Origin of the sequence: Kitasatospora sp. NPDC088351, from assembly GCF_040685575.1 — a bacterium.
In the GTDB taxonomy this organism is placed as follows: Bacteria; Actinomycetota; Actinomycetes; order Streptomycetales; family Streptomycetaceae; genus Kitasatospora.
In genome coordinates, this window is the sequence record NZ_JBFBIL010000055.1 from 1 (window position 1) to 53,322 (window position 53,322).

The 53,322-nt window shown below is 72.7% G+C and carries 25 protein-coding genes; 12 read left to right on the forward strand and 13 right to left on the reverse strand.

The features are described 5' to 3' along the window. The first annotated feature begins 152 nt into the window (after positions 1-152). Positions 153-875, forward strand: a complete 723-nt coding sequence (locus AB0P06_RS29215) for a hypothetical protein (protein WP_363612515.1) — start codon at positions 153-155, stop codon at positions 873-875. A gap of 148 nt (positions 876-1,023) precedes the next feature. On the opposite strand, the gene AB0P06_RS29220 is transcribed toward AB0P06_RS29215, so the two are convergent. After that, positions 1,024-2,370 carry a right-handed parallel beta-helix repeat-containing protein gene (locus AB0P06_RS29220; RefSeq protein WP_363612517.1) on the reverse strand — a complete coding sequence of 449 codons (1,347 nt, stop codon included), beginning with the start codon at positions 2,368-2,370 and terminating at the stop codon, positions 1,024-1,026. A gap of 70 nt (positions 2,371-2,440) precedes the next feature. Between AB0P06_RS29220 and AB0P06_RS29225 the strand changes: the two genes are divergently transcribed. Continuing rightward, on the forward strand, positions 2,441-3,655 hold the full coding sequence (locus AB0P06_RS29225; RefSeq protein ID WP_363612519.1) for a Dyp-type peroxidase: 1,215 nt from the start codon (positions 2,441-2,443) through the stop codon (positions 3,653-3,655). Between the two features lie 71 nt (positions 3,656-3,726). Here the strand turns inward: AB0P06_RS29225 and AB0P06_RS29230 are convergent, their stop codons facing one another. From AB0P06_RS29230 to AB0P06_RS29265, 8 genes are all read right to left on the reverse strand, one after another. Then, positions 3,727-3,915 (reverse strand): hypothetical protein, encoded by a 189-nt coding sequence (locus AB0P06_RS29230; protein ID WP_363612521.1) that lies wholly within the window; start codon positions 3,913-3,915, stop codon positions 3,727-3,729. Between the two features lie 33 nt (positions 3,916-3,948). Next, positions 3,949-4,686 (reverse strand): SRPBCC domain-containing protein, encoded by a 738-nt coding sequence (locus AB0P06_RS29235; RefSeq protein WP_363612523.1) that lies wholly within the window; start codon positions 4,684-4,686, stop codon positions 3,949-3,951. Between the two features lie 30 nt (positions 4,687-4,716). Continuing rightward, positions 4,717-5,964 carry a cytochrome P450 gene (locus tag AB0P06_RS29240; protein WP_363612525.1) on the reverse strand — a complete coding sequence of 416 codons (1,248 nt, stop codon included), beginning with the start codon at positions 5,962-5,964 and terminating at the stop codon, positions 4,717-4,719. A 10-nt stretch (positions 5,965-5,974) separates the two neighbouring features. Then, positions 5,975-6,190, reverse strand: a complete 216-nt coding sequence (locus tag AB0P06_RS29245) for an MbtH family protein (RefSeq protein ID WP_363612527.1) — start codon at positions 6,188-6,190, stop codon at positions 5,975-5,977. A 5-nt stretch (positions 6,191-6,195) separates the two neighbouring features. Then, entirely contained in the window at positions 6,196-30,279 is a 24,084-nt protein-coding gene (locus tag AB0P06_RS29250) for a non-ribosomal peptide synthase/polyketide synthase (protein ID WP_363612529.1), read from the reverse strand. A 103-nt stretch (positions 30,280-30,382) separates the two neighbouring features. Continuing rightward, positions 30,383-32,680 carry an ATP-binding cassette domain-containing protein gene (locus AB0P06_RS29255; RefSeq protein WP_363612531.1) on the reverse strand — a complete coding sequence of 766 codons (2,298 nt, stop codon included), beginning with the start codon at positions 32,678-32,680 and terminating at the stop codon, positions 30,383-30,385. Between the two features lie 191 nt (positions 32,681-32,871). Next, the gene (locus tag AB0P06_RS29260) at positions 32,872-33,207 is read right to left on the reverse strand and encodes a DUF5132 domain-containing protein (RefSeq protein ID WP_363612533.1); all 336 of its coding nucleotides are present in this window, start codon (positions 33,205-33,207) and stop codon (positions 32,872-32,874) included. Positions 33,208-33,507: 300 nt separating this feature from the next. Continuing rightward, complete coding sequence (locus AB0P06_RS29265) at positions 33,508-35,208, reverse strand: DUF885 domain-containing protein (protein ID WP_363612535.1); 1,701 nt, start codon at positions 35,206-35,208, stop codon at positions 33,508-33,510. A gap of 210 nt (positions 35,209-35,418) precedes the next feature. On the opposite strand from AB0P06_RS29265, the gene AB0P06_RS29270 reads away from it, so the two are divergent. From AB0P06_RS29270 to AB0P06_RS29290, 5 genes are read left to right on the forward strand one after another with little or no spacing between them, the layout of a single operon-like run. Continuing rightward, complete coding sequence (locus tag AB0P06_RS29270; protein ID WP_363612537.1) at positions 35,419-37,002, forward strand: ABC transporter substrate-binding protein; 1,584 nt, start codon at positions 35,419-35,421, stop codon at positions 37,000-37,002. Positions 37,003-37,015: 13 nt separating this feature from the next. Beyond that, positions 37,016-37,984 (forward strand): ABC transporter permease, encoded by a 969-nt coding sequence (locus tag AB0P06_RS29275; RefSeq protein WP_363612539.1) that lies wholly within the window; start codon positions 37,016-37,018, stop codon positions 37,982-37,984. A gap of 7 nt (positions 37,985-37,991) precedes the next feature. Beyond that, the gene (locus AB0P06_RS29280; RefSeq protein WP_363612541.1) at positions 37,992-39,842 is read left to right on the forward strand and encodes a dipeptide/oligopeptide/nickel ABC transporter permease/ATP-binding protein; all 1,851 of its coding nucleotides are present in this window, start codon (positions 37,992-37,994) and stop codon (positions 39,840-39,842) included. Continuing rightward, a complete protein-coding gene (locus AB0P06_RS29285; protein ID WP_363612543.1) occupies positions 39,839-40,630 on the forward strand; it encodes an ATP-binding cassette domain-containing protein in 792 nt (263 codons plus the stop codon). The genes AB0P06_RS29280 and AB0P06_RS29285 overlap by 4 nt, the downstream gene beginning before the upstream one ends. Then, the gene (locus AB0P06_RS29290; RefSeq protein ID WP_363612545.1) at positions 40,627-41,937 is read left to right on the forward strand and encodes an FAD-dependent oxidoreductase; all 1,311 of its coding nucleotides are present in this window, start codon (positions 40,627-40,629) and stop codon (positions 41,935-41,937) included. The genes AB0P06_RS29285 and AB0P06_RS29290 overlap by 4 nt, the downstream gene beginning before the upstream one ends. A gap of 29 nt (positions 41,938-41,966) precedes the next feature. Here AB0P06_RS29290 and AB0P06_RS29295 read toward each other — a convergent pair whose 3' ends face one another. The 4 genes from AB0P06_RS29295 to fabI all read right to left on the reverse strand — a co-directional run bounded on the left by AB0P06_RS29295 (position 41,967) and on the right by fabI (position 45,123). Further along, positions 41,967-43,049: an alpha/beta hydrolase gene (locus AB0P06_RS29295; protein ID WP_363612548.1), complete on the reverse strand. Its 1,083-nt coding sequence runs from the start codon at positions 43,047-43,049 to the stop codon at positions 41,967-41,969. A gap of 195 nt (positions 43,050-43,244) precedes the next feature. Next, positions 43,245-43,769: a hypothetical protein gene (locus AB0P06_RS29300; protein ID WP_363612550.1), complete on the reverse strand. Its 525-nt coding sequence runs from the start codon at positions 43,767-43,769 to the stop codon at positions 43,245-43,247. 137 nt (positions 43,770-43,906) lie between these two features. Beyond that, positions 43,907-44,359, reverse strand: a complete 453-nt coding sequence (locus tag AB0P06_RS29305; RefSeq protein WP_363612552.1) for a MaoC family dehydratase N-terminal domain-containing protein — start codon at positions 44,357-44,359, stop codon at positions 43,907-43,909. Between the two features lie 5 nt (positions 44,360-44,364). Further along, the gene (gene fabI / locus AB0P06_RS29310; protein WP_363612554.1) at positions 44,365-45,123 is read right to left on the reverse strand and encodes an enoyl-ACP reductase FabI; all 759 of its coding nucleotides are present in this window, start codon (positions 45,121-45,123) and stop codon (positions 44,365-44,367) included. Positions 45,124-45,638: 515 nt separating this feature from the next. On the opposite strand from fabI, the gene AB0P06_RS29315 reads away from it, so the two are divergent. The 5 genes from AB0P06_RS29315 (at position 45,639) to AB0P06_RS29335 (ending at position 53,010) form a co-directional block, all read left to right on the forward strand. Next, entirely contained in the window at positions 45,639-45,890 is a 252-nt protein-coding gene (locus tag AB0P06_RS29315) for a hypothetical protein (protein ID WP_363612556.1), read from the forward strand. Positions 45,891-45,916: 26 nt separating this feature from the next. Continuing rightward, a complete protein-coding gene (locus AB0P06_RS29320) occupies positions 45,917-46,552 on the forward strand; it encodes an HAD-IA family hydrolase (RefSeq protein ID WP_363612558.1) in 636 nt (211 codons plus the stop codon). A gap of 489 nt (positions 46,553-47,041) precedes the next feature. Next, positions 47,042-47,170 (forward strand): hypothetical protein, encoded by a 129-nt coding sequence (locus AB0P06_RS29325; protein WP_363612560.1) that lies wholly within the window; start codon positions 47,042-47,044, stop codon positions 47,168-47,170. Positions 47,171-48,208: 1,038 nt separating this feature from the next. Further along, positions 48,209-49,147 carry a hypothetical protein gene (locus tag AB0P06_RS29330; protein ID WP_363612562.1) on the forward strand — a complete coding sequence of 313 codons (939 nt, stop codon included), beginning with the start codon at positions 48,209-48,211 and terminating at the stop codon, positions 49,145-49,147. A 143-nt stretch (positions 49,148-49,290) separates the two neighbouring features. Continuing rightward, complete coding sequence (locus tag AB0P06_RS29335) at positions 49,291-53,010, forward strand: CHAT domain-containing protein (RefSeq protein ID WP_363612564.1); 3,720 nt, start codon at positions 49,291-49,293, stop codon at positions 53,008-53,010. Positions 53,011-53,322 lie beyond the last annotated feature (312 nt).

Below are 53,322 nucleotides of genomic sequence, written 5' to 3' on the forward strand. Positions count from 1 at the left end.
CCAGCGCGACCCCGGTCCGGCGGTGGATGCGCTGGGCCTCGGTCAGGCCCGAGCCCGGCGGCACGGTGGGCATCCGCGAGGGCACGTTGTCGTAGACCAGCGGCCGTACGCCGCGTCGGACCTTCTGGTTCAGGACGCTGACAGCGGTCACGGTGTGCGCGGCCACGGCGGGTGGCCTGGCCGTCTACCAGAACGGCTCCGGGCCCACCACGAGCAGGGCGGTGACGTCCGACGAGGCGGCCCGCATCGCACTGTCGCGCCTGACCCTGTACCAGGCCAGTCCGGTCGCGGTGACCCTCACCGCCGCCGAGGGCGGCGGCGTGGTGATCCGGGTCGACGGGGTCGTGGACTACCGCAATCACCGGGCCGTGGGCAGCTACCAGGCGACCGGGGCCACCGGGCAGCTCGACCACGGTCTGATCGTGTGGGACAGCCGCGGTCTGGGGCTGGCACCGGAGCCGGAGGGCGCCGGCGGCCCGCCGTGGCAGCGGGCCGAGCACGTTCCCCGCCCGGGCTGGTCACCGCGCGCCTACACGACGGACCCCCTGGACGCCGGGCTCCAGTTGCTGATCCAGCTCGGCGCGGACCGGCCCGACAATCCGCTGCTGCTCGCGCAGTCCGGGCCGCGATGGCTGGGAACCGACCGGATCGACGGCCGGAACTACGACAGGTTCTCCGGACCGCGCTCCCGCGACGCCACGCACGGGGCGGGGCCGGACGGCGAGTTGTCGCCGCTGACGTACTGGATCGACGGCGACGGCGGTCTGCGGCGGGTGACGATGCGGATGCCGGGCCTGGGCACCCCGACGACCGTGGAGATCACCGGGCGTGACGACGGCGCGCGGCTGCCCGAGGCACCGTGGGCCGCGGGCTGACGCGACCACCCCGAAAGAGGCACCGCGATCGGTACCGAAAGCGGCACCGGCGGGGCTCCCCGGCGGCCGAGCGGGCCTTCCGGCAGCTCGACTCGCCTTCCGGGGAGCCCCGTCGGCCGTGTCCCGGGCCTGAGCGCGCCGACCGGGCTCAGCTCGGCCGCGGCATGACGGTGGCGTCGGTCGGCAGGGGGTAGCGGTCCGGGTCGACCGGGCCGGGGAGGTCCGTCGCCGGGCGGCCGGGTTCCGCCGGGTCCGGCATCGACGGCTGGGCGGGCGGGACGGGCACGGAGTTGAAGGGCGTACCGGGCGGCGGCTGGACGGGCACGGACCGGCCGGCCGGGACGGCCTGCCGCGGTGTGACACCGCAACCGGCAAGGCCCTCCAGGCCGTTCGGGCTCTGGGTCGCGGGCGAGTTGCCGCTGAAGCAGTTGCCGGGGTCGGCCGCGGCCATCACCAGGTCGGCGCCGTTGGCCGTGACGCTGTTGCCTTCGATGCGGTTGCCGACGGCCGGGTGCCCCGGGAGGTCGGTGACGACGACCCCGGCCGCGCGGTTGCCCCGGACGAGGTTGCGCGCGATGTGGTTCTCCGTGCCGCCACCGATCCCGATGCCGATGCCGAAGCCCCCGTCGGCCTGCTCGGGCGAGTCCGCGGCGTTGTTGTCGGTGATCACGTTGCCGGCGATCACCGCGCCGTGCTGCGGGGCGAGTGCCTCCAGGTCGTTGGAGTTCACCGTCACCCCGACGCGGTTGCCGACGACGCGGTTGCCAAGCACCGTCAAGCCGTCCGAGGCGTTGGTGATCTCGATGCCGACCGCGTTGCGCTCCACCGTGTTGCCGCGCACCAGCGTGTCGCAGGGCTTGCACTGGCCGACGTAGATGCCGGAGTCGGCCCCTCCGGAGGCGTAGGAGTCCTCGATGACACCACTGCGCGCGTCGAAGGCGTAGATGCCGTAGAGCCCGTTGTTGTACGCCGTCACCCTGGAGGCCCGGAACCCCTGCACCGGCGGGAACCGGACGGTGTCCAGCGGGTCGTAGGCCGACCCGCCGGCGCCGCGGTACTGCAGCTTCTCGTCGGTGACGCCGGTGAACAGCACGCCGTTGGCGAGGTAGCCGTGGACGGTGAGGTTCTCCACCACCGAGCCGGCACCGGAGACGGTGATGCCGTTGGTGAGCCGCTGCCCTCCGTCGAAGACCACCGCGTTCCGGTCCGATCCGCGCACCACCACCCGCGGGACGGTGACCCGCACGCTCTCCCGGTACACGCCGGGGTGAACCAGCACCGTGTCCCCCTCACGAGCGATGTCCACCGCCTGCTGCACCGTGCGGAAGTCCTCCGGTACGCGAAGGACGTTCCCGGCCGGGTGCTGATCGGCGGACGGCTTCGAATCGGCCGACGAGCAACCCGTGGCCGCCGCCGCGACCGCGACGACCAGCGCCGTCAGGTACCGCGGCAGGTACCGCGGCGCCGGTGCCCGGGACACGGCAGGCCCGGGCACCGAACGATTCAACAGACCATGAGGAGGCAGGATTTGCATGACAGGTGTTCTATCGTCTCCAATATCGCCCATGCACACCGAACCGGGAAATGCGCAGGAGCCGGCACGAATCGCCGCAACCGGTTTGGACCGCCGGAGCCTCCTCACTGCCGGAGCGGTGCTGGCCGCCGGGATCGGCACGGCGGCGGAGGGGGTGGTGAGCAGCGTCCGGGCATCGCGCCGTGGCGCCGCTTCCAGCGCCGCCCCGCCACCCCCGGCGGCGATTTCCTTCCACGGCGCCCGGCAGGCCGGCCTGACTGCGCCTCAGTTACCCGTCACACAGCTGTTCTCCCTGGACCTCCCGCCGACCTCCGCCACCGCGGACCGGGAGACCCTGCGCACCGTCCTGGAGGCGCTGACCCGCACGCTCTCCACCGCTGCCGCCGGTACGCTGCCCGACCTGCGGCTGCGGACCGACGACCCGGCCCGGCTCACCTCCCTGGTCGGCGTCGGCCCCGCGCTCGCCTCCCGGCTCGGCCTGAACGTCCCGGGCGAGCTGGCCGACCTGCCGCCGTACCCCGGCGACCGCCTCGACCCGGCACGCGGCAACGGCGACGTGCTGGTCCAGCTGTGCGCCGCCGACCGCTGGACGCTGACCGTCGTCGCCGAGCTGGCCACCACCACCGCGAGGGCCGCCGGCGCCGTCCCGCGCTGGACCCAGTCCGGTTTCCTGCCTCCCACGCCCCCGGGCACCACCGCGCGAAACCTGTTCGGGTTCAAGGACGGCACCGCCAACCCCGACGACGAGGCCGCCCGGCAATGGGTCTGGGGCCCGCCAGGAGCCCACGAGAACGGGACCATCCTGGTCTACCGCAGGATCCGCATGGATGTCGCCGGCTTCGCGGCACTCCCCGAGGACCGGCAGAACATGACGATCGGCCGCCGCTCCGGCGACGGCGTCCCGCTCACCGGCACCGCCGAGCACGACGAGCCGGACATCTACGCCAAACACCCGGACGGCTCCTACGTCATCCCCGCGACCTCCCACATCCGTCTCAGCAGCCCCCGCCTCGACAGGGGCGCCCGGATGCTCCGTCGCGGCTACAGCTACGACGACGGCCTGGAGGACCGCGGCCTGCTGTTCTGCGCCTTCATGCGCGACCCCGCCCTCTTCACCCGCGTCCAGGAGCGCCTGGCCGCCCGCGACGCGCTGTCCCCCTTCGTCGAACACCAGGCGTCGGCCGTGGCCTACGTGCTGCCCGGGGCCGCGCCGGGCGGCACCCTCGGCGAACAGCTCTGGGCGTGAGCGAGGCCGGTGCCGTCCGTCCGGGAGTCGTTCCGGACGGACGGCACCGGCCTCGTCGGGTGTGAGGTGTGCTACCGGCGGCCGCGCGCCGGTGCGGAGTTGAGCTTGGAGCTGAGCGCCGACAGGAAGATCGGGAGCTTGTCCACCGCGGTCTTGGGGACGGGGGTGACCTGGACCGTGTCCCGCACCACGTCCTGCACGACGAGCTTGTACGTGCCGCCCTCCTCGACGAGTTCGGCGGCGTAGAGCAGTGTTTCCACCAGTGGTCCTCCGGTTGTCTGTGGTACGAGGGGTCAGGAGCCGTTGAGCCAGGCGTTCCACGCCTTGGTGGCCTGCTGCTCGTCCGCTCCCTCGGCGAACAGGTGGTGGCCCAGCCAGATCGGCCAGTTCCAGGAGCTGCCGTTGAAGAACCGGTACAGCGCGTCCGGGCCGCGCAGCCCGATGAAGTCGGGGCTGAGCCAGTCCACGACCACCTCCTCCGGGCCGCTGTCCGGACCGGGGACGTGGAGTTCGAGCCGGTCGCCGACGGCCGCGTCGTCGGCGAGGCCGAGGCGTCGACGCAGGGCGGCGAAGTCGGCCGGGTCGGTGGTGGGTTCGGGGCGCTGGGCCTTGATGTAGACGGCGGGGCGGCCGCCGAAGTGCCGCAGGTACTCGGCGAGGCCGTGCTGGTAGAAGTGGACGTGCTTCTCGGCCGCGTCCGCCTTGGTGTCCCAGATCTCGTCCCAGACTCCCTCGTGCACCCAGTGGATTCCCATGCGCAGGTGGCTCGTTCCGCTGTCCACCGGCTCGATCCGGTAGCTGAGCGTGTTGGAGAATTCGTTGCCCAGGGTCGCCCGGACGGCGAAGTGGCTCGGTGGCTCCCACACCACGACCGTACTGTCGGACCGGGTGGCCTTTCCGCCGACGCGCGGCTCGACCTCCATGGGGTACAGCCAGCCGAGGTTGCCGGCGCCGGTGGCGACCGCGGCCCAGACCTGTTCGGGTGTCGCGGGCAGGTCCTGTTCCGTGCGGACCTCGAACTCTCGGGTCATGGTCGGTTCTCCTTCGTCATCGTTCAGGTGTCAGTAGGTGAGCGGGAGGGCGCTCAGCCGCCGTTGCAGCGGGTTGGGCCGCCATTCGAGGGCCGCGCCGTCGGCCAGCCTCAGCTGCGGAAGCCGACGGACCAGCGTGCTGACGGCCACCTCCGCCTGGAGCTTGGCCAGCGGGCCGCCGAGGCAGAAGTGCGGGCCGTTGCCGAAGCTGAGGTGCCGGTTGCCGGGGCGGGACAGGTCGAGCCGGTCGGGGTCCTCGAAGCGCTCGGGGTCGCGGTTGGTCGCGGCGAGGAACAGGTACACCAGCTCGCCCTCGCGCAGTGTCCGCCCGCCGATCTCGACGTCCTCCGCGACGACCCGGACGATCGCCTGGGTCGGCGTGTCGTAGCGGGCCAGTTCGTCCACGGCGGTGCGGATCAGCGCCGGGTCCTCGCGCAGCCGGGCCAGCTGGCCGGGGTGGCGCAGCAGGGCGAGCATGCCGTTGCCGACCAGGTGGGTGGTGGTCTCGTCGCCCGCGGTGATCAGGACGAAGCAGGTGGACAGCAGCTCGGAGTCGGTGAGCCGGTCGTCCTGCGCCTGCGTCGCGACCAGGGCGCTGATCAAGTCGTCGCCCGGGTCGGCCCGGCGTCGGCGGACAAGTCGGGCGAGGTACTCCTCGTACTGCGCGATCGCCGCCTCGGACTTGTCGATGTCCTCGCTCATCCGGCCGAAGCGGCGGAACCAGGTCTTGACCTGCGGGCGGTCCTCGGGCGGGATGCCGAAGAGCTCGCAGACGACGGACAGCGGCAGCGGGGAGGCGACCGCCTCGATCAGGTCCATGGCCGGCCCGGCCGCGAGCGCCTCGTCGACGAGCCGGTCGACGATCCGCTGGATGCCGTCGCGCAGGGCTTCGACGCGCCGGGCGGTGAACGCGCGGTTGGCGAGCTTGCGCAGCCGGGCGTGGTCCGGCGGGTCGGTGTTGGTCATCACCCGGCCGAGCCGGTCGGTGAGCCGGCTGAAGGCCTTCAGGTCGCCGCCGAGCGCGCCGTAGGCGCGGGTCATGCGGTCCCGGTCGTTGGACAGCCGCAGGTCGCCCAGGGCCGCCTCGACGTCGGCGTACCGGGTGAGGTGCCAGATGCCCTCGGCGCTGCGGTGGACCGGGCTCTCACGCCGCATGCGGGCGTAGAACGGGTACGGGTCCCGGCGGGCCTCGGGCGTGCGCAGCGCCGCGGCGAGGTCACCGGGCCGGGCGAGGCCCGCGCTGCCGCGGGCCTCGTCCAGGGTGTCGGTGGAGGTCACGTCGGCCGCGTTACCGCTGGGCGTCCATGGCGTCGGCCAGGCTCTTGGGCCGCATGTCGGTCCAGGACTGCTCGACGTATTCCAGGCAGGCGGCGTGGGTGTCGGGGCCGTGGGTGACGGTCCAGCCCTCGGGGACGTCCGCGAACTGCGGCCACAGCGAGTGCTGGTTCTCCTGGTTGACGAGCACGAGGAAGGTACCGTCCTGGTCGTCGAAGGGGTTGCTCATGGAAATCAGTCCTCCTGGTTGCGGGTTGGGGTATCACCGGTGGCCTCGGCGAGCTTGGCGGCCAGGATCGGTCCGATCTGGGCCAGCGAGCCGGCTTGGGTCATCCGGTTGTGCCGGGTGGCGATCTCGTGCGATTCGATCCGGCCGGCGATGTAGGGGCGCCAGATCCCGGGCCCGGCGTTGTCCTCGGTCCGGTCGATCGTGGAGTTGAAGAGCAGCAGGTCTCCGTCGAACTCGCCGGGAACGAAGTCGACTGCCAGCTTCGCGTTGTTGATCATGATCTGGACGATGACCTCGATCTGTCGCTCCGTCAGCCCGGCCAGCGCGCTGCCCCGCCGGTTCAGGATCTCGGCGACCTCGCCGTAGGTCAGCGCCCGGTCGCCCAGCTCGTCCGGGTCGACGTCGAGCACACCGACCAGCACGTCCCGCTCGGTGGGCACGGGCACCTCCTCGAACTGCACGTCCTTCACCGGGTAGGCGTCGAGGATCGCCAGCAGTGCGGTGCGCTCGCCGCGCGACTGGAGCTCGCAGGCGAGCGCGTGGGCGATCAGCCCGCCGGCGGACCAGCCGAGCAGCAGGTACGGGCCCTCCGGCTGGATCTTGCGGATCTGCTCGGCGTAGTCGGCCGCCATCTCCTCGAAGGACGTCGGCAGCGGTTCGGGCCGGCCGAGGCCGCGCGCCTGGATCGCGTAGACCGGGTGCTGGGGACCGACGTGGTTCAGCAGCCCGCTGTACGACCAGCTGATGCCGCCGCCGGGGTGGATGCAGAACAGCGGTGTCCCGTTCCCGGTGGTGCGCAGCGGCAGTACCACGTCCAGCGCGTCATCGGGATCGTTCATGACCAGGCGTTCGGTGAGCCCGGCCACGGTCGGCGCTTCGAACAGCGTGCGCAGGCCCAGCTCGACGCCGAGGGTCTCGCGGACGCGGGACGCCAGGCGGGCGGCCAGCAGCGAGTGCCCGCCCAAGCCGAAGAAGCTGTCGTCGATGCGGACCTGCTCCCGGCCGAGGACCTCGGCGAACAGGTCGCACAGCAGCTGCTCCTGCGGCGTCCGGGGGCCGCGTCCGGTGCCCGGCGCACCGTACTCGGGGGCGGGCAGGGCAGCCCGGTCCAGCTTGCCGTTGGCGGTCAGCGGCAGCGCGTCCACGGTGACGAACGCCGACGGCACCATGTACTCGGGCAGCTCGCGGCTCAGCCGGTCGAACAGCTCGCCCGCCTCGGGCACCCCCTCGGGGGCGGCCACCAGGTAGCCGACGAGCCGCTTGTCGCCCGGCTGGTCCTCACGGGCCACCACGGCTGCCTGGGCGACGCCCGGGCAGCTCGCGAGCACGGCCTCGATCTCGCCGGGCTCGATCCTCAGACCGCGCAGTTTGACCTGGTGGTCGGCCCGTCCGGCGAACTCCAGCGTGCCTCCCCCAGCGCCCACGGCCTGGCGGCCGGGAGGTGCCCCCACCGGCCGGGGGTGCCCCCATGCCTGCCACCACGCCAGGTCGCCGGTGCGGTACATCCGGCTCCCGGCCGGCCCGTACGGGTCGGCGGTGAACCGCTCGGCCGTCAGACCCGGGCGGCCGAGGTAGCCGCGGGCCACTCCCACTCCCGCGAGGTACAGCTCGCCGACCATGCCCGTCGGCACCGGCCGCAGGTGGTCGTCGAGCACGTAGGCGCGCATGTTGGCCATCGGCCCGCCGATCGGCACGGTCGCGGCGTGCTCGGGGAGGGTGCGCACCGGGTGGCAGGTGGCCAGGGTCGTGGCCTCGGTCGGCCCGTAGCCGTTGACCACCTCGATGCCGGGGCAGGCCGCGCGCACGCGGGCGACGGCGGCCGGGGAGACCACGTCACCGCCGGTCCAGACCTCGCGGACCCCGGCGAGCAGGCCCGGCCGCTCCTCGGCGACCAGCCGGAACAGGCCGGCCGTCAGCCACAGGCCGGTCACCCGGTGCTCGGTGACCGTCCGCTGCAGCAGGTCGAGGTCGAGCCGCTCCGGCGGTGCGACCACGACCCGGCCGCCGCTGAGCAGCGGCACCCACAGCTCGTACGTCGAGAGGTCGAAGGCGGTCGGGGAGTGCATCAGCACCCGCTCGTGTCCGCCGCCGCGCCATTCGGGGGTGAGCGCGAGGCCCACCACGTCGCGGTGGGTGACGGCCACGCCCTTCGGCCGCCCGGTGGATCCGGAGGTGTACATGATGTACGCCAGCTGCCGGGGGTCGCAGGGGACTTCGAGTTCGGACGAGTCGGGCTCGGCCCGGAGCAGCGCGGTCGGCACGTCCTCGGTGAGCACCAGCGCGGCCCCGGTCTCCCGCAGGATCAGCTCGATGCGGGACGACGGGAAGCGCGAGTCGAGCGGCACGTAGGCGCCGCCCGCCTTGACGATCGCGAGGATCGCCACGACCAGCTCCGCCGAGCGCTCCAGCATGACCGCGACCGGTGTCTCCGGCCGGACGCCCCGGCGGATCAGCGCCCGCGCGAGGCGGTTGGTCCGCAGGTCGAGTTCCCGGTAGGTCAGCTCGATGCCGCCGGCCGCGACCGCCACGGCGTCCGGGGTGGCCCGGACCTGGCGGGCGAACAGTTCCGGCACCGCGGCCTCGGGCAGCTCGGCGGTGGCGCCCGTGAACTCGGACAGCAGCCGGTGGCGTTCCTCGCCGGACATGATGTCGATCCGGCTGATCGGCCGGTCGGGGTCGGCGGCCGCCGCGCGCAGCAGCCGCGCCCAGCGGTCGAACAGCAGCTCCACGGTGGGCGCGTCGAAAAGGTCGGTGGCGTACTCCACCGCGCCGACCAGGCCGTCGAGGCCGCCGTCCGGGCGGAACTGCTCGGCCAGGCTGAAGGTCAGGTCGACCCGGGAGGTCCCGGTCGGCGCCTCCAGGTGGCCGGTCTCCAGCCCCGGCAGTGCGAACTCGCCCAACGGCGCGTTCTGCAGGGCCAGCATGATCTGGAACAGCGGGTGGTGGGCCAGCGACCGCACCGGGTTGACCACCTCGACCAGGTACTCGAACGGCACGTCCTGGTGGCCGTACGCGGTGAGTGCCTTCTGCCGCACCCGGCCGAGCAGTTCGGCGAAGCCGGGGTCGCCGCCGGTGTCGGTGCGCAGCACCAGGGTGTTGACGAAGAAGCCGACGAGCTCGTCCAGCGCCTGGTCGGTACGGCCGGCGATCGGGCTGCCGATGGGGATGTCCGTACCGGCGCCGAGCCGGGTGAGCAGCGCGGCGAGGCCGGCCTGGAGCACCATGAACATGCTGGCACCTCGCTCGGCGGCCAGGTCCCGCAGTGCCTGGTGCAGTTCGGCGTCCAGCCGGACCACGACCCGGCCGCCCAGCTGGGAGGCCACCGGCGGGCGGGGCCGGTCGGCGGGCAGCTGCACCTGCTGCGGAATCCCCGCCAGCTCGTCCTTCCAGTAGGCCAGTTGCCGGGCGAACAGACTGTCCGGATCGGCGGCGTCGCCGAGCAGATCGCGTTGCCAGCGGGTGTAGTCGGCGTACTGCACCGGCAGCGGGGACCACTGCGGCTCCTCGCCCCGGCAGCGCGCCGCGTAGGCCGCCGCGAGGTCGCCGGAGAGCGGGCCCATCGACCAGCCGTCGGCGGCGATGTGGTGCACCACGACCAGTAGCACGTGCCGGTCGGGGGCGAGCGCGTACAGCGCCGCCCGGACCGGCGGTTCCGCGGCCAGGTCGAAGCCGCGCCGGGCCGCGTCCGCCAGCCGTTCGGCCAGTCGGCTCTCGTCGATCTCGACCACCGGCAGCTCCGGGTGCGCCTGCGAGGCGCTCAGCACGACCTGGTACGGCACGCCGCCCGTCTCCCGGAAGACGGTCCGCAGGCTCTCGTGCCGGGCGATCACGTCCGCCAGCGCGGCGTGCAGGGCCTGCCGGTCGAGTCCGCCGGTCAGGCTCAGTGCGAGCGGCATGTTGTAGGTGGCGCTCGGCCCGTCCATCCGGTGCAGGAACCACAGGCGGCGCTGGGCGAAGGACAGCGGTACCAGCTCGGGACGCGGGTGGGCGGTCAGTGCGGGCCGCGCCGTTCCGGAGCCGTCGAGACGGGCCGCCAGCTTGGCCACGGTCGGGGTCTCGAACAGCGTGCGGACCTCCAGCTCCGCGCCGAGGGTCGCCCGCACCCGGGAGGCCAGGCGGGTCGCCAGCAGCGAGTGCCCGCCCAGGTCGAAGAAGCTGTCCTCGACCCCGACCTGGGCCAGCCCGAGCACCTCGGCGAACAGCTCGGCGAGGAGCTGCTCCTGCGGGGTGCGCGGCGCCCGCCCGGCTCCGACCGAGCCGAGGTCGGGAGCGGGCAGCGCGCGGCGGTCGAGCTTGCCGCCGGCCGTCAGTGGAAGCGTCTCCAGCGCCACGAACGCCGACGGGACCAGGTAGTCGGGCAGCCGCCCGCGCAGCCAGTCGCGGAGTTCGCCGATGAGGGCGCCGGTGCCCCTACTGCCGGTCGGGCGGTTGGTCAGCGAGGACAGCGCCCTGCCGGTGGCCCTGACCGGTCGGTACGGCTCGACCGGGGAGCCGTGGTGCGCCCGCGGATCCGCGAAGACGACGTCCACGGCGTCGGCCTGGGTGGCCGACCAGGTGACGCCCACCCAGCGGTCGAGTTCCCGCCCCAGCTCGTGGAAGTCGTCCGGGTCGGGCAGGCCGCCCTCCTCCGGGGCGTGCAGCCGTTCCAGCAGCTCGGCGAGCGAGGCGTCCCCGTCCTGCACCGCGCGGGCCAGGGCGGACTCCCGCGCCACCCGGCGGTTGGGCACCCCGGTGACCCGCAGCACGCCCGCGAGCGGCTGGGCCAGCAGCTCGCGCAGCTCGGCCAGGCCGGCGACCTGCCGCCCCCACTCCAGCTCGACCGGTCGGCCCGGGGCCGCCGGGGCGGCCGGCGACTTGTGCAGCGTCACGTCGTAGCGGTAGCGGCTCAGTTCGTTGTGGTGGCGGCCGCGTTTGACCTCCACGGCCACCACACCGACGTCCGTGCCGTGCTCCCGCAGGACGGTGAAGAAGTCCGGGTCGACCAGGAGTTCCTTCTCGACCCGGACGGCCTGCTCCACGGCGCGGCGCACTGCGGCGAGGTCGGCGCCGTCACCGGTTCGGTGCAGCTGAACGGCCGTGGCCAGCGGGCGCAGCAGCCGCAGGTTGCGGACGTCGCCGATGAAGAGCGCGCCGCCGGGGGCGAGCAGCCCCATCAGCTTCCCGATCACGTCCGCAAGGTACTCGGCGGACGGGAAGTACTGCACCACCGAGTTGATCACGATGGTGTCGAACGTCCCGGTGGGCAGTCCGTCGGTGTCGTGCGCCGGGCGGGTCTGCAGCACGACACGCTCGGCCAGGTCCTCCTGTCGGGCCACCTGGGCGGCCAGCGTGTCGATCGCGGTCGCGGAGAAGTCGGTCGCCCAGTAGGTCTCGCAGTGCGGCGCGACCTGCGAGAGCAGCAGTCCGGTACCGACGCCTACCTCCAGCACCCGGCGGGGGCGCAGGGCCAGGATGCGGGCCACGGTGGCGTCCCGCCACTCCCTCATCTGCTCGACCGGGATCGGGCTCGCGTCGTAACTGCTGTTCCATCCCACGAAGTTCCGGCCGAAGGCGGCTTCCTCGGGGGTGATGGGCAGGGCGTCGTAGATGTCCTGCCACTCGCCCACGTGGTCGGCTTCGAGACCGCTGTCCCGGGACGCCTCCAGACGCGGGACGACGTAGCCGATGAGCCGGTCGTCCTGGGCGAGGACGGCGGCCCGGGCGACGGCGGGGTGCTCGGCCAGGGCCGCCTCGACCTCGCCGGGCTCGACCCGGAAGCCGCGCACCTTCACCTGGTCGTCGGCCCGGCCGAGGTACTCCAGCTGGCCTCCCCCAGCGCCCCCAGCCTGGCGGCTGGGAGGTGCCCCCACCGGCCGGGGGGACCCCCAGGCACGGAACCGCACCACGTCGCCGGTGCGGTACATGCGGTCGCCGTCGTTGCCGAACGGGCAGGCGACGAACCGTCCGGCCGTCAGACCGGGTCGGTTCAGGTACCCGCGCGCCAGCCCGGCGCCGGCCACGTACAGTTCCCCCGGCACGCCCGGCGGCACCGGCCGCAGCCGCTCGTCCAGCACGTACACCCGAGCGTTGGCGATCGGACGGCCGATCGGCGGCACACCCGCCGCCGGGGACAGCGGGTCGCTCATCGTCGCGCACACCGTCGTCTCCGTCGGACCGTACGCGTTGATCATCCGCCGGCCCGGCGCCCACCGGGCCACCAGCTCCGGCGGACAGGCCTCACCCGCCACCACCAGCGTGGAGACGGGCAGCGAGTCCTCCGGGAGGGCGGCCAGGACGGACGGCGGCACGGTCACGTGGGTGACCGCCAGGCCCGGGTCGGTCAGCGCGGCCACCGGCTCGGCTGCGGGCAGCACCAGGGCCGCGCCGCGCAGCAGGGCGGTGAAGATCTCCGACACCGAGGCGTCGAAGCTGGGCGAGGCGAACTGGAGCACTCGGCTGCCGGGTTCGATCGCGAACCGCTCGATCTGGGCGGCCACCAGACTGGCCACGCCGCCGTGGCCGACCACGACGCCCTTGGGGCGGCCGGTCGAGCCCGAGGTGTAGATCACGTACGCCGGGTGCCGGACGTCCAGCGCGACCACCGGGTCGCTCTCCGGCCGGTCGGAGACCTCGGACACCAGCGCCGGATCGTCGACCACCACCACCGGCCGCGCGTCCTCCAGCATGAACGCGATCCGCGCCTGCGGATACGCCGGATCCACCGGCAGATACGCGGCCCCGGCCTTCAACACGCCCAGGACGGCCACCACCGACTCCACCGACCGCGGCAACGCCACCGCCACCAGTTGCTCCGGCCCCACACCCCGAGCGATCAGGGAATGCGCGAACCGGTTCGCCCGGGCATTCAGCTCCCGATACGTCAACTCCATGCCGCCACGGACCAGCGCGACCGCATCCGGCGTCGCCGCCACCTGCACCGCGAAGGCCTGCGGCACCGGGACGGCGCCCACCTCACGGGCTGTCGCGTTGCCCCGCTCCAGCAGCCGGTGCCGCTCGTCCGCGTCGAGGAGGTCGATCCGTCCGATCGGCTGCTCCGGATCGGCGGTGACCGTCTCCAGCAGGAGCGTCCAGCGCCGGGCGAGGGCGGCGACCGTCGACCGGTCGAACAGGTCGGTGGCGTACTCCACCACGCCGACGATCCCGGCCGGACTGCCGTCCGGACCGAACTGCTCGGCGAGGCTCACGCCGAGGTCGAACTTGGCGGTGCCGGTCGCCACCGCGAAGGTGGCCACGTCCAGGCCGGGCAGCGCGAACCGGCCCATCGGCGCGTTCTGCACAGCCAGGATGGTCTGGAACAGCGGGTGGTGCGACAGCGACCGGGACGGGTTCAGCACCTCCACCAGGTGCTCGAACGGCACGTCCTGGTGCGCGAACGCCTCCAGCGCCGTCTCCCGAACCCGACCCAGCAACTCGACGAACGACGGATCACCACTCGTGTCCGTCCGCAGCACCAGCGTGTTGACGAAGAACCCGACCAGCTCGTCCAGCGCCTCGTCCGTACGCCCCGCGATCGGACTCCCGATCGGAACGTCCGTCCCCGCGCCCAACCGCGTGTACAACGCGGCGAGGCCCGCCTGCAGCACCATGAACAGACTGGTGCCGGTACGCCGCGCCAACTCTGCCAGCGCTGTGTGCAGTTCGGGGCTCAGCTGCAGGCCGACCTGGTCCCCGCGCCAGCCCGCGACGGCCGGCCGCGGCCGGTCGGTGGGCAGCGGGAGCAGCTCCGGAAGGCCGGCCAACTGGCGCTTCCAGTAGTCGAGCTGTTCGGCGAACCGGCTTTCCGGGTCGGATGCGTCACCGAGCAGGTCGCGCTGCCACAGCGTGTAGTCGGTGTACTGCACCGGCAGGAGCGACCAACCCGGCGAGCGGCCCTCGCACCGGGCGGCGTACGCCTCGGCCAGGTCGCGGGCCAGCGGCCCGGTGGACCAGCCGTCACCGGCGATGTGGTGCACCACCAGCAGCAGCACGTGCTCGTCCGGCGCGACCGCCAACAGCTCGGCCCGCAGCGGGGGTTCCGCCGCCAGGTCGAAGGGCTGCCGGGCGGACTCGGCGAGCCGCTCCGTCAGCTCGGCCTCCGACACCTCGGTCAGCCGCGCCCGGGGCCGGGCCGCGCCGGGGTGCAGGACGAGTTGGCACGGTACGCCGTCGACCTCCGGGAAGACCGTCCGCAGGCTCTCGTGCCGGGCCACCACGTCGGCCAGTGCCTCGTCCAGTGCCGCCCGGTCGAGTGTCCCGGTCAGTCGGAGCGCCAGCGGAATGTGGTAGGTCGCGGTGCTGCCGTCCATGCGGTGCAGGAACCAGAGCCGGCGCTGGGCGAAGGAGAGCGGCACAGCCTCGGGCCGCTCGTGCGCGGTCAGCGCCGGGCGGGCGCGGCCCGCCTCGCTCAGCGCCGCGGCCAGGCCCGCCACGGTGGGTGCCTGGAAGAGCGCGCGCAGCCCCAGTTCCACACCGAGCACCGAGCGCACCCGCGCGGCCAGCCGGGTGGCGAGCAGGGAGTGCCCGCCCAGCTCGAAGAAGTCGTCGTCGACCCCGACCTTCGCCAGCCCGAGCACCTCCGCGAACAGCCCGCAGAGGATCTGCTCCTGCGGGGTGCGCGGCGCGCGGCCCGCCTCCGTGGTCACGGCCTCGGGCGCAGGGAGCGCCGCCCGGTCCAGCTTCCCGTTCGGCGTCACCGGCAGCGTGTCCAGCACCACGAAGACGGCCGGCACCAGGTAGTCCGGCAGGCGCTCGCGCAGGTGTGCCGCCAGCTCCGCCGGGCGAACCGCCGCGCCGGACCGCACGGCCACGTAGCCGATGAGCCTCTCCTCCTGGGCGAGGACGGCGGCCCGGGCCACGGCGGGGTGCTCGGCCAGGGCCGCCTCGACCTCGCCCAGCTCGACCCGGAAGCCGCGCACCTTCACCTGCTGATCGGCCCGGCCGACATACTCCAGCTCGCCGTCCGTGCGTCGCCGCACCAGGTCGCCGGTGCGGTACATCCGGTCACCGTCCGGGCCGAACGGGCAGGCGACGAACCTCCCGGCCGTCAGACCGGGCCGGTTCAGGTAGCCGCGCGCCAGACCCGGGCCGGCGACGTACAGCTCCCCCGCGACGCCCGGCGGCACCGGCCGCAGCCGCTCGTCCAGCACGTACACCCGGAAGCCCGCGACCGGTCGGCCGATCGGCGGCACACCGGAGGCCGGCGACAGCGGGTCGCTCATCGTCGCGCACACCGTCGTCTCCGTCGGACCGTACGCGTTGATCATCCGCCGGCCCGGCGCCCACCGGGCCACCAGCTCCGGCGGGCAGGCCTCACCTGCCACCACCAGCGTGGACGCGGCCACCGAGCCCTCCGGCAGGGCGGCCAGGGCCGAGGGCGGCAGGGTGACGTGGGTGACGGTCAGCCGGCGGTCCGTCAGGGTCTCCAGCGGGGCCTCGGCCGGGGCCAGGACGAGGGCGGCGCCGGTCAGCAGGGCGCTGCACAGGTCCCAGAAGGACGCGTCGAAGCTGGGCGAGGCGAACTGGAGCACCCGGCTGCCCGGCGCCACGCCGAGCCGCTCGGCCTGCGCCGCCACCAGGCCCGACACACCGCTGTGGCTGACCGCCACGCCCTTGGGGCGGCCGGTCGAGCCCGAGGTGTAGATCACGTACGCCGGGTGCCGGACATCCAGCGCGACCTCCGGGTCGTTCTCCGGCCGGTCGGAGACCTCGGACACCAGCGCCGGGTCGTCGACCAGCAGCGCCGGACGGGCATCGTCCAGCATGAACGCGATCCGCGCCTGCGGATACGCCGGATCCACCGGCAGATACGCGGCCCCGGCCTTCAACACGCCCAGGACGGCCACCACCGACTCCACCGACCGCGGCAGCGCCACCGCCACCACCTGCTCCGGGCCCACACCCCGGGCGATCAGCGCATGCGCGAACCGGTTCGCCCGGACGTCCAGCTCCCGGTACGTCAGCTCGGTGCCGCCGCAGACCAGCGCGACCGCATCCGGCGTCGCCGCCACCTGCGCCGCGAACAGCTCCGGCAGGCTCGCCTTGGCCGCCCCGTCCCCGACGGCGGGAAGCAGCTCGGCGCGCTCCTCGGCGGACAGCAGGTCGATCCCGCCGATCGGCCGTTCCGGGGCTGCGGCGACCGCGGCCAGCAGCCTGGTCCAGCGGGCGACCAGCGTCTCGACCGTCGCACGGTCGAACAGGTCGGTGCTGTACTCGACCGCACCGCTGAGCCCGGCCGGCGCGCCGCCCGGTCCGTGCTCCTCCGCGAACCCGAAGGTCAGGTCGAGCCGCGCGGTCCCCGTGGTCACGGCCATCCCGGAGACCCGCAGGCCGGGGAGGTCGAAGTCGCCGCCCGGCGCGTTCTGCACGACCAGCCCGGTCTGGAACAGCGGGTGGTGCGACAGCGACCGGGACGGGTTCAACACCTCCACCAGGTGCTCGAACGGCACGTCCTGGTGCGCGAACGCCTCCAGCGCCGTCTCCCGAACCCGACCCAACAGCTCCACGAACGACGGATCACCACTCGTGTCCGTGCGAAGCACCAGGGTGTTGACGAAGAACCCGACCAGCTCGTCCAGCGCCTCGTCCGTACGCCCCGCGATCGGACTCCCGATCGCGATGTCCGTCCCCGCACCCAACCGCGTGTACAACGCGGCGAGCGCCGCCTGCAGCACCATGAACAGGGTCGCCCCCGAGCGCCGCGCCAACTCCGCGAGCGCCGCGTGAAGTTCGGCGTCGATCCGGACGTCCAGCAGGTCGCCGCCGTACGACATGGCGGCCAGGCGCGGGCGGTCGACGGGCAGTTGCAGCTGCTCGGGCAGCCCCGCCAGCGCCTCGCTCCAGTAGCCGACCTGGCGGGCGAACACGCTGTCGGCGTCGTGCTCGTCACCGAGGATCTCGTGCTGCCACAGGGTGTAGTCGCCGTACGTCACCGGCAGCGGCGGCCAGGCGGGTGTCCCGCCGCCCCGCCGGGTGGCGTAGGCGGTGGCGAGGTCGTGGGCCAGCGGGCCCATCGACCAGCCGTCACCGGCGATGTGGTGCATCACCAGCAGCAGCACGTGCTCGTCCGGCGCGACCGCGAGCAGTTCCGCCCGCAGCGGCAGGTCCGAGGTGAGGTCGAAGCCGCGCACCGCCGCCTCGCGCAGCAGGGCCGGTACCTCCGCCTCCCCGGCCGCGCGCACCGTCAGCGGGACAGCGGCCTCGGTGGCGTCCAGCACCCGCTGGTGCGGGACTCCGCCGGCGTGCGGGAAGACCGTGCGCAGGGTCTCGTGCCGGGCCACCACGTCCGCGAGCGCGGCGTTCAGGGCGGCCCGGTCGAGGTCGCCGGACAGCCGCAGGGCCAGCGGCATGTGGTAGGTGGCGCTCGGCGCGCCGAACTGCTGGAGGAACCAGAGCCGGCGCTGGGCGAACGACAGCGGCATCGGCTCGCGGCGGGGCCTGGGCACCAGGGCCTGCCGCGCGCGGCCGGCCTCGTGCAGGGCGGCCGCGAGCCCGGCGGGCGTCGGCGTCCGGAACAGGCTGCGCAGCTCCAGTTCGACGCCGAGGGTCGCCCGGACCCGCGACATCAGCCGGGTGGCGAGCAGGGAGTGCCCGCCGAGGTCGAAGAAGTCGTCGTCGACGCCCGCCCGCGGCAGGCCCAGGACCTCGGCGAACAGCTCGCAGAGGATCTGCTCCTGCGGGGTGCGCGGCGCCCGGCCGGCTCCGGCCGTGCCCGGCTCGGGCGCGGGCAGCGCCGCCCGGTCCAGCTTCCCGTTCGGCGTCAGCGGCAGCGCGTCCAGCAGCACGAACGCCGACGGCACCAGGTGGTCCGGCACCCGCTCGCGCAGGTACGCCGCCAGTGCTTCCGCGGTGGCCGGTCGCTGCGCCGAGGGCACCACGTACGCGACGATCCGCTGCTCCGGGGCGAGCACCGCGACCTGGGCGACGCCCGGGTGCGCGGTCAGCTCGGCCTCGATCTCGCCCGGTTCGATCCGGAAGCCGCGCACCTTCACCTGGTGGTCCACCCGGCCGGCGAACTCCAGCTCGCCGTCGGCGCGCCAGCGAACCAGGTCGCCGGTGCGGTACATCAGCGAGCCCGCCGGGCCGTACGGGTCGGCCACGAACCTGCTCGCCGTCAGCCCCGGCCGGTTCAGGTAGCCGCGGGCCAGCCCCGTCCCCGCCAGGTACAGCTCACCCGTCACCCCGGGGGCGACCGGCCGCAGGGCCGGATCCAGCACGTACGACCGGCAGTTGGCGATCGGCCGACCGATCGGCACCGGCAGCGGGCAGTCCGCCGGGTCGGCCGGCAGCGGGTAGGCGGTGATCACATGGGTCTCGGCGGGCCCGTAGTGGTTGTGCAGTACCCGGCCCGGGCGGCGGGTCTGGAAGCGGCGCACCGCGCCGCCCAGCCGCATCGCCTCGCCGGCCTGGGCGACCAGCCGCAGGCTCGGCAGCTCCAGCCCGGCTTCCTCGGCGGCCTCGGCCAGCGCCTCGACCACCAGGTTGGGCGCGAACAGCTCCCCGACCTCGTGCCGGTCGAGCCAGTGCGCGAACAGTTCGGCGCTGCGGCGCTGCTCCTCGGTCGGCACCACCAGGGTCTTGCCGTACAGCAGCGCGGAGAGCACCTCCTGCACCGAGACGTCGAAGCTGATCGCGGTGAACTGCGCGGTGCGGGTGCCGGGTTCGCCGCCGACGGCCTCGTGGTGCCACGCCAGCAGGTTCAGCAGCCCGGCGGCGGGCATCACCACGGCCTTGGGCCGGCCGGTGGAGCCGGAGGTGTAGATGACGTACGCCGGGTGCCGCGCGTCCACGGCGACGGCCGGGTCGTGCTCCGGCCGCTCCTCGGCCGGTGTGACGGCCGCGAGGTCGTCCAGGACCACGGCCGGCCGGGCGTCCTCCAGCATGTACGCGATGCGGGCGGCCGGGTAGTCCGGGTCGATCGGCAGGTACGCCGCACCCGTCTTGAGCACCGCGAGGACGGCGACCACCAGCTCGGCCGAGCGCGGCAGCCGCAGGGCGACGACCTGCTCCGGCCCCACCCCACGGGCGATCAGCGCGTGCGCCAGGCGGTTGGCCCGCCGGTTCAGCTCGCGGTACGTCAGCACGGTGCCCTCGAAGACCACCGCCGGGGCCTGCGGGGTCGCCCGGACCTGCGCCTCGAAGAGGGCCGGCAGGCCGTCGGCGGGAACCGGTCGGGCGGTGTCGTTGCGCGCCACCAGCAGCTCGTGCCGCTCCTCGGCGGTGAGGACGTCGATCCGGCTCAGCGGCCGGTCCGGCGCGGCGGCCACCGCCGCCAGCAGCCGCAGCCACCGGGCGACCAGGGCCTCCACCGTGGCGTGGTCGAACAGGTCGGTGCTGTACTCGACCCGCCCGACGATGCCCTCGGCCGTCCCGCCGGTAGCACCGCGCTCCAGCAGGTGGAAGCCGAGGTCGAACATCGCCGTGGGTGTCCGCACCAATTCGATCTCGGCGCTCAGGCCGGGCAGGGCGAAGTCGGTGCGGGGCACGTTCTGCAGCGCGAGCAGCACCTGGAACAGCGGCTGGCGGGCGAGCGACCGGGACGGGTTGAGGGCCTCGACGACGTGCTCGAACGGCAGGTCCTGGTGCGCGTACGCGGCCAGCGCGCCCTCCCGGACCCGGCCCAGCAGCTCGGCGAACGACGGGTCGCCGGAGGTGTCGGTGCGCAGCACCAGGGTGTTGACGAAGAAGCCGACCAGGTCGTCCAGCGCCTGGTCCGTCCGGCCGGCGATCAGGCTGCCGACCGGGATGTCGTCGCCCGCGCCGAGCTTGTCCAGCAGCGCCGCCAGCGCGGCCTGGAGGACCATGTAGGCGCTGGCCCCGTGCTCCCGGCCCAGGCGGACCAGCCCGGCGTGCAGCCCGGCGTCCAGCTCGACCGCGAGGTGGCCGCCGGAACAGGAGGGTGCGGAGGAGCGGTGGCGGTCGGCGGGAAGCCGGATCTGCTCGGGCAGGTCCGCCAGCGTCCGTGTCCAGTGGGCCACCTGGCGGGCGAACAGGCTCTCCTGGTCGGCCGCGTCGCCGAGCAGTTGGTGCTGCCACAGTGTGTAGTCGGCGTACTGGACGGGCAGTGGTGCCCACTGCGGTTCCTCACCCCGGCAGCGCGCCGCGTACGCGGTGGCCAGGTCGGTCGACAACGGGCCCAGCGACCAGCCGTCACCGGCGATGTGGTGGACCACCACCAGCAGCACGTGCTCGTCCGGTGCCGTCTCGAACAGCTCGGCACGCAGGGGTGGTTCGGTGGCGAGGTCGAATCCGCGCGCCGCGGCCGCCACCAGCAGCTCCGGCAGGTCCGTCCCGCCGGTCCTGGTGACCGGCAGCTGCGGCCGGACCGTCCGCGCGTCCAGCACGTCCTGGTACGGCACCCCGTCGACCTGCGGGTAGACCGTGCGCAGGCTCTCGTGCCGGTTGACGACGTCAGCCAGCGCCTCCTCCAGGGCAGCGCGGTCCAGCGGGCCGCAGAGCCGCCACGCCAACGGCATGTTGTAGACGGAGCTGGCGCCCTCCAACTGGTGCAGGAACCACAGTCGGCGCTGCGCGAAGGACAGCGGGACCCGGTCGGGCCGCTCAACGTGGCGCAGTGCCAGCCGCGCCTGGCCGGCCCGGCCGAGTCCTGCGGCCAGCCCAGCCACCGTCGGCGTCTCGAACAGGCTGCGCAGTTCCAGTTCCACACCCAGCGTGGCACGCGCCCGGGCCACCAGCCGAGTCGCCAGCAGCGAGTGTCCGCCGAGCTCGAAGAAGTCGTCGTCGACCCCGACCCGGGCTACGCCCAGCATCTGCGCGAACAGCTCCGCGAGGACGTGTTCCTGTGGTGTGCGCGGGGCCCGGCCGTCGCGTGGCGCGGTGTACTCGGGCTCGGGCAGGGCGCGCCGGTCCAACTTGCCGTTGACGGTCAGCGGCAGGCTCTCCAGGCTCACGAACGCGGTCGGCACCATGTGCTCCGGCAGCCGCTCGCGCAGGTGCGCCCGCAGCGTATCCGGTTGGAGCTCCTCCCCGGTGACGGGCACCACATAGGCGACCAGGCGCTGGTCCTCCGTACGATCCTGCCGGACGATCACGGCGGCCTGCGCGACGTGCGGGTGGTCGGCGAGCACGGTCTCGATCTCGCCGAGTTCGATCCGGAAACCCCGGACCTTGACCTGGTCGTCGGTACGCCCGAGGAACTCCAGGTTCCCGTCCGATCCCCACCGCACCAGGTCACCGGTGCGGTACATGCGCTCGCCGGCCGGCCCGAACGGATCGGCCACGAAACGCCCGGCAGTCAGACCCGGGCGGTTCAGGTAGCCCCGTGCCAGGCCCGCGCCCGCGATGTACAACTCACCCGCCACACCCGTGGGCGTCTGCCGCAACGCGCCGTCCAGCACGTACGACCGGGTGTTGCCGACCGGCCGGCCGATCACCGGGCGCGGGCTCGACTCCAGCGGCGCGATCACCGAGTTCACCGTGCACTCGGACGGACCGTAGAAGTTCAGGCACGACACCCCGTCGGCTGCCCGCAGCCGCTCCCACAACTGCTCCGGAACGGGCTCCCCACCCGCCGCGACCACCGCCGGACGCCACTGCGCATCGCCCAACAGACCTCGCTCGAACAGGACTTGAAGGTACGACGGGGTGGCGCCGACATAGTCCAGCCCGCACCGCGCAGCGTAGTCGACGAAGGCGTCCGGGTCAGCCCAGGTCTCCTCGTCCAGGACGTGCAGTTCGTGGCCCGCGAACAGGCCGAACAGCTGGTCCCAGGACGCGTCGAACGACACCGACGTGGTCAGTCCCACCCGCAGTCGCCCCTTCGGCCGCCGCGCGAACAGCAGCGGCCGCTGGTTGGCGAACAGGTTGAGCAGGCCGCCGTACGTCGACACGACGCCCTTGGGCCGCCCGGTCGAGCCGGAGGTGTAGATGACGTAGGCCGGATGCTCCGGATCGACGGCCACCTCCGGGTCCGCTGCCGGGAAGCCCTCCAGCGTCGCCGCGGTCTCCGGGTCGTCGACCACCAACCCCCCGGCGACACCGGCCCCGGGCAACCGGTCCCGGGTACGGGCATCGGTCACCACCATGACCGGCTGGGCGTCGTCGAGCATGTAGCCGATCCGGGCGGCGGGGTACTCCGGATCGACCGGGACGTACGCGGCACCGGCCTTCAGCACCGCGAGGATCGCCACCACCAGCCCCGCCGAACGCGGCAGGGCCACCGCCACCGGCCGTTCCGGCCCCGCCCCGCGAGCGATCAGGGCATGCGCCAGCCGGTTCGCCCGCGCGTCCAGCTCCGCATACGTCAACGATGCCTCCGGCCCCACCACCGCGACCGCGTCCGGCGTCGCCCGCACCTGCGCCCGGAACACCTCCGCCAGACTCTCGCTGGGACCCTCGGCCACCGGGCCGGTACCCAGCGCCAGCAGCTCACGCTCCTCCTCCGCGGCGAGCAGGCCGAATCGGCTGAGCCGCCGCCGCGGGTCGGCGACCGCCGCACGAAGCAACCGCTGCCACCACCCGATCATCGTCTCGACGGTGGCCGGGTCGTACAGGTCGCTGGTGTACTCGACGAACCCGTCGATCCCCTCCGGGGAGCCGTCCTCCGCGTGCCGCTCGGACATCGTGAAGATCAGGTCGAGCTTGGCGGTGGTCGTCGTCAACGGCATGTCGCCGACGTGCAGCCCGGGCGGGGCGAAGTCGGCCCGGGGCGCGTTCTGCAGCACCAGCATCACCTGGAACAGCGGGTGGTGCGCCAGCGACCGCGCCGGGTTGAGGGCCTCGACGAGGTACTCGAACGGCAGGTCCTGGTGGGCGTACCCGGCCAGCGCGGTGTCCCGCACCCGGCCCAGCAGCTCGGCGAACGTCGGATCGCCCGAGGTGTCCGTACGGAACACCAGGGTGTTGACGAAGTAGCCGACCAGCTCGTCGAGGGCCTGGTCGGTCCGGCCGGCGACCGGGCTGCCGACCGGGATGTCGTCGCCCGCACCGAGCTTGCTCAGCAGCGCCGCCAGCCCGGCCTGGAGCACCATGAACAGACTGGTCCCGTGTACGCGGGCGAGCTCGCGCAGTCCGCGGTGCAGCTCCGCGTCCAGCCCGGCCGGCACGAAGCCGCCCCGATGGGAGGCGACCGCCGGGCGGGGCCGGTCGGTGGGCAGCCGGAGCTGCTCCGGCAGCTCGGCCAACTGCCGCGTCCAGTAGGCCGCCTGGCGGGCGAACGGGCTGTCACCGTCGGTGGCGTCGCCGAGCAGCTCGTGCTGCCACAGGGTGTAGTCGGCGTACTGGACCGGCAGCTCCGCCCACTGCGGCTCCTCGCCCCGGCAGCGCGCCGCGTAGGCGGCGGTCAGGTCCTGCGTGAGCGGGCCCAGCGACCAGCCGTCACCGGCGATGTGGTGCAACACCAGCTGGAGCACGTGCTCGTCCGGTCCGAGCTCGAACAGGCCGACGCGCAGCGGCAGATCGACGGCCAGGTCGAACGGCCGGGCCTTCGCGGTCGCCAGCACGCCCGGCAGCCCGGCCTCGGTGGTCCGGCTCGCGTCCAGCCGCGGGCGGCCCGCCACGACGTCCAGCACCTGCTGGTGCGGCACACCGTCCACCGCCGGGAAGACGGTGCGCAGGCTCTCGTGCCGGGCGGCCACGTCCGCCAGGGCGGCCTCCATGGCCCGCCGGTCCAGGTTCCCGGACAGCCGCCAGGCCAGCGAGATGTGGTAGTTCGCGCCGGCACCCTCCAGCTCGTGCAGGAACCAGAGCCGCCGCTGCGCGAACGACAGCGGGATCCGCCCGGGCCGCGGGTGGGGTGCCAGTGCCAGCTGCGCCCGGCGGGCACCCGCCAGGGCGGAGGCCACGCCGGCCGGGGTCGGGGTCTCGAACAGGGTGCGCAGCTCCAGCTCCACCCCCAGGGTCGCGCGGACCCGGGCGGCCAGGCGCGTCGCCAGCAGCGAGTGCCCGCCCAGGTCGAAGAAGCTGTCCTCGACACCCGCCCCGGCCACCCCGAGGACCTCGGCGAACAGCTCGCAGAGGACTTGCTCCTGCGGGGTGCGCGGCGCGCGGCCGGTGCCCGCGGGGGCGAGGTCGGGAGCGGGCAGGGCCCGGCGGTCCAGCTTGCCGTTGATGGTCAGCGGCAGCGCGTCCAGCACCACGAACACCGACGGCACCATGTGCTCCGGCAGCCGTCCGGCCAGGTGGGCGCGCAGCTCGGCCGGGCGCGGCGCGGAGCCCGAGGCGGGCACCAGGTAGGCGACCAGCCGGGTGTCGTCGGCGCGGTCCTGCCGGGCCAGCACGGCGACCTGGGCGACGCCGGGGTGCGCGGCGAGCGCCGCCTCGATCTCGCCGAGCTCGATCCGGAAGCCGCGCACCTTCACCTGCTGGTCGGCCCGGCCGACGTAGCGCAGGCTGCCGTCCGCCCCTCGGCGCACCACGTCGCCGCTGCGGTACATCCGCGACCCCGGCGGCCCGAACGGGTCCGCCACGAACCGCCCGGCGGTCAGGCCGGGCCGGTTCAGGTAGCCGCGCGCCAGACCCGCACCCGCGACGTACAGCTCGCCGGGCACGCCCGGGGCCACCGGCCGCAGGCCGGCGTCGAGCACATACGTCCGCAGGTCCGGGAGGGACGTGCCGACCTGTCCTGCGGCGGTGCCTGACCGGTCGAGTGCCGCGTGGGTGACGTGCACCGTGGTCTCGGTGATGCCGTACATGTTGACCAGCCGCGGCGCGTCGTCCGGGTGCCGCTCGTACCAGCTCGCGAGGCGGGCGGGCTCCAGGGCCTCGCCGCCGAACACCACCGTGCGCAGGGCGAGTTCACGGCCGGTCTCGGGCGCCTCGACGTCCGCCTGGATCAGCTGGTAGAAGGCGGACGGCGTCTGGTTGAGCACGGTCACCCGCTCGCGGGCGAGCAGCTCCAGGAACCGGCCGGGCGAGCGGCTGGTCTCGTGGTCCACGACCACCAGTCGGCCGCCGTGCAGCAGCGCGCCCCACAGCTCCCACACCGAGAAGTCGAAGGCGTAGGAGTGGAAGAGCGTCCAGACGTCCTCGGCGGAGAAGCCGAACAGTTCCCGGGTGGTGTCGAACAGCCGCACCACGTTCCGGTGCGGGACCACCACGCCCTTGGGGTCGCCGGTGGAGCCGGAGGTATGGATGACGTAGGCCGGGTGCCCGGGGTCGACCGGGACCACCGGGTCCGTGTCCGGCAGCCCGTCCAGGCCCGCGGCGTCCAGCAGCAGCCGGTCCACCGCCTCCGCGCCCGGCAGGTCGCCGATCCGGCCGGTCGTCACGAGCAGCGCGGGCCGGGCGTCCTGGAGCAGGTAGGCGATCCGGGCCGCAGGGTACTCCGGGTCCACCGGCACGTACGCGGCGCCGGCCTTGAGCACCGCGAGGATCGCGACCACCAGCTCGGCCGAGCGCGGCAGGGCCACCGCCACCAGTTGCTCCGGCCCCACGCCCCGGTCGATCAGGACGTGCGCGAGCCGGTTGGCCCGGGCGTTCAACTCCCGGTACGTCAGCGACACTTCGCCGCTCACAAGGGCGGTCGCGGCCGGGTTCGCCCGTACCTGCCGCTCGAAGAGCGCGGTGATACCGCTCTCCGGCAGCTCGCCGTCCCGGCCTTCGCCGGCCGGCAGCAGCGCGCGGAGCTCGTCGGCGGACAGGACGTCCACCCGGCCGATCCGCCGGCCGGGGTCGGCGGACACGGCCCGCAGCAGCCGAAGCCACCGCTCGACGATCCCCGCCACGGTGGCCGCGTCGAACAGGTCGGTGCTGTACTCCACCAGGACCGACAGCCCGTCCGCACCGGGCTGTTCGGTCACCATGAAGGTCAGGTCGCACTTGGCCGTCCCGGTGTGGACCAGGTCGGTCGCCACCCGCAGCCCCGGCAGCTCGAACGCGCCGAGCGGCGCGTTCTGCAGGGCGAGCATGGTCTGGAACAGCGGGTGGTGCGACAGCGACCGGGCCGGGTTCAGCGCCTCCACCAGGTGCTCGAACGGCACGTCCTGATGCGCGTACGCGGCCAGCGCGTCGGCACGCACCCGGCCCAGCAGCTCGGTGAACGACGGGTCGCCCGACAGGTCGGTACGCAGCACCAGGGTGTTGACGAAGAAGCCGACCAGGTCGTCCACGGCCTCGTCGGTGCGCCCGGCGATCGGCGTGCCGATCGGGACGTCGGTGCCCGCGCCGAGCTTGCCCAGCAGGGCGGCCAGCCCGGCCTGGAGCACCATGAACAGGCTGGCCCCGCCGTCCCGGGCGAGCGCGCGCAGGCCCTGGTGCAGCTCGGCATCGATCCGCACCGGCAGGTGGGCACCCCGGTAGGACATCGCCGCCGGCCGGGGCCGGTCGAACGGCAGTTCCACCTGCTCGGGCAGGCCCGCCAGCTGCTCGCTCCAGTAGGCCAGTTGACCGTTCAGCAGGCTGTCCGGGTCCGAGCCGTCGCCGAGCAGTTCCCGCTGCCACAGGGCGTAGTCGGCGTACTGGACCGGCAGCGGCGACCACTCCGGCTTCGCCCCGTCGGATCGGGCCGCGTAGGCGGTCGTCAGATCCTGCGAGAGCGGCCCCATCGACCAGCCGTCACCGGCGATGTGGTGCACCACGAGCAGCAGTACGTGCTCCTCCGGTCCCAACTGGAACAGTTCCGCGTGCAGCGGCGGCTCCGCGGAGAGCTCGAAGCCGTACCGGGCCGCCTCCGCCAGCCGATCCGGCAGGTCGTGCTCGCCGACCTCGGTCACCCGCAGCCGCGGCCGTGCCACGTCGAGGTCCAGCACCCGCTGGCACGGCACGCCGTCGACCGTCGGGAAGGTGGTGCGCAGGCTCTCGTGCCGCTCGACCACGTCCGCCAGGGCGGCCTCCAGGGCTCGCTGGTCCAGGTTTCCGGACAGCCGCAGCGTCAGCGGGATGTTGTACGTGGCGCTCGGGCCCTCCATGCTGTGCAGGAACCACAGTCGGCGTTGCGCGAAGGACAGCGGAACCGTCCCGGGCCGCTCGCGCCGCGCCAGCGCCGGCCGCGCCCGGCCCGCGACATCCACCGCCGCCGCCAGTTCCGCCACCGTCGGCGCGTCGAACAGGTCGCTCAGCCTCAGCTCCACGCCGAGCACCGATCGCGCCCGGGCGACGAGCCGGGTGGCCAGCAGCGAATGCCCGCCGAGGTCGAAGAAGCTGTCGTCCGGCCCGGCCTCGGCCACTCCGAGCACTTCGGCGAACAGCCCGGCGAGCAGGTGCTCGGTCGCGGTGCGCGGGGCGCGGCCCGGGGCGACTGCGGCCTGCTCGGGCGCCGGGAGGGCCCGACGGTCGAGCTTCCGGTTCGGTGTCAGCGGCAGCGCGTCCAGCGTCACGAACGCGGCCGGCACCATGTACTCCGGCAGCCGCTCGCGCAGGTGTTCGCGCAGCGCGGCCGCGGCCACCTCGGCACCGGATGCCGGCACCACGTAGGCGACCAGCCGGGCGTCCTCTTCGGTGCGCACCAGAACGGCGGCCTGTGCGACCTGCGGGTGTTCGACGAGCACGGCCTCGATCTCGCCGAGTTCGATCCGGAACCCCCGGATCTTGACCTGGTCGTCGGTACGGCCGAGGAACTCCAGGTTCCCTCCCCCGGCCTCCGACCGGGGGGACCCCCAGGCGTCCCACCGCACCAGGTCACCGGTGCGGTACATGCGGGAGCCGGGCGGCCCGAACGGGTCGGCCACGAACCGCCCGGACGTCAGACCCGGCCGGTTCAGGTAGCCCCGCGCCAGGCCCGCGCCGGCGACGTACAGCTCGCCCGCGACGCCCGTCGGCATCGGTCGCAACGCGCCGTCCAGCACGTACAGCCGGGCGCCCGGGACCGGCCGGCCGATCACCGGGCGCCGGCTCGACTCCAGCGGCGCGACGACCGAGTTCACGGTGCACTCGGACGGCCCGTAGAAGTTCAGGCAGGACACCCCGTCGGCCTCACGGAGTTGCTCCCACAGCCGCTCCGGAACGGCCTCCCCGCCGGCTGCGACCACCGCCGGACGCCACTGCGGATCGTCCAGCAGTCCCCGTGCGACGAGGACTTCGAGGTAGGACGGGGTGGCCTCGATGAAGTCGAGGCCACGGCTCCGGGCGTAGTCGACGAAGGCGTCCGGGTCGGTCCAGGTCGCGTGGTCCGGGACGTGCAGCTCGTGGCCCGCGAACAGGGCCAGCAGTTGGTTCCAGGAGGCGTCGAACGACACCGACGTGGTCAACGCCACCCGCAGCCGTTGCCGGTCCTTCAGCAGTGGCGGGAACAGTGTCTGCTGCTGACCGGCGAACAGGTTGAGCAGCCCGCCGTGCGTCGGCACCACGCCCTTGGGTCGCCCGGTGGAACCGGAGGTGTAGATGACGTAGGCCGGGTGCTCCGGATCGACGGTCACCTCCGGATCCGCTGCCGGGCAGTCCGCCACCAGCGCGGCCGGCCCCGGGTCGTCGACCACCAGCCGCTCGGCGGCACCGGGCTCCGGCAGCCGGTCCCGGGTGCGGGAGTCGGTCACCACCAGGACCGGCCGGGCGTCGTCGAGCAGGTACCCGATCCGGGCGGCGGGGTACTCGGGATCGACCGGGACGTACGCCGCCCCCGCCTTGAGCACCGCGAGGATCGCGACCACCAGCTCGGCCGAGCGCGGCAGGGCCACCGCCACCAGCCGCCCCGGCCCCACCCCACGGGCGATCAGGGCGTGCGCCAGCCGGTTCGCCCGCGCGTCCAACTCCGCGTACGTCAGGGACGCGTCCGGCCCCACCACCGCGACAGCGTCCGGCGTCGCCCGCACCTGTGCCCGGAACACCTCCGGCAGGCTGCCGGCGGAGCCCTCGGCCACCGGGCCGGCGCCCAGCTCCAGCAGTTCCCGCTCCTCGTCCGCGGTGACCAGGCCGAGCCGGCCGACCGGCCCCTGCGGGGCGCAGTCCGCGACGGTGTCCAGAAGTGCGAGCAGACGCCTTTGGTGGACGGCGAGTTCGTCGTTGCTCCAGGTCCGGGGCGCGCCCTTGAGTTCGACCCGGAGTTCGTTGTCTCCCCGCCGACCGGTGATCCAGAGGGACAGCCCGGTGATCGGCTCCGGGAGCAGGTAGTGCAGCGTGGCGGGGTGCCCGGCGAAGCTCAGCGCGGAGTCGAAGGCCATGATGTTGACGACGAGCGGGAACGTCGCCCCACCGGCACCGGGAACGCCGAGGTCCCGAAACACCTCCTCGCTGCGGTAGCGCTGGTGCGCGAGGGCCGCGTCGGACTCCCGTGCCACCTCGGCGACCAGCTCGTGCCACCGCGTGTCCGGTCGCACCGACAGACGGAGGGGCACCACGTTCGCCACCGCGCCGGGGGAAGTCATCAGGTCGCGTCCGGCTCCCTCGCGGCCGGTGACGGGAAGGCCGATCAGCACGTCCCGGTCCCCGGTGAGCCGGTGGGTGTAGAGGGCTGCCGCTGCGATCAGCGGCCGGGACCAGTGGCCTCCCGTCTCCTGCGCCGCCGATCGCAGCGCTTCCACGCGGAGCACCCCCGGTTCCACCGCGGGATGCGGGCCGTTCCCGCTCCGCGGAGCCCGACCGGTGAGCCGGGTCGGATCCGGCCGGCCGGCGAGCAGCTCCGTCCAGTACGACCGGTCGGAGGCGAACTGCTCCGAGGCGCGGTAGTCGGCTTCGCTGCGGAGCAGGACGTCCAGGGAACGGAACGACGACGGCGGGACCGGTCCGCCTGCGGCCAGCGCGGTGTACACCCGCGTGATCCGCCGCCGGACGAGGGAGAGGCCGAATCCGTCCATCACCAGGTGGTGGTAGTTCTGGTACAGGATGTGGTGCGTCGGCGAGAGGCTGATCAGCGCGAAGCTGAAGAGCGGGTCACGGGTGAGATCCAGCGGGCGCACCCGGTCCCGGGCCATCCATGCCAGGGCCGCCGCCCTGGGGTCGGGCTCCGAGCCGAGGTCGAGCCGGGCCGGTGTCCAGTCCCATTCCGCACGGACGATCTGACGCGGGTCCTGCCCGTCGTGGTCGAAGGTCACGTGCAGCACGTCGATCTCGTCGACGACCCGGCGCAACGCGGTCTCGACGAGCTCCCCGTCGACCGGTCCGTGGATCTCCAGGTAATCGCCGATGCGGTAGGCGTCGGGTGCTGTCCGCGCGTGCTGTTCGGCGAGCCAGATCTCGCGCTGTGCCGCGGTCAGGGGAAGGACGTCGCCGTCGCGACGGGACATGGGGGTACCTCCAGAAGTGTGGGCGGGCGTACGCGCAGGGCACGCCGGGCCCCGCCGGCCGCGGTGACGTCACGCGGTCGGCGGGCGGGCGCTGCTGCGGTGCTCAGGCGGCGATTTCGCCGGCCTGGAGCTGCCAGAGGGATGCGTAGAGTCCGTGCTGGGCGAGGAGTTCGTCGTGGGTGCCCTGCTCGGCCACGACGCCGCCCTTGTCCATGACGTAGATCCGGTCGGCGTGGCGGACCGTGGAGAGCCGGTGGGCGATCACGACCATGGTCCGCTCGGCCCCGAACCTCCGGAGCGTGCGCTGGATGGCGGCCTCGGTCTCGTTGTCCACCGCGGAGGTGGCCTCGTCGAGGATCACGACCGGCGCGTCCTTGAGGATCGCCCGCGCCAGGGCGATCCGCTGCCGCTGGCCGCCCGAGAGCGCGGCGCCGCGTTCGCCGATCACCGTGTCGTAGCCGTCCGGCAGCGTCGCGATGAAGGTGTGCGCCTCGGCCATCGTGGCAGCCTCGACCAGGGCCTCGTCCGGGGCCTCGAAGCTGCCGTAGCGGATGTTGTCGGCGATGCTGCCGTCGAACAGGAACGGGTCCTGGGCGACGAACCCGACCGCGTCCCGCAGGTCCCGGCGCGGCAGGTCGCGCACGTCGCGCCCGTCGAGCAACACGCTGCCGGACTCCGCGTCCTGGAAGCGCATCAGCAGCTTGGCGACGGTCGTCTTGCCGGAGCCGGTGGCGCCGACGAGGGCGGTGACCCGGCCTGCGGGAATGGTCAGTGAGAGGTCCTCCAGCACCGGCGGGCGGCCGGGGTAGGCGAAGGTCACGTCGTCGAGGACGATCTCGCCCCGCACCTTCTCGGTGTCGAGCGGTCCGCCGGTGCCTTCGGTCTCGACGGGCAGGGCCCGCAGGCGGTGGACCCGGTCGTAGGCGGCGAGCGTGCGCTGGTACTGGTCGACGATGCCGCCGAGCCGGTTCATCCGCAGCAGCACCATCTGGGGCAGCCCGATCAGCGGGCTGAACACCTCGAACGGCAGGCTGCCGTTGAGCACCGACCGACCGCCGATCAGCAGGGTGCCGGCCATCGAGCTGGTCGTGCAGACCCTGACGGTCTCGGCGTGGCGGATCGTGCTCCGGTCGGTCTGCTCGTTGCTCTCCTGGGCCTTCGCGCTCAGCTGGTCGATGCGCTCGGCTTCGTAGTCCTCGGTGCAGAAGCTCTTGACGGTGGCGCCGGCCTCCAGCGTGTTGACCAGCTGGCTGTGCAGCCTGGCCCGGTGCTCACCGGAGGCGGCGTAGTCGGCCGTGACCTTGTCCTGGTAACGGAGCGACAGCCAGGCGATGACCGGGATGGGCAGGAAGGCGATCCAGGCGATCTGCGGTGCCAGCACGAGGAACAACGGGACCAGGATGGCCAGGCTGGTGCCCAGCTGCAGCACGTCGTTGGCCGAGGTGGCGAAGAAGGTGCCCAGCTGGCGGACGTCGTCGGTGAGCACCCCGGCGATCCGGGTGGTCCGCTCGCCTTCCAGGTGCCGTAGTTCGAGGTGCTGCACGTGCTCGTACGTGCGGCCCCGCCAGTCGTGCTCGATGTCCTGGCCGAGCTGACGCCACTGGAGGTTCGAGGAGTAGGAAAGGCCCGCGACGGCGACACAGGCGATGGTCACCATCCCTGCCAGGCCCCAGAGTTGGGCTGACGCGGTGGTCAGGCCGAAACGGACCAGCGGCGCGGCCTCGCCCTTGATGAGAACCAGTGCGGTCCAGCCGAGGAAGGTACCGAGCGCCATCTCCGAGATCTGGCATGCGACCGAGAGCACGGAGGCGCGGTAGAGGCGGCGGCGGTGCGGTCCGACGACCTCCAGCAGGGGATGGCGCCGGGCCTCGGCTCCGGAGAGGTCCCGGGCCGTGTCGGCCGTTCTGCGCCAGGCCTTCCGGACGACGGCCACGGTCGCGGCCGCGACCCCGCCGAGTGCCACCAGCTGCTTGCTCAGCGCCGACCCTCGGATCAGCGCGATGCCGGCCGCCACCCCGCCGCCGACGGCGAGGACCGGGCGTACGACGAGGCCGCGGTCCGGACGCGAAGCAGGTTCGGCGGCGGGTCGGGCCGGCGCCGGGCGTCCTGTCCTGGTCGGCCCCTCCGTGACCACGGCGACCGCTCTGCGGACGATCCGGCCGACATCCGCGGCACGTACCCGCGCGTCGTGCCGGACGAGGACCCCACCGGTGATCGGACTTGCCTGCGCCTCGGTGATCCCGGGGACGCGCCGCAGGGCGGCGGCGAGGACTTCGGCCGTCCGGGGCCGTCCGAGAACCGGCTTGACGTCCCAGCGCTGGCGACCCGGGATGACCGAGCGCGGGCGCACGTCCGAATCCACGGAGCGGTTCCCGGCTGCGGCACCCAGCAGAGATGGCATGTGTTCGATCACCTGTTTGCGGAGGTCGCGGGAAATCCGTCATCGGGCATGGCGGAACACTGCGACGGAGTGGAATATCTGGCGGGAAAACGATTCGGCCGATGGGCGGCGGCCGACCGCCGCTTGGACGCATCTTCCGAGGTCGGTCGAAACATGCACCCAGGCGGTGGGTCGGGCCGCGCGACAGGACGCTAGTGCGCCTTGCCGACGCCTGCGGTCGCACGGATCTTCGGGGTCCTCGCCTCGTTCTCGACCCGGTCGGCGGCCTCGTCCTTCTCGCCGTTCGGGGTGGAACTCTCGGCGGCCGGGTGGCCGTCGCCGGCGGCGATCTGCGCGGACACCATGTCGGCGGCCACCTCGGCCGCGAGGTCATGGATGTTCTCTCCGGCCTCATGGGCCGCCTTCTTCACCTCCATGACGAGGCCGACGGACGTCTTGACGACACCGCGCACCAGCGGCTTGAGCAGACGCTTGGCCAGTGGCGCGACGACGAGGCCAACCAGGAAGGGCGGTACTACGGGCGGCATGATGCTCCATCCTCTTCACGCATACGTATGACAGGGATCCCGGGCACTGCGAACACCGGAGCAGCGCACAGCCGGGCGAACAGAGGTACCCATTTCCGGAATTCACTATTCCCCACCGGGGCCTACTGGTCCGAATTCCATATCGACGGGGTCCACCGCCCACTCTTTCGCCACCGTAGTCGAGTCATGCCCATCGAGACCAAACAGTCCCGGCCGATTTCACCCGTGCGAGTGATCTTTGCCTTCTTGGGCAGTAAGGGCGACGCCTACACATTCAAACCCATGGGCTTATTTTCCTATTTACCGAGGATTGCCGAGCTCGCGCGCCACCCTCCGCCGAAGGGCCGGGAACGGCAGCCCTCCCCCGCCCAGCACCGCCTCGTGGAAGGCCCGTACGTCGAAGCCCGCTCCGAGCCCGCTCTCGGCCCGGGCCCGCAGCCGGCCGAACTCCAGGTAGCCCGCCCGGTAGGAGAGCGCCTGCCCGGGCAGGTCCGTCGAGTAGCGCAGCAGGTCCGAAACGATCTGGCCGTCCGCCTCGGTGGAGTTGGCGCGCATGAAGTCCCGCGCCTGCGCCAGGCTCATCGTCCCGAGGTTGAGCCCGGTGTCGACGACGAGGCGCTGCGCGGTGAACCGCTCCTGCGCGAGGCGCCCGTACGCGTCCCACGGGTCGTCGTAGAGGCCCATCTCCCAGCCCAGACCGGCCGCGTACTCCGCCCAGCCCTCGTTGAAAGCCGTGAACTCGGCCACCTCGCGGCGCAGTTGCGGCAGCTCCAGGTCCTCTGCCTGCCGGGCGAGGTGGAAGTGGTGCCCGGGAGCCAGCTCGTGGTAGATCAAGGACGCCGCGCCCAGGAGCGAGCGCCGATCCACGTCCGAACCGTTGTAGCGGTAGCGTCCGACCGGGACGTCCGGAGTCGGCTGCTCGTAGTATCCGAAGGTCATCCCCGCCTCCAGCGCCGGATCCAGCCGCGCCAGTCCGTACGGCGCGGCCGGCAGCACGGCGAACCAGCGCGGCAGCAGCGGGGCGAGCCGGTCGAGGTGGCCGCGGTAGCGGGCCTCGACCTCCTCGGGGGTCCGGGCGTACAGACGGGGCTCGGTGCGCAGCCGCTCGTGGAACTCGCCCTCGGGGCCCGGAAATCCGAGGGCCGTGCGGACCTCCCGCATCCGCTCGGCGAGTTCCCGGCACTGCTCGCGGCCGAGCTCGTGGAGCCGCTCGGGCGGCGTGTCGCCCCCACTGTGAGTCCGGACGAACTCCCGGTACGCCTCCTCCCCGCCCGCGTACTGCGCCCAGCCGACGGCCTGCGGCGCCTCGCGCAGGTGGGCCGGTTCGTCGAGGACGGCGAGCAGGCCGTCGAAGGCCGGTGCCAGCTCGGCCTCCACCAGCCGATGCACCCCGTCGCGGAGCCGTCCGCGGTCGGCGCGGCCCAGTCCGCCGAGTCGGTCGTCGTCCACCTCGACCCGGCGCGCCACGGACGCCCGCAGGCCGACGACGGTGGCGCGCGTCCCGGCCAGGGCCGGGGCCGGCACCCGGAAACCGCGTACAGCCTGCTCCGCCGCCTTGTCGGCGATCGAGCCGACCACCCGGGCCAGCTCGTGCAGCAGCGACAAGTACCGCTCGACATCCGGTCGTTCGGCGAAGCGGAACGGGCACAGGACCACGTCGACGTACTGCGACAGCGGGAACAGCCGGTACGGCGTGGCCGCGGGCGTCAGCCAGTGGCAGCGGCGGGACCGCAGCTCCTGCTCGGCCAACCCCGTGAGGAACGCGGCGGTGTCGGCGTCGACTCCGGACAACCCCACGCCGCCGAGTGCCCGGACCCGCCCGAGCGCACCCTCCGCGAACCGCGCCCGCTCCTCGGCCTCGGCGAGCGACGCCCCGGGGAGCGTCTCCACCGGGAGGCCCTGGCGCACCCTCAGCAGTGGATCGCGTTCCAGCAGGAACTCCCAGTAATCGTCGGCCAGTCGACCGATCTCCTCGCCCGGCGCGTTCGTCCTCGTCCTCATCCGGCCAGTGTGGCGATGACCGGCCGCCCAGTCGCCCGGTCCGCGGAACCGCGGCCGTACTATCCCTCGAACGGGTGAGACGAACCCGATCGCCAGGGGCCGCGCGAACGGCTCCCCGACGCATCCACAGGCGGCTTTCGCTATTCGAACACACTTGCCACAAAGGCGAGTTGACTCGTCAGCGGGAAAACTCGGTGGCACCATGACGCCATGCGCCGTTGCCTCCTGCCGGTCCTCCTGGCAGCCGCCGCCACCGCCACGGCCGTCGCGGTGGCCGGCTGCGCGGGCGTCGCCCGGTCCTCGACGAGCACTCCGCTCGTCGACCACGGGACCGTCCGGATCGCGGCCGCCAGTGAGACGCCCAGCTTCGACCCCTACTCGACCTTCGGCGCCACCCAGGCCCGCTACGCCTACGACTCGCTGGTCAACCTCTCCCCCGACGGCACCGTGGTCTCCGGCCTGGCCTCGACCTGGCAGGCCACCACCACCACGGCCACCTTCACCCTCCGCCCCGGCATCACCTGCTCCGACGGCACCCCCCTCACCGCCTCGGCGGTGGCCCGGGCGCTGACCTACGCGGGCGACCCGGCCAACCAGCTCGCCGGCGCCCAGACCGTCCTCCCCAACGTCCCCTTCACCGTGACCGCCGACGACCCGACCGGCACCGTGTCGGCCGGCACCGCCGCCCCCTTCCCGTTCCTCACCCGCACCCTCGGCCTGCTGCCGATCGTCTGCCCCGCCGGCCTCGACCGACCCCAGTCGCTCGACCGCGCCACCCACGGCACCGGCCCGTACGTGCTCACCCGCTACTCCCCCGGCGGGCCGTACGAGTTCACCGTCCGCGAGGGCTACACCTGGGGCCCGGCCGGAGCGACCACCGCCGAGCCCGGCCTTCCGGCCCGCATCGTCATCTCGGTGGTGCCCCAGGCCTCCACCACCGCGAACCTGCTCCTCACCGGCGGCGTCGACATCGCGAACGTGAACGGGCCGGACCGCGCCCGGCTCACCGGCCACGGCCTGTCCACCACCGACGTGGCGACCGTCGTCGGACTGACCTTCTTCAACCAGCGCCCCGGCCGACCGCTGGCCGACCCTGCGCTGCGCAGGGCCCTGGTGTCCGCGCTCGACCACCAGGGCCTCGCCAACGTCGCCGTCGGTGGCACCGGCCGGCCCGCCACCGACTTCGGCGCCGAGGGGGCCGTCTGCCACGCCGACCTCGCCGCAGCCAACCTACCGACGCAGGACGCCACCGAGGCCCTGCGCGCCGCCGGCTGGACCCACGACCCGGACGGCCGGTTGACCAAGGACGGCCGACCGCTCCGGCTGCGACTGATCACCAGCCCGGACCTCGGACCGACCCTGCCGCCCGCCGCCGAGCTGATGTCCCGCACCTGGACGGAGCTCGGCGCGGACGTCAAGCTGGTCACCGAGAGCCTGCCCGCCCTCGTCAACGCCATGTACCGGACCGGCGACTTCGACGTCGTGGTCGGCACCTCACCGGGCTTCGCCCTGCCGGTCGGCTTCATCCCGTTCTTCTCCGGCCCCACCCCCGCCCAGGGCCTCAACTTCGCGGGCGTCGCCAACCCCGAGTACGACGCCCTGGTCGCCCAGGCCCTCCGGGAGCCGGACACCGAGGGCTGCGACACCTGGAACCGGGCCGCCGCCGCCCTCTTCCGCTCGGTCGACGCCCTGCCGATCGCGGACGGCCGGAGCACCGTGTACGGCCACCGCACCACCTTCGCCACCACCTTCGGCGGCCAGCTCGTCCCCACCAGCATCCGCCTCCACCAGTGACCGGGGGCCCACCGTGTCCTTGCCCCATCTGCTGCGGAATCCCTGGACGGCGTTCCTCGGCCGCCGCACCGCCCGGCTGCTCCTCTCCCTCGGGGTCGTGCTCACCGCGTCGTTCGCGATGATCCGCCTGGTGCCCGGCGACCCGGTCCGCGCGGCGCTCGGCGTCGACGCCTCCCCCGCTCTGGTGGCCGCACGCCGGCACCAACTCGGGCTCGACGCGCCCTTCCTGTCCCAGTACCGGCACTATCTCGACGGCCTCGTGCACGGCGACCTCGGCAGCTCGCTGGTCACCGGGACACCGGTCGCGGAGCTCGTCCGCACCCGGCTGCCGGCCACCCTGGAGATCGCCGGCCTGGCCTTCCTCGTCACCCTCGCCGTCGCCCTGCCCTGCGGACTGCTCGCCGCCGTCCGCACCCGTGACGGCCGGCACCCGCGCAGCGAGCTGGCGTTCACCGTGGTCACCGCCGGACTCGCGGGGGTACCGGACTTCGTCCTGGCCGCCGGGCTCACCGCGCTGCTGGCCGTCGGCCTCCAGCTGCTGCCGGTGGCCGGCGCGGCGGGCGCGGAGTCCTTCGTCCTGCCGGTCCTCGCGCTCTCCCTCGCGCCCACGGCCGTCCTGGTGCGCATCGTCCGGGTGGAGGCGCTGAAGGTGCTGTCCGAGGACTACATGCGCACCGCCCGGAGCAAGCGGCTGTCCCCCACCCGCCGCTACCTGCGGCACGCGGCGCCGAACATGGCGACCGCCGCGCTCACCGTCGCCGGAAGCCTGCTGCCCGCCTTGATCGCCGGCACGGTGCTGGTCGAGAAGGTGTTCGCCTGGCCCGGCATCGGCTCGGCGCTGGCGCAGTCGGTGGTCACCCAGGACTACCCGGTGGTCCAGGCGATGGTCCTGATCCTGGGCACGACCGTACTACTCGCCGGCCTCCTGGTCGACGTGCTGCTGGCGCTGCTGGACCCGCGCTCTGCGATCAGGGAGAGCTGAGGATCCGATGCCCCTTCCCACCAGGTACCCGCGCTCGCCCATGGCCTGGGTCACGGCGGCCATGCTGGCGTCGCTGGTCGTGCTCGCGCTGGCCGGCCCACTCCTCTGGGGCGCGGCGGCGGACCGCCCCGACCCCTCGGCGGTGCTGCAAGGCCCGTCCGCGGCCCACCCGTTCGGCACCGACAGCCTCGGACGGGACCTGCTCGCCCGGGTCCTGACCGCCACCCGGCCCTCCCTGCTGCTCGCGCTGGCCGCGACCGCGATCGGCGCGGGTACGGGCATCCTCCTCGGCGCGTCCACCGCCGTGGTCGGCCGCCGCACCCGCCGGCTGCTCGCCGGGCTGATCAACCTCCTGCTCGCCTTCCCCGCGCTCCTGGTCGCGATGTTCCTCGCGGTCGTGTTCGGCGCGGGCGCCGGCGGGGCGACGCTCGCCCTCGCCGTCGCCGGTGTGCCCGGTTTCGCCCGGCTCGCCCAGACGCTCGCCGCCGCCGTCGCGGGCACCGACCACCTGGCCTCGGCCCGGGTCCTCGGCCTGCGCCGGCACCGGCTGCTGTGGCGGCACGTCCTGCCCAACATCGCCGAGCCGCTGCTGCTGAGCGCGACCACGGCGGCGGGCACCTCCCTGGTCGCGCTCTCCGGGCTGAGCTTCCTCGGCCTGGGCGTCCAGCCGCCCGGCTACGACTGGGGGCAGCTGCTCAACCAGGGGCTCGACCGCATCTACGCACAGCCGCTGCCCGCCCTCGCCCCCGGCCTGGCCATCCTCTACGCGGCGCTGACGTTCCAGCTGCTCGGCGAGGTCCTGGCGGGAGGCGTCGCCCGGCGCGGCCCGGCACCCCGTGCGCCCCGGCAGCCGGTCGCGCCGAGCGGGCCCGCCGAGGACGGTCTCGTACTCCAGGTCGAGGGCCTGAGCGTCGAACTCCCCACCCCGGACGGCGTGATCCGACCGGTTCGCGGCGTGGGCCTTTCCCTGCGGCCGGGTGAGATCGTCGGGCTCGTCGGCGAGTCCGGCTCCGGCAAGTCGCTCACCGCGCTCGCGATCGCCGACCTGCTCCCGGAGCGGGCCCTGGTGTCCCACCGGACCCTCCGTCTGCTCGGCGCCGACCTGGGCGCCATGACGCCGGCCCAGCGCGAACACCACCTCGCGACCGGCCTGGCGATGGTCTTCCAGAACCCGGCCACGGCGCTCAATCCGTCGCTGCGCATCGCCACCCAGCTCACCGAGACCGTCCGCGCCCATCGCGGTGCGAGCCGCGCCCAGGCGTTGGCGGAGGCCTCGGACGCCCTGCGCCGGGTGGCCCTTCCCCCTGCCCTGCTGCGGGCACGCCCCCTCCAGCTCTCCGGCGGCCAGCGCCAGCGCGTGATGATCGCCTCCGGGCTGATGGTGCGGCCGGGCCTGATCATCGCCGACGAGCCGACCACCGCGCTCGACGTCACCGTGCAGCGGCAGATCACCCGGCTGCTGTCCGAGATCCGGCGGGACACCTCCGCCGCCGTCCTGTTCATCAGCCACGATGTCGCGCTGGTGGGCGAGTTCTGTGAGCGCGTCCTGGTGATGTACGCGGGAACCATCGTCGAGACCCTGCCCGCCGACCGTCTCGCGACCGGCACCCGGCACCCCTACACCAGGGCCCTGGTCGAGTCGGTACCGGACCTCACCGCGGACCGCGACCGGCCGCTGCCGACGGTGGAGGGCGCACTGCCCGAGCCGCTCGCGCCCGCCCCGGGCTGCCCGTTCGAGCCCCGCTGCCCACGTCGCCGGGACCACTGCGCCGAGGAGACCCCGCCGCTGGAGGACCTCGACGCGGTCCACCGGGTGGCCTGCTGGTACCCGGTGGCGGCGGAGGTGGTCGCGTCATGACCGCTCTTCAGCTCACCGGCCTCACCGTCCGCCACCACGGCCCGCGCGGCCCCGTCGCCGCCGTAGACGGGGTCTCGCTGGAGATCCCGCCCGGCACCACGCTCGGCCTCGTGGGCGAGTCCGGCTCCGGGAAGTCGAGCCTGGCCCGCGCGATCGTCGGCCTCACCCCCGTGCACGGGGGTCGGGTCCTGCTCGACGGCCGGGAGGTCCGGGCCCGCACCGTCGGCGACCGGCGCCGACTCGGCCGCCTGGTCCAGATCGTCCTCCAGGACCCGGACACCGCGCTGGATCCCCGGATGACCGTCCGCCAGACGCTCGGCGAAGCGGCGACCGCGTTCCACCGGCTCGACCGGCAGGCCCGTGCCGAGCGGGTCACCGCCCTGCTCGAACTCGTCGGCCTGAACCCCCGGTTCGCGGACCGCCTGCCCCGGCAACTGTCCGGCGGCCAGCGCCAGCGGGTCGCCGTCGCCCGCGCCCTGGCCGTCGAGCCCGGACTGCTGATCGCCGACGAGATCACCTCGGCGCTCGACGTCTCGGTGCAGGCGTCCGTCCTCAACACGATCCGCGGCCTCCAGCGGCGGCTCGGCCTGTCCATGCTCTTCATCGGCCACAACCTGCCCGCGGTCTGCTACGTCTCCGACGCGGTGGCGGTCATGCGGCACGGTCGGATCGTCGAGACCGCCCCCACCGAGGCCCTGCTGCGCGACCCACGGCACCCGTACACCCGGACGCTGCTCGCCTCCGTGCCCAGCCTGCGCACCTCCCTGCCCGACGAGAGGCCGTCATGACCACCAGCCGACCGGACGCGGTCGTCGTCGGAGCCGGGGTGATCGGCGCCGCCGTCGCCCTCGAACTCGCCCGCACCGGACGGCAGGTGGTCGTCGTGGACAAGGCGGGCGCCGCCGGCCACGGCTCCACCAGCGCCTCCAGTGCGATCATCCGGTTCAACTACTCCACCTTCGACGGCGTCGCCACCGCCTGGGAGGCCCAGCACCTCTGGACGTCCTGGCCCGACCACCTGCGGCTCACCGGCCGCCGCCCGCTCGCGGCCTTCCACCGCAGCGGCGCCGTGCTGCTCGACTCCCCCGCCGTCGCACCGTCCGGGGTCACCGCCCTGTTCGACCGCGCGGGCGTCCAGTACGAACGGTGGGACGCCCCTGCGCTGCGCCGACACCTCCCCGGGATCGACCCCGGGCGGTACTGGCCGCCGAAGCCCGTGGACGACGACGCCTTCTTCGACGGCCCGACCGGTGAGCTCGGTGCCCTGTTCACCCCGGACGCCGGGTTCGTCGACGACCCGCAGCTCGCCGCCCAGAACCTCGCCGACGCGGCGGCCGAGCTGGGCGCGAGCTTCCTGTTCCACCACACCGTGGTGGCCGTCGACCGGCACGCGGACCGGGTGGCGGGCATCCGGCTGGCCGACGGAACGCGGATCTCCGCGCCGGTCGTGGTCAACGCCGCCGGCCCGTGGTCGGGAGGCCTCAACCGGCTGTCCGGCGTCGGCAGCGACTTCACGATCGGCGTGCGCCCGCTGCGCGAGGAGGTCCACCAGGTCGTCGCGCCGAGCGGCCACACCACCGGTCCCGGACCCGGCCCCGTCGTCGCCGACCTCGACCTCGGCACCTACCTGCGAGCGGCCTCCGGCGGCCGCCTCCTGGTCGGCGGCACCGAGCCACCCTGCGACCCGCCGGAGTGGATCGACGACCCGGACGAAGCCGACCCGCGCCCCACCGCCCACCGCTTCCGGACCCAGGTCACCCGGGCGGCCCGCCGCTTCCCGGAGATCGGCGTCCCGAACCGGCCCCTCGGGGTCGCGGGCGTGTACGACGTCACCGACGACTGGACCCCGATCTACGACCGCACCGCCCTCGACGGCTACTACGTCGCCATGGGCACGAGCGGCAACCAGTTCAAGAACGCCCCGCTGGTGGGCCGCTACCTCGCCACCCTGATCGACCTGGTCGAGGCCGGCCACGACCACGACGGCGACCCGGTCCGCTACCGCTGCGAGCGCACCGGCAACGTCGTGGACCTGGGCGCCTTCTCCCGCCGGCGCCCGGTCCGGGCCGGCTCCGCCCGTACGGTCATGGGCTGAACGTACGGTCATGGGGTGTGAACATGCGGTCAGGGGCCGAGCGTGCGCAGCTCCCGCACCAGATCCGCGACCACACCGACCACGAACCCGGGCTCCTCGGTCGGGAAGTCATGGCCGGTGCCCGCCGGTGTGTACACCACCCGGGCCGCGGTCGACGCCGCCAGGTAGCGGGTCCGGGCCCTGAGGTAGAAGCGGCCGATCCGCTCGGCCTCGGCCGCGTCCCGGGCGGCGGCCAGTACCGTCTCGCCACCCGTGAGGTCGCGGGGTACGACCAGCACCAGTGGCAGGTCGCCGAGGTCCCCGTCGTAGACCACGGTCTCCCAGCCCACCTCCGCCAGGCCGGAGGGCGAGAGCTCCGCGAAGATCGACGCGGCGGCGCAGTACTGGCCGGTCCGGCCGCCACGGTCACGGTGCGCACCGAACAGGTGCCGCACCGCCGTCAGCAGGAACTCCCGGCGCATGCCCGCCACCAGCCGGTTGGGCGGCGCGAAGGCGATGACATCCAGGGGCGTCGGATCCAGCAGCACGAGTCCGGCCACCAGGTCCGGCCGCCGCCTGGCGGCGTTCGCGACCAGCAGCCCGCCGAAGGAATGGCCGACGAACACGTACGGAGCCCGCTCCCCCGCCGCCTCCAGCGCGGCCGGCAGTTCCTCCGCCTCGGCCGCCGTCGTCCTCGGGAAGGGCCCGACATCGCTCCAGCCCGAACCGAACCGGTCGACCAGCACCGAGCGGGTCCGGGCCGCCATCATCGCGTGCAACTGCCCGAACTCCTCGCCCGGCGCGTGTCCGCCCGGCATCCAGACCACGGTCGGCCCGTCCCCGGCGACCCCCCCGGCGAGGACGTGCATCCGGCGCCCACCCACCTCGACCAGCCGCCCCGGCGGCCGGCCCGCCCCCGCTCCGCGGCCCACCAGCACCAGGTGCCGCACCGCACCGACCGCCAGCACCACACCGACGGTCACGAATAAGATGCCGAGCGTCACCGCCCAAGTCGCACCGGTCCCGACCAGCCCGGCACCCACACCCGCCACCAGCAGCGCGACCGGCACCCCCAGCCAGTCCCGGCTCACCAGTGCGAGCAGGGCGTTCGCCACCCGTCCGTTTCGGCGCATCGGTCCTCCGCGGTGTCCGGGAGCCGACCTCTGCCCGTCTTCTTCCCCCATCCGTACGCCCTGACGCGCCCCGGCGAACACACAATCGGCAGCCCAGGGCCTGCCCGCCCTGCGCCCCGCCGTCCTGACAGGCCCGCCGAGCCACCGCGCAGCGGGCCGTCCGCACCGTGGTCCGGACCAGTGGTCCGGACCACGTCACGGCGTGTCGGCGGGCCGGTCCGGGGCGCGGCCGGGCCGGACGGTGGTGACGACCGGCCAGATCAGGCTGTACACCAGGACCTTGGTGAGCGGGTTGAGCCAGACCAGCAGCGGGGCGCCCCGGTCGGGCCCGCCGACCAGGGCCACCAGGCCGAAGATCAGGCCGACGCTGATCGCGTAGGCCAGCAGGAAGCGGAACCAGCCCGCCCACGCGTCCAGGACAGCGGCCCGCCCGTACAGCTTCGGCGGCGGGGGCGGCGCGTTCCCGGCGTAGCGGCGGGCGAACTTCGCGTCGGCCCAGCAGATCGTCCGGTGCCCGTAGACCACCGTGATGCCGAGGTAGGCCGCCGACAGACCGTGCCAGACCGTCGGCTCGACACCGTCGCGGATGCTCAGCACGGTGGTCACCAGCAGCACCACGTCGATCAGCGGGACGCAGAACAGCAGCGCGCCGCCGAGCCGGGGCCGGCCGGCCGCGTAGCGGGCCGCCAGGCCGGCCACCAGCAGGACCCAGAAGAGCACGTCGCAGGCGAGGATGAGAGTGAGAATGGCACGGCCCCCTTGTGTGACAGGTCGAACTGTGTGACAGGTCGAACACCCATTGCCCCGCCGGCGCGACGGCCAGGCACCCGAAGCCCGGCGGGGGCGGCGCGGTCCGGTCAGCCCGGCCCGGGTGCCGGGCCGAGAAGCGTGGTCCGGACGGTGGCCACCCGCCCGCCCCGCGCGTCGTCGATCGTGGTCCGGAACACCACCCGGTCCCGGCCGGCCTGACGGTCCATCGCCTCCGGGACCGCCTCGGCGGCCAGTTCGTCGCCGGCCCGCAGCGCCCGCTCGAAGCCGAACCACTGCGCCAGGTGGACCGTTCCCTCCGGCGGGAGGCCGAACTCCGGGTCCGTCAGCAGCTGCCAGTACGCCTCCCCCGCGACCAGCGCCGCGAAGGTGGGCGGGACCAGGAGGTCCGGGTGGCCGGCGGCCCGGGCGGCGACCGGGTCGTGGTAGAGCGGGTTCGGGTCGCCGATCGCCGCCGCGAACGCGCGGACCGCCGCGCGGGTCACCAGGAACGGCTCCGGTGCGGCGAACACCCGGTCCAGACAGGCCCGGTTGAGCGCCATGCCGGTCAGCCGCCCACCGCGTGCGCGCCGCCGTCCACGTGCACGATCTCGCCCGTGGTGGCCGACAGCCAGTCCGAGAGCAGGACGGCGCAGGCCCGCGCGGTCGGCCCGGCGTCCGCCACGTCCCAGCCGAGCGGGGCCGCCCGGTCCCAGTCGTGCCCGTCGAAGCCAGGGACGCCGCGCGCGGCGGTGGTCGCCAGCGGGCCGGCCGCCACCAGGTTGACCCGGATCCCGCGCGGCCCCAACTCCTTGGCCAGGTAACGGGCGCAGGACTCCAGCCCGGCCTTGGCCACGCCCATCCAGTCGTAGCCGGACCAGGCCCGCGAGGCGTCGAAGTCCAGCCCGACCACCGAGCCGCCCGGCCCCATCAGCGGCAGCGCGGCCATGGTCAGCGACGTGAGCGAGTAGGTCGAGACGTGCACGGCGGTCGCGACGTCCTCCCACGGCGTGCTCAGGAAGTTGCCGCCCAGCGCGGACGGCGGCGCGTACCCGATCGAGTGCAGCACGCCGTCCAGGCCGTCCAGATGCGCGCCGACCCGCTCGGCCAGCGAGCCGAGCTGCCCGGTGTCGGTGACGTCCAGTCCGATCACCGGCGGCGGCTCGGGCAGCCGCCGGGCGACCCGCCGGACCAGGCTCGGCCGGCCGTGCGCGGTGAGGACCACGCGCGCGCCCTCCTCCTGGGCGACGCGCGCGACGTGGAAGGCGATCGAGGCCGGGGTGAGGACGCCGGTGATCAGCAGGCGCCGGCCGTCGAGGATGCCCATCGGTTCTCCGGTTCTCCGGTTCTCCGGTTCTCCGTTCGGTGCGTTCGGTGCGTTCGGTACGTGCGTGAGGTGCGTGCGTGAGGTGCGTGAGTGAGGTGCGTGGGGCGGTGCGCGGCCCGCCGGTGCCGGGCCGGGGGAAGGACCGTCAGTGCCCCATCGAGGAGCCGCCGTCCACGGGGACAACCGCGCCGCCCGGTGACCTCTCCCCCGCCGAGCCCCGCCGCCGCCCACACATCGTCCGCAAAGGCAAACGCCCGACTTGCCGAGGTCTACCAGGCCCGGAAACTCCCCGCAGAGCCAGCGCAAGGCGGAACGGATCCAGAAGTACGGCCCGATGCAGTGCGAGGTCCATACCCCTCGAAGGGGCGATGAGGACCATCGCCCCTTCGAGGGGTAGCAACGTGGGAGTTCCTGACCTTCGGCCGTCCTGGCCGTTGGAAAACATCCGTGTCGGCGATTGGGTTCCGCGGTCCGCAGCGTGGCTTGTCGGATACAGCCGAACGTGCCTGCGGCCCTTGACGGTCGACCCGTCCGGGCTCACGCAGGCCGCGCACAACCGCATGCTGCTCGACGTGGCCCTCGCGCAATGTGACGCACGGCAGTGGGACACCTCCCTGGACACCCTCCTTGAGGTCTGCTCATCCCACCCGGAGTGGTCGCGCCACCAGGCCATCCCGGGTGTCATCATCCAGAGAGCCGGTCACGCCAGTACCAGCCGTATCCGGAAGCTGTCCGCCATCCTGGGCACCTCGCCAACCGTCCGTTAGCACCCGAGTCACCCGAACCACCTGCATTGGAGCGCACGTTGTCCTACCGCGGCCTGATCCTCGACTTCGCGGGAGTGCTGACCACCCCCATCGGCCACTCCTCCCGCGCGTGGTGCACCGGCGAAGGGCTGCCCGCCGACACCTGGCGCAGCACCCTTGAGGACGACCCTGTGGGGCGCGCGCTCTATGTCGAGCTCGAACTCGGCCGGATGTCGCAGAGCGACTGGAACCGGGAAACGGCGGCAATCATGGGGGTTGCTCCCGAGAACCTGATGGGGCGGGCTCACGCAGAAGTGCGCGCCGTTCCCTCGATGGTCGCGCTTGCCCAGCAGGCCCGCAGCGCGGGAATCATCGTTGCCCTCCTGTCGAACTCCTACGGGTTCGACCCGTACAACCCGTATGCCGAGACCGGAGTATGGGATCTCTTCGACGTGCGGGTCATCAGCGGCGAAGAAGGCATCGCCAAGCCCGACCCGGGGATATACCAACGCACGTTGGACCGCATGGATCTGGCCGCCGCCGACTGCGTCTTCGTGGACGACCATCCGGCGAACCTGGTACCGGCCGAGACCCTGGGCATAACCGCGGTGTTCGCCGATGGACCGGCAACGGCCGGCCGAGTCGCACGAATGCTCGACCTTGACCCCGTTCAGCGGCCATGAACGTTCGCTCGTAAGACCTTGCAATCAACATGAGTTGACGATGCGTCGGCGAAGTCCTACGCGCCGTGCGAGTTCGATCCTGTGCGATCTTCGGAAGTCCTATGTACCGCAGGTTCACTGAACGCCACGCTCCCGTGACAGTAGGGGCATGTCTTCGGAAGCGCCTCGGTCTCCGGGCCGCATCCGCCAGTACGCGGAGACCCTCAAGGGGGTCATCGCCGCGTGCTACGCCGATGCCGGGAGGCTCCCGGGGCGGAGCGTGTCGGATGCGCTCTCGACAGGCGCGGCACGAGGCGTCGTGACGTGGACGCGCTCGATGGTGGCGGACAACGCCGAGGCGTGGAACAGCCTGGCGAGCATCGTCCCCTCCACCGCCCTCCCGCCAGGCCGTTGGAACGCCGGCAGCGAGGCGGCCCGCAGGCCGACCGTCCAACCACCTGCACCACACCCGAGTCGATCACGTCGACGACGTCCAGGATCGGCCGGCTGATGGCAGCGGACACCGTGGCCATGACCGCCCCCGGCCAGGCCCTCGAACTCCTTGAAGAACGCACAGCCGCGTTCACGCAGACCGGCCACGACCTCACCGAAGCCGCTCGCACGGGCGAACTGACATGAGGACTGCGCGCCGTACTCGCGCTCATGGTGATCTTCCACTGGAACCGCGCCGCGATCCCGACCCACGTCCAGGCCGTCCTCGCGCGCGCCGCCCGCGACCACATCCTCGGCCCACCGCTGGGCACACCCCGCTGACCGACCTCCAGGCCTGAGAAGGAGCCGCCCGCTGGCCTGCACCAGCGGGCGGCGTCGCCGAAGGCTACTTGCGGCGCTTCCACCACTCGCGCCACCAGGTCAGGAGGTGGGCAGACCGCCGAGGCAGTATCGTGCCGGCCACGATCCGGAAGACCACCGCGAGCACGATGAGGAACGCAAGCACGCCGACACCCTCACGGATATTCCCAGGCGAGAGGCCCTGACCTAGCCACGCTCTCTGGGGCTGTGTACAAGGTTGTCCGCACCGGTTCGGTCCCGCAAGCCACCATCGCCCTGCTGCTCCTGCGCGTCGCGCTGCCCTACAGCGTGGCAGGACACCCCGTCCTCACCTCGAACGTCGGCGGAGGACCTGCGCGCCAAGGATCTGGCAGTGTCGGATTGGATGACCGAGGGAAGTTGGCGTGATCCGGTCTCAGAGATCTGTGTCAGAGGTGAGAATGGCCATCAGAAGTGAACGACGCCGCAGCTTTCAAGGGGAGTTCAGGGAGTGAGGAGCTCAGAGGCAAGGGCCGTCCCAAGGAGCGCCACGGCGCTGTCCTACGTGTGCCGCAACCTGGAAGATCTCTCCGCGCTACTCGGCCCCGACAGCGGCTCTCTATGCGCGGTTACCGAGGCCATCGGTGGCGACTCCCCGGACACCGCTGCCCTCACCGCGCTTCTGGACACACTGCACGGGGCGATTCAGCGAGCCGGCGATCCCATGGGTGTCTACGGCGGAGCTGGCCGGGGCCTGATTCCGGTAGGCGTGGAGGATCTGGAGGTCGTGTACCGCTGTCCGCTTCGGTTGTGCATCGGACGCTCCAGCCGCGAGGTGGGTGATGAGTTGCCGAGCTGCCAGATTGACCCCGCCGGGCGGGCACTGTCGCGGGAGCGGCTCCCGTGATGGGCGGGCTCCTCGGCGAGCTCGGGAAGAAGCTGGCCGAGCGGTGGCTGACCTTGCTGGTGCTGCCCGGTGCGTTCTACTTGGCCGTTGCGGCGGCCGGTCACACTCTCGGCCAGAGTGCCGCGTTGGACGGCGAGCTGCTGGTTCGCGCAGTCTCGAGTGCGGCTCAGGCGCCACAAGTGGCCACCGTAGGCGGTCAGGTCGTCCTGTTGACGGCGGTCCTATGCGGTGCCGCCGCGGCTGGGTTGGCGGCGCAGTTCCTCGGCAGCGTCGTCGAACGCGCCGCGATGGCCGCCGGATGGCGCACGTGGGTATGGCCGTTCGACATGCTGGCGGAACGCCGAGTGGTGCACCGGCAACGCCGCTGGGAAGCAGCTCGGGAGGAATACGAGGAGTTACTCCTTTTGGAACGTGCTCCTGATCAGTCCGACCGGCCAGATGGCCGACAGCGCCACCTCGCGGCCCGCAGGACCGTCCGTATCTCGGTGGAGCGACCCGAGCGGCCAACCTGGAGCGGCGACCGAGTGCACGCCGCCTCAGTGCGGCTGGACCGCGACGCGCATGTCAACCTGCTCACCGTTTGGCCCCACCTATGGCTTGTGCTGCCAGGAGAGGTTCGCGGCGAGATCGGCACAGCGCGTGCCTCGCTGGCCCGGGCCGCTGTCCTAGGTGGATGGGCCGTACTCTACCTACCGCTGGTCTGGTGGTGGTGGCCCGCGGCGCTGCTCGGCGTCGCTCTGGCGGCAACCTCGGCGCGCCGGATACGGGCGGCCTCGGACGTCTACGCCACGTTGCTTGAGGCGACTGCCCGCCTGCACCTCACGGACCTGGCGGAGAAGCTACAGGTCGAAGTGCAGCCTGCGGGGCAGGCTCTGGGAGGAGCGATCATGCGTCAACTCGCCAACCGACCGACCGGCCAACCCAGACCGGCGCCATGAGCGGTGGGAGGCAGGGTCAACGGGTGCGAACGGGGTGGGAAGTGACGGGTGGGTCCGCGGTCGGTCAAGGGCGGGAATCGGCATCGGAGACGGACGAGTTCGATCGGCGGGTCGCCGCAGTCCAGGTATGGATGGACCGGTTGGTGGCTGAGCAGGATCTCAACATCGTGCTGGAACCGGAGGCGCTGGTCGAGGCGTTACGACTCGGCGAGGTCTTGAGAGAGGACGAGGAATGCCTCGCGGCGTACTACCTTCTCGGCTGGTTTCATGCAGTCCGGTATCACGCATTGCCTGAAGGCGTTGGGCAAAGCGACTATGAGCAAGCGATCCAGAGGTTCACTCCGTGCTTCGTCTTCGGCGCGGATACTGAGGACTTGCCGCAGGATCTACTTCCCGACGTCGCCAGGCGTGCGATGGACTTCGCGGGCGCCACCCATCGACGGTTGGTCGTCAAACCGAGTCATGAGGTGCTTTCACGCCTGATCGGCCTCCTTCGGCGCATCACGACTTCGATCCCCCAGGATGAACCCGAGCACGCGGAGGCACTGTCAAACCTCGCGGTGGCCCTGAAGTCTCGTTTCGAGTTGGGTCGTGACCCAACGGACCTGGACAGTGCGGTCGATACGGTCACGGGTGCGCTGAACAGCGTGGGGCCCGAACACCCGAGGCGGCCGATGCTGCTGTCCAATCTGGCAGCCGTACTGTTGGCGCGCTTCGAATGGTCGGGTGCGCCCTCGGACCTGGACGAGGCTGTCGAGACCGGTCTGTCGGCGGTACATACGACCGATGGTTCCTCCCTCAGCCGGGGTGGCGCGATCCACAACCTGGCCACCGCCCTCAAGGCCCGGTTCGTCGAACGGGGGGATCCGGCGGACCTGGACGCGGCAATCGAGGCATTCAAGGAAGCTGAAGCCGCTCATACGGACAGCTTCAACAAGGCGGGGAGCCTCTTCAACCTCGGGGCTTCGCTGAGGAATCGGTATGAGCACACCGGAGTCCTGGCAGATCTGGACGCTGCCCTGAATAGCAGCCGCGCCGCGGTCGAAACTGCTTCCGCAGACCATCCGGGGCGTCCCGTGTTCCTGTCGGGGTTCGGACACACACTGCTCAGTCAATTCGAGTGCACTGGGGATCCCGTATACCTGGAGCGCTCCATCGACGTGCTTCGGGAGGCGTTGGAACACGTCCCCCTGGCCCACCGGGACCACCCACTTCGCCTGTCCAGCCTGGGAAACGCCCTCCTCGCGCGACACGACATCACCGGCTGTGCCTCCGATCTGGAGGAAGCGATCGAGCTGCACCGTGCCGCAGTCCAGGAGGCCTGGCCGCAACAGACAAATTACAACGCCGTCGTCAACAACCTTGCTATCTCGCTGTGGCGGAGATTCGAACGCTTCGGTGACTCAGCGGACCTGGATCGGGCGATCAGCGTCGGCCGCGCCTCCGCAGAAGCAACAGCGGCGGGCCACGTCGACCGAACCGCGCGCATGTCCAATGTCGGGCTGATGCTGTGGACCCGGTTCAAGCACTCCGGATCACTGTCGGACCTGGATGCCTCGATCGAGTTCGCGGACGCCGCTGTCGAGGCGGCGCCGGCCGGTCACCACGCCCTGGCAGGCATGCTGTCCAATCTCGGCGTGGCGTTGCTGGAGCGGTACATGCGGACGACCGAGCCCCGAGACCTGGATGATGCGATCCGGACCAGTCGCAGAGCCGTCGCAATCACGCACGGCTACCGTCCCGACCGTCCCCGCTACCTCGCAAACCTGTGCGGGGCACTGTACGCACGGTTCCGCCTTGCCAGAAGCGCCGATGACCTTGCGGACGCGATCGAGGCCGGACATGGCGCTGTCGATGCCATCCCTCTCAACCATCCGGAGCGCCCCCGCTACCTGTCAGCGCTCGGTGTCGCCCTGACCACCAGGGCCGAGGAATCCGGCTCCGCCGCGGACCTGGACGACGCAGTGGCTGCATGCCAGGAAGCCCTGGACGCCACTCCCGCCGAGCATCCGGAGCACGCCGACTACGGGTACAACCTCGGGCAGTCCCTACAGCGTCGGTACGACCGAACTTGCTTACGACAGGACCTCGATCGCGCTTTGAGGGCGAACCTGGAGGCATCTCGAACGGATGGGGCCCGGCCTTCCACACGGATCCAGGCAGCCCGAGCGGCCGCCGCGCTGGCGAGGGGCTTCGACCGCGATTTGGAGGCCAGCCTTCTGGCGGACGCCGTCGGCCGCCTGCCGGAGGTAGCGGACCGTCGACTGAGCCGTGGCGACCGGCAGCACGCCGTGGGGGAGTGGTCCGGACTGGCTGGGGAGGCAGCGGCGTCCGCTCTCGCTTCCGGCGCGGGCTCACCGGCCGACCGGGCAACGCGAGCGTTGCAGCTCCTGGAAACCGGCCGCGGTGTCCTGCTTGGCCAGGCCCTGGATACCCGAAGCGACCTCGCCGAGCTTCGGCATCGCCACCCGGGGCTGGCCCAGCGCTTCGAGGAACTTCGAAACCAGCTCGATCAGCCGCTCGACATCGTGACAACCCCCGAGAACCCGATGCCGCCGGCCACAGTCGCGGTACGCGCCGTCGACGCCACAGAACATCGGCGTAGCCTTGTCGACGAACTGAACGTCGTGCTCGGCCGCATCCGCGAGCAGGAGGGGTTCGCTGGGTTCGCTCTTCCTCCTGCCGTCGACCAGCTCATCGCACAGGCGGTGTTCGGCCCGGTGGTGACGTTCAACGTCAGCCCGGACCGTAGCGACGCGATCCTGTTGACACGCGACGGCATCGATTCCCTGCACCTCCCGGACCTCACGTTCGACGGTGTCCTCAACCGGGTCGAGAACTTCCACCTGGCCCTCAGGTACGTATCGGATCCCCGCGTGGGCGTCCGCACGCGCAAGGTGGCCCAGCAGACAGTGCAGGGCGTCCTGGAATGGTTGTGGGACGCCGCGGTCGAACCGATCCTGTGCCGGCTCGGCTTCGACAACGAACCTGTCGCAGGAGAGGCGTGGCCCCGCATCTGGTGGGCTCCCGGGGGCATCCTCTCCCTGCTGCCGCTTCATGCCGCCGGCTACCACAGAGCGGTGAGCGGGACGAGCGGAGGCAGTCGGAACCGGCCCACGGTCATGGATCGCGTCGTGTCCTCCTACACCCCGACGATTCGCGTTCTCCACCACACGCGCCAACACGGCACTGCGACACCGCCCGCGAGTCGTTCCCTGATCGTTGCCATGCCCACAACCCCCGGTCTGGAAGGCCGCTTGGCACACGTGTCGGCGGAAGTCGAACGAGTGCGGGCATTACTTCCGAATCCGACGCTGCTCATCGGTGCGGATGAGGCTGTCCAGGAGGCCGCCCAACGCGAAGCGGGCATACGTCCCACCAGGAACCGTGTCCTGCAACACCTTCCTGACTGCGCCATCGCTCACTTCGCGTGCCACGGTGCCCACGACTCCGTCGACCCATCGAAGAGCCTTCTCCTCCTGCACGATCATGAACGTGATCCGCTCACCGTGGCGAGCCTTGCCGAAGTGAGGCTGGACTCGGCTCAGCTGGTCTTTCTGTCGGCCTGTCGAACGGCCTTCACTGACTCCGCAGAGTTGATCGACGAGGCGATTCACCTAGCGTCTGCATTCCAGCTCGCCGGGTTCCCCCATGTCATCGGCACCTTGTGGGAAATCAACGACGAGCTGGCCTCGACCGTCGCGGCCGACTTCTACGCCGAACTCGGATCCGGGCCGACCGGCGACGGGAGCATCGACACGAGCGAAACCGCCCGCGCACTGCATCACACCGTACGCGCTATGCGTGACCGGTTCCCGGAGTCCCCGTCCCTCTGGGCAGCTCACCTGCATGTTGGGGTCTGACATGCACGTGAGCTGAGCGGGCTCCGCGCACGTGTGGCACCGGCCTGTTCGAGCTCTTGCCGATCGACGCGCTCAGAGCAGGCGCAGTTGCACACGCAAGGCGAGCACGACCGGTTGATGGCACAAGGAAGTACAAAGGTGCTCCGATCACGGGCTTCGCACCGACCGTAAAGTGCGCTTGGTTTTCGATCTCTGCCCTCCGAGGGTTCCGGTGCCACTAGGGCGCGTATTCGGTCGTGATCAATCTGTGTGATTCACCTTCGCGGCGGGTCCTGATCCGGTAGACCGTGGTGTGTGACGCGAGCGCAACTG

Bases quoted from the DNA above. Each gene is read 5' to 3' on its own strand.
- AB0P06_RS29225 (WP_363612519.1), top strand. From the start codon at position 2,441: ATGCACACCGAACCGGGAAATGCGCAGGAGCCGGCACGAATCGCCGCA.
- AB0P06_RS29235 (WP_363612523.1), bottom strand. From the start codon at position 4,686: ATGACCCGAGAGTTCGAGGTCCGCACGGAACAGGACCTGCCCGCGACA.
- AB0P06_RS29245 (WP_363612527.1), bottom strand. From the start codon at position 6,190: ATGAGCAACCCCTTCGACGACCAGGACGGTACCTTCCTCGTGCTCGTC.
- AB0P06_RS29250 (WP_363612529.1), bottom strand. From the start codon at position 30,279: ATGTCCCGTCGCGACGGCGACGTCCTTCCCCTGACCGCGGCACAGCGC.
- AB0P06_RS29255 (WP_363612531.1), bottom strand. From the start codon at position 32,680: ATGCCATCTCTGCTGGGTGCCGCAGCCGGGAACCGCTCCGTGGATTCG.
- AB0P06_RS29260 (WP_363612533.1), bottom strand. From the start codon at position 33,207: ATGCCGCCCGTAGTACCGCCCTTCCTGGTTGGCCTCGTCGTCGCGCCA.
- AB0P06_RS29265 (WP_363612535.1), bottom strand. From the start codon at position 35,208: ATGAGGACGAGGACGAACGCGCCGGGCGAGGAGATCGGTCGACTGGCC.
- AB0P06_RS29270 (WP_363612537.1), top strand. From the start codon at position 35,419: ATGCGCCGTTGCCTCCTGCCGGTCCTCCTGGCAGCCGCCGCCACCGCC.
- AB0P06_RS29280 (WP_363612541.1), top strand. From the start codon at position 37,992: ATGCCCCTTCCCACCAGGTACCCGCGCTCGCCCATGGCCTGGGTCACG.
- AB0P06_RS29285 (WP_363612543.1), top strand. From the start codon at position 39,839: ATGACCGCTCTTCAGCTCACCGGCCTCACCGTCCGCCACCACGGCCCG.
- AB0P06_RS29290 (WP_363612545.1), top strand. From the start codon at position 40,627: ATGACCACCAGCCGACCGGACGCGGTCGTCGTCGGAGCCGGGGTGATC.
- AB0P06_RS29295 (WP_363612548.1), bottom strand. From the start codon at position 43,049: ATGCGCCGAAACGGACGGGTGGCGAACGCCCTGCTCGCACTGGTGAGC.
- AB0P06_RS29305 (WP_363612552.1), bottom strand. From the start codon at position 44,359: ATGGCGCTCAACCGGGCCTGTCTGGACCGGGTGTTCGCCGCACCGGAG.
- fabI (WP_363612554.1), bottom strand. From the start codon at position 45,123: ATGGGCATCCTCGACGGCCGGCGCCTGCTGATCACCGGCGTCCTCACC.
- AB0P06_RS29325 (WP_363612560.1), top strand. From the start codon at position 47,042: ATGGCAGCGGACACCGTGGCCATGACCGCCCCCGGCCAGGCCCTCGAA.
- AB0P06_RS29330 (WP_363612562.1), top strand. From the start codon at position 48,209: ATGGGCGGGCTCCTCGGCGAGCTCGGGAAGAAGCTGGCCGAGCGGTGG.